General features: G+C 41.7%; 44 protein-coding genes and 1 tRNA gene (1 of these 45 running past the window's edge). 26 read left to right on the top strand and 19 right to left on the bottom strand.

Annotated features, from left to right (window positions below; genetic code table 11):
• Window positions 1-2,016: the 3' portion of a photosystem I core protein PsaB gene (gene psaB / locus NWP25_RS15515; protein WP_280652322.1), read on the top strand. Its footprint begins 216 nt before the window's first position; the window shows 2,016 of its 2,232 coding nt (coding positions 217-2,232); the start codon falls outside the window, past its left edge; the stop codon is at window positions 2,014-2,016.
• A gap of 134 nt (window positions 2,017-2,150) precedes the next feature.
• On the opposite strand, the gene trpB is transcribed toward psaB, so the two are convergent.
• Window positions 2,151-3,392 (bottom strand): tryptophan synthase subunit beta, encoded by a 1,242-nt coding sequence (gene trpB / locus NWP25_RS15510; RefSeq protein WP_280652321.1) that lies wholly within the window; start codon window positions 3,390-3,392, stop codon window positions 2,151-2,153.
• Window positions 3,393-3,573: 181 nt separating this feature from the next.
• On the opposite strand from trpB, the gene NWP25_RS15505 reads away from it, so the two are divergent.
• From NWP25_RS15505 to NWP25_RS15485, 5 genes are all read left to right on the top strand, one after another.
• Window positions 3,574-3,915, top strand: a complete 342-nt coding sequence (locus NWP25_RS15505; protein ID WP_280699732.1) for a translation initiation factor — start codon at window positions 3,574-3,576, stop codon at window positions 3,913-3,915.
• A gap of 72 nt (window positions 3,916-3,987) precedes the next feature.
• Entirely contained in the window at window positions 3,988-4,146 is a 159-nt protein-coding gene (locus NWP25_RS15500) for a YqaE/Pmp3 family membrane protein (RefSeq protein ID WP_280652319.1), read from the top strand.
• Between the two features lie 313 nt (window positions 4,147-4,459).
• The gene (locus tag NWP25_RS15495; RefSeq protein WP_280699730.1) at window positions 4,460-5,401 is read left to right on the top strand and encodes a tetratricopeptide repeat protein; all 942 of its coding nucleotides are present in this window, start codon (window positions 4,460-4,462) and stop codon (window positions 5,399-5,401) included.
• A 279-nt stretch (window positions 5,402-5,680) separates the two neighbouring features.
• Window positions 5,681-8,299, top strand: a complete 2,619-nt coding sequence (gene clpB, locus NWP25_RS15490; protein WP_280652378.1) for an ATP-dependent chaperone ClpB — start codon at window positions 5,681-5,683, stop codon at window positions 8,297-8,299.
• A gap of 577 nt (window positions 8,300-8,876) precedes the next feature.
• Window positions 8,877-9,164, top strand: a complete 288-nt coding sequence (locus NWP25_RS15485; protein ID WP_280699728.1) for a hypothetical protein — start codon at window positions 8,877-8,879, stop codon at window positions 9,162-9,164.
• Window positions 9,165-9,334: 170 nt separating this feature from the next.
• Here NWP25_RS15485 and NWP25_RS15480 read toward each other — a convergent pair whose 3' ends face one another.
• Window positions 9,335-9,892 carry an SRPBCC family protein gene (locus NWP25_RS15480; RefSeq protein WP_280652316.1) on the bottom strand — a complete coding sequence of 186 codons (558 nt, stop codon included), beginning with the start codon at window positions 9,890-9,892 and terminating at the stop codon, window positions 9,335-9,337.
• 533 nt (window positions 9,893-10,425) lie between these two features.
• Here NWP25_RS15480 and NWP25_RS15475 point away from each other — a divergent pair.
• Genes NWP25_RS15475 through NWP25_RS15465 form a run of 3 tightly spaced genes read left to right on the top strand, consistent with a single transcriptional unit; the run spans window position 10,426 to window position 12,118 of the window.
• The gene (locus NWP25_RS15475) at window positions 10,426-10,620 is read left to right on the top strand and encodes a hypothetical protein (protein ID WP_280652315.1); all 195 of its coding nucleotides are present in this window, start codon (window positions 10,426-10,428) and stop codon (window positions 10,618-10,620) included.
• A gap of 31 nt (window positions 10,621-10,651) precedes the next feature.
• Complete coding sequence (gene rd / locus NWP25_RS15470; protein ID WP_280652314.1) at window positions 10,652-10,816, top strand: rubredoxin; 165 nt, start codon at window positions 10,652-10,654, stop codon at window positions 10,814-10,816.
• A 57-nt stretch (window positions 10,817-10,873) separates the two neighbouring features.
• Window positions 10,874-12,118, top strand: a complete 1,245-nt coding sequence (locus NWP25_RS15465; RefSeq protein WP_280652377.1) for a BaiN/RdsA family NAD(P)/FAD-dependent oxidoreductase — start codon at window positions 10,874-10,876, stop codon at window positions 12,116-12,118.
• Here the strand turns inward: NWP25_RS15465 and NWP25_RS15460 are convergent.
• The 5 genes from NWP25_RS15460 to NWP25_RS15440 form a co-directional block, all read right to left on the bottom strand.
• Window positions 12,108-13,937, bottom strand: a complete 1,830-nt coding sequence (locus NWP25_RS15460; RefSeq protein WP_280652313.1) for an ABC transporter ATP-binding protein — start codon at window positions 13,935-13,937, stop codon at window positions 12,108-12,110. The genes NWP25_RS15465 and NWP25_RS15460 overlap by 11 nt on opposite strands.
• Before the next feature lie 69 nt (window positions 13,938-14,006).
• Window positions 14,007-15,767, bottom strand: a complete 1,761-nt coding sequence (locus tag NWP25_RS15455) for an ABC transporter ATP-binding protein (protein ID WP_280657079.1) — start codon at window positions 15,765-15,767, stop codon at window positions 14,007-14,009.
• Between the two features lie 98 nt (window positions 15,768-15,865).
• Window positions 15,866-16,828: an iron-siderophore ABC transporter substrate-binding protein gene (locus NWP25_RS15450; protein WP_280652311.1), complete on the bottom strand. Its 963-nt coding sequence runs from the start codon at window positions 16,826-16,828 to the stop codon at window positions 15,866-15,868.
• A gap of 92 nt (window positions 16,829-16,920) precedes the next feature.
• Window positions 16,921-19,554: a TonB-dependent receptor domain-containing protein gene (locus NWP25_RS15445; RefSeq protein WP_280699727.1), complete on the bottom strand. Its 2,634-nt coding sequence runs from the start codon at window positions 19,552-19,554 to the stop codon at window positions 16,921-16,923.
• 185 nt (window positions 19,555-19,739) lie between these two features.
• Window positions 19,740-20,750, bottom strand: coding sequence for a helix-turn-helix transcriptional regulator (locus NWP25_RS15440; protein ID WP_280652309.1), 1,011 nt, complete (start codon window positions 20,748-20,750; stop codon window positions 19,740-19,742).
• Window positions 20,751-21,202: 452 nt separating this feature from the next.
• Between NWP25_RS15440 and lpxD the strand changes: the two genes are divergently transcribed.
• Window positions 21,203-22,249, top strand: a complete 1,047-nt coding sequence (lpxD, locus tag NWP25_RS15435) for a UDP-3-O-(3-hydroxymyristoyl)glucosamine N-acyltransferase (RefSeq protein ID WP_280688131.1) — start codon at window positions 21,203-21,205, stop codon at window positions 22,247-22,249.
• A gap of 179 nt (window positions 22,250-22,428) precedes the next feature.
• Here lpxD and rppB read toward each other — a convergent pair whose 3' ends face one another.
• Window positions 22,429-23,814, bottom strand: a complete 1,386-nt coding sequence (rppB, locus tag NWP25_RS15430; protein WP_280652307.1) for a two-component system sensor histidine kinase RppB — start codon at window positions 23,812-23,814, stop codon at window positions 22,429-22,431.
• Window positions 23,811-24,518: a two-component system response regulator RppA gene (gene rppA / locus NWP25_RS15425; RefSeq protein WP_280652306.1), complete on the bottom strand. Its 708-nt coding sequence runs from the start codon at window positions 24,516-24,518 to the stop codon at window positions 23,811-23,813. The genes rppB and rppA overlap by 4 nt, the downstream gene beginning before the upstream one ends.
• Window positions 24,519-24,645: 127 nt before the next feature.
• Between rppA and NWP25_RS15420 the strand changes: the two genes are divergently transcribed.
• Complete coding sequence (locus tag NWP25_RS15420; RefSeq protein WP_280699726.1) at window positions 24,646-25,278, top strand: efflux RND transporter periplasmic adaptor subunit; 633 nt, start codon at window positions 24,646-24,648, stop codon at window positions 25,276-25,278.
• A 5-nt stretch (window positions 25,279-25,283) separates the two neighbouring features.
• A complete protein-coding gene (locus NWP25_RS15415; RefSeq protein ID WP_280699724.1) occupies window positions 25,284-28,412 on the top strand; it encodes an efflux RND transporter permease subunit in 3,129 nt (1,042 codons plus the stop codon).
• A gap of 110 nt (window positions 28,413-28,522) precedes the next feature.
• Here the strand turns inward: NWP25_RS15415 and NWP25_RS15410 are convergent, their stop codons facing one another.
• Window positions 28,523-29,437, bottom strand: a complete 915-nt coding sequence (locus NWP25_RS15410) for a CoB--CoM heterodisulfide reductase iron-sulfur subunit B family protein (protein WP_280652303.1) — start codon at window positions 29,435-29,437, stop codon at window positions 28,523-28,525.
• A gap of 314 nt (window positions 29,438-29,751) precedes the next feature.
• Here NWP25_RS15410 and acpP point away from each other — a divergent pair, with 314 nt between their 5' ends.
• The 3 genes from acpP (at window position 29,752) to tkt (ending at window position 33,757) form a co-directional block, all read left to right on the top strand.
• Window positions 29,752-30,006 carry an acyl carrier protein gene (gene acpP, locus NWP25_RS15405; protein ID WP_280652302.1) on the top strand — a complete coding sequence of 85 codons (255 nt, stop codon included), beginning with the start codon at window positions 29,752-29,754 and terminating at the stop codon, window positions 30,004-30,006.
• 157 nt (window positions 30,007-30,163) lie between these two features.
• On the top strand, window positions 30,164-31,420 hold the full coding sequence (fabF, locus tag NWP25_RS15400; RefSeq protein ID WP_280652301.1) for a beta-ketoacyl-ACP synthase II: 1,257 nt from the start codon (window positions 30,164-30,166) through the stop codon (window positions 31,418-31,420).
• Between the two features lie 324 nt (window positions 31,421-31,744).
• Complete coding sequence (gene tkt / locus NWP25_RS15395) at window positions 31,745-33,757, top strand: transketolase (protein ID WP_280652300.1); 2,013 nt, start codon at window positions 31,745-31,747, stop codon at window positions 33,755-33,757.
• 88 nt (window positions 33,758-33,845) lie between these two features.
• Here tkt and NWP25_RS15390 read toward each other — a convergent pair whose 3' ends face one another.
• The 3 genes from NWP25_RS15390 to NWP25_RS15380 all read right to left on the bottom strand — a co-directional run bounded on the left by NWP25_RS15390 (window position 33,846) and on the right by NWP25_RS15380 (window position 35,845).
• Complete coding sequence (locus NWP25_RS15390) at window positions 33,846-34,871, bottom strand: glucokinase (RefSeq protein ID WP_280652299.1); 1,026 nt, start codon at window positions 34,869-34,871, stop codon at window positions 33,846-33,848.
• Window positions 34,872-34,932: 61 nt separating this feature from the next.
• Window positions 34,933-35,580, bottom strand: a complete 648-nt coding sequence (locus tag NWP25_RS15385) for a histidine phosphatase family protein (protein WP_280652298.1) — start codon at window positions 35,578-35,580, stop codon at window positions 34,933-34,935.
• Window positions 35,581-35,608: 28 nt separating this feature from the next.
• Window positions 35,609-35,845, bottom strand: a complete 237-nt coding sequence (locus NWP25_RS15380; RefSeq protein WP_280652297.1) for a hypothetical protein — start codon at window positions 35,843-35,845, stop codon at window positions 35,609-35,611.
• Between the two features lie 105 nt (window positions 35,846-35,950).
• On the opposite strand from NWP25_RS15380, the gene NWP25_RS15375 reads away from it, so the two are divergent.
• Window positions 35,951-36,712, top strand: a complete 762-nt coding sequence (locus NWP25_RS15375; protein ID WP_280652296.1) for a pentapeptide repeat-containing protein — start codon at window positions 35,951-35,953, stop codon at window positions 36,710-36,712.
• Between the two features lie 379 nt (window positions 36,713-37,091).
• The gene (locus NWP25_RS15370; RefSeq protein ID WP_280652295.1) at window positions 37,092-38,567 is read left to right on the top strand and encodes a pentapeptide repeat-containing protein; all 1,476 of its coding nucleotides are present in this window, start codon (window positions 37,092-37,094) and stop codon (window positions 38,565-38,567) included.
• Between the two features lie 126 nt (window positions 38,568-38,693).
• Here NWP25_RS15370 and NWP25_RS15365 read toward each other — a convergent pair whose 3' ends face one another.
• Window positions 38,694-40,205 carry a hydroxysqualene dehydroxylase gene (locus NWP25_RS15365; protein WP_280652294.1) on the bottom strand — a complete coding sequence of 504 codons (1,512 nt, stop codon included), beginning with the start codon at window positions 40,203-40,205 and terminating at the stop codon, window positions 38,694-38,696.
• 31 nt (window positions 40,206-40,236) lie between these two features.
• Window positions 40,237-42,141: a GAF domain-containing sensor histidine kinase gene (locus NWP25_RS15360; protein WP_280699722.1), complete on the bottom strand. Its 1,905-nt coding sequence runs from the start codon at window positions 42,139-42,141 to the stop codon at window positions 40,237-40,239.
• A gap of 355 nt (window positions 42,142-42,496) precedes the next feature.
• Between NWP25_RS15360 and cobN the strand changes: the two genes are divergently transcribed.
• A complete protein-coding gene (cobN, locus tag NWP25_RS15355) occupies window positions 42,497-46,246 on the top strand; it encodes a cobaltochelatase subunit CobN (RefSeq protein WP_280652292.1) in 3,750 nt (1,249 codons plus the stop codon).
• Between the two features lie 17 nt (window positions 46,247-46,263).
• A complete protein-coding gene (locus NWP25_RS15350; protein ID WP_280652291.1) occupies window positions 46,264-47,508 on the top strand; it encodes a peptidoglycan-binding domain-containing protein in 1,245 nt (414 codons plus the stop codon).
• A 32-nt stretch (window positions 47,509-47,540) separates the two neighbouring features.
• Here NWP25_RS15350 and NWP25_RS15345 read toward each other — a convergent pair whose 3' ends face one another.
• The 4 genes from NWP25_RS15345 to lipA all read right to left on the bottom strand — a co-directional run bounded on the left by NWP25_RS15345 (window position 47,541) and on the right by lipA (window position 51,884).
• A complete protein-coding gene (locus tag NWP25_RS15345; RefSeq protein ID WP_280652290.1) occupies window positions 47,541-47,996 on the bottom strand; it encodes a transcriptional repressor in 456 nt (151 codons plus the stop codon).
• A 165-nt stretch (window positions 47,997-48,161) separates the two neighbouring features.
• Window positions 48,162-49,400 (bottom strand): RNA polymerase sigma factor SigC, encoded by a 1,239-nt coding sequence (gene sigC / locus NWP25_RS15340; protein ID WP_280649702.1) that lies wholly within the window; start codon window positions 49,398-49,400, stop codon window positions 48,162-48,164.
• Window positions 49,401-49,902: 502 nt separating this feature from the next.
• The gene (locus NWP25_RS15335; protein WP_280649703.1) at window positions 49,903-50,826 is read right to left on the bottom strand and encodes an NAD(P)H-dependent glycerol-3-phosphate dehydrogenase; all 924 of its coding nucleotides are present in this window, start codon (window positions 50,824-50,826) and stop codon (window positions 49,903-49,905) included.
• Window positions 50,827-51,005: 179 nt separating this feature from the next.
• Complete coding sequence (lipA, locus tag NWP25_RS15330) at window positions 51,006-51,884, bottom strand: lipoyl synthase (protein ID WP_280649701.1); 879 nt, start codon at window positions 51,882-51,884, stop codon at window positions 51,006-51,008.
• Between the two features lie 105 nt (window positions 51,885-51,989).
• On the opposite strand from lipA, the gene NWP25_RS15325 reads away from it, so the two are divergent.
• The 7 genes from NWP25_RS15325 to NWP25_RS15295 form a co-directional block, all read left to right on the top strand.
• A tRNA-Pro gene (locus tag NWP25_RS15325) sits at window positions 51,990-52,063 on the top strand.
• Window positions 52,064-52,613: 550 nt separating this feature from the next.
• Window positions 52,614-52,805, top strand: a complete 192-nt coding sequence (locus NWP25_RS18740; RefSeq protein ID WP_369010997.1) for a MerR family transcriptional regulator — start codon at window positions 52,614-52,616, stop codon at window positions 52,803-52,805.
• Window positions 52,742-52,999, top strand: coding sequence for a hypothetical protein (locus NWP25_RS15315; protein WP_280649700.1), 258 nt, complete (start codon window positions 52,742-52,744; stop codon window positions 52,997-52,999). The genes NWP25_RS18740 and NWP25_RS15315 overlap by 64 nt, the downstream gene beginning before the upstream one ends.
• A gap of 102 nt (window positions 53,000-53,101) precedes the next feature.
• Window positions 53,102-53,413: a type I restriction-modification system subunit M N-terminal domain-containing protein gene (locus NWP25_RS15310; RefSeq protein ID WP_280649699.1), complete on the top strand. Its 312-nt coding sequence runs from the start codon at window positions 53,102-53,104 to the stop codon at window positions 53,411-53,413.
• Between the two features lie 17 nt (window positions 53,414-53,430).
• A complete protein-coding gene (locus tag NWP25_RS15305) occupies window positions 53,431-55,701 on the top strand; it encodes an N-6 DNA methylase (RefSeq protein ID WP_280699720.1) in 2,271 nt (756 codons plus the stop codon).
• On the top strand, window positions 55,691-56,962 hold the full coding sequence (locus NWP25_RS15300; RefSeq protein WP_280699718.1) for a restriction endonuclease subunit S: 1,272 nt from the start codon (window positions 55,691-55,693) through the stop codon (window positions 56,960-56,962). Before NWP25_RS15305 ends, NWP25_RS15300 begins: the two co-directional genes overlap by 11 nt.
• Window positions 56,963-57,245: 283 nt before the next feature.
• A partial coding sequence (locus tag NWP25_RS15295; RefSeq protein ID WP_280699716.1) for a transposase occupies window positions 57,246-57,671 on the top strand: 426 nt, incomplete at its 3' end.

The raw sequence follows: 57,671 nt of genomic DNA, 5'->3' as shown, positions 1-57,671 counted from the left end.
AACTTTGAACAGTGGATTAAAGATCCACTTCATGTCCGTCCCATTGCCCATGCGATTTGGGATCCCCACTTTGGCGAACCTGCAATTGAAGCATTTACCCAAGGTGGCGCAAGTAATCCGGTGAACATCGCTTACTCTGGTGTTTACCACTGGTGGTACACCATCGGTATGCGAACCAACAGCGAGCTGTACACCGGTTCTGTGTTCCTTTTGTTGTTGGCAGCATTGTTCTTATTTGCTGGTTGGTTGCACTTACAACCAAAGTTCCGTCCTAGCCTCTCTTGGTTTAAGAGTGCTGAACCCCGACTGAACCACCACTTATCAGGTTTGTTCGGCGTTAGTTCTCTGGCTTGGGCAGGTCACTTGATTCACGTTGCTATTCCCGAATCTCGGGGACAGCACGTTGGTTGGGATAACTTCCTCACCACATTACCCCACCCAGCAGGTTTGACTCCTTTCTTTACAGGTAACTGGGGGGTTTACGCTCAGAACCCTGATACTGCCAGCCATATTTTTGGTACATCTGAAGGTTCCGGTACAGCGATTCTGACATTCTTAGGTGGATTCCATCCCCAAACAGAATCTTTGTGGCTGACCGATATGGCTCACCACCACTTGGCGATCGCAGTTATTTTCATCATTGCTGGTCATATGTACCGGACTAATTTTGGAATCGGTCACAGCATTAAAGAAATGCTGAATTCCAAATCCGGTTTAATCCCTGGTAGCAAGAGTGAAGGTCAATTTAACCTGCCTCACCAAGGTCTATACGACACCATTAACAACTCACTGCACTTCCAGCTGTCCCTCGCTTTGGCAGCACTAGGAACCATTACTTCCTTGGTAGCGCAGCACATGTACTCTCTGCCTCCTTACGCATTCATTGCTAAGGACTACACAACTCAAGCAGCGTTGTACACTCACCACCAGTATATTGCTGGCTTCTTGATGGTTGGTGCTTTCGCCCACGCCGCCATCTTCTGGGTACGTGACTATGATCCAGAACAAAACAAGGGGAACGTACTGGACCGGATTTTACAGCACAAAGAAGCGATTATCTCTCACCTCAGCTGGGTATCGCTGTTCTTGGGCTTCCACACCCTCGGTTTGTATGTACACAACGATGTAGTAGTTGCTTTCGGTACTCCTGAAAAGCAAATTTTGATTGAGCCTGTGTTCGCCCAGTTCATTCAAGCTGCTCACGGTAAAGTACTGTACGGTTTAGATACTCTTTTATCTAACCCTGACAGCATCGCCTACACAGCCTATCCTAACTACAGCAACGTTTGGTTAGGTGGCTGGTTGGATGCCATCAACTCTGGCACCAACTCCCTATTCTTAACCATTGGCCCCGGCGACTTCTTGGTACACCACGCTTTCGCTTTGGCTATTCACACCACCACCTTAGTACTGGTTAAAGGTGCTTTGGATGCTCGTGGTTCTAAGCTGATGCCGGATAAAAAAGACTTCGGCTATGCTTTCCCCTGCGACGGTCCAGGCCGTGGCGGTACTTGCGATATCTCCGCTTGGGACTCCTTCTACCTAGCTATGTTCTGGATGTTAAACACCATTGGTTGGGTAACCTTCTATTGGCACTGGAAACATCTAGGTATTTGGCAAGGTAACGTTGCTCAGTTTAACGAGAACTCTACTTACCTAATGGGCTGGTTCCGTGATTATCTCTGGGCTAACTCTGCTCAGTTGATTAACGGATACAATCCCTATGGTGTGAATAACCTGTCTGTTTGGGCTTGGATGTTCCTCTTCGGACACCTTGTTTGGGCAACTGGTTTCATGTTCTTGATTTCTTGGAGAGGTTACTGGCAAGAGTTGATTGAAACCCTTGTTTGGGCTCACGAGCGTACTCCTCTGGCTAACTTGGTTCGCTGGAAAGATAAGCCCGTTGCTCTCTCTATCGTTCAAGCTCGTTTGGTGGGTCTAGCTCACTTCACTGTTGGCTACGTCCTCACCTATGCTGCATTCTTAATTGCCTCCACTGCTGGTAAGTTCGGTTAATTCCGCTACCGGTTTTGTAGGTATGTAATAAAAGTCCCCTGCCGCCTGGTGGGGGATTTTTTGTGGGGGCGGGCAAGATGCCCACCCCACAAGAGTTTAATGATAATGATGAAGAATAATGTGAGATATCCGAGTTATTCTGGGATTAAAAACTTGACGACAGTTTGCACATCCTTATCACCACGTCCAGAACAATTAAGGACAATGCGGGGACTACCACTCAGTTGAGGACAGAGGGTTTCTAAATAGGCGATGGCATGGGCAGTTTCTAAAGCTGGTATGATTCCTTCTAATCTAGATAGTCGTTGGAAGGCTGCCAAAGCCTCTGCATCGGTGACGCTGTAATATTCAGCCCGTGCGGTGTCTTTCAAATAACTATGCTCTGGCCCTACCCCAGGATAATCTAAACCTGCACTAATTGAGTGTGCCTCAATGATTTGTCCTTCTTCATCTTGCAATAAATAGCTCATTGCGCCGTGCAATACACCAATTTTTCCTTTTGTCAAGGTGGCAGCGTGTTTGTGTGTATTTACACCTTCACCGGCTGCTTCCACCCCAATTAAGCGGATAGAAGGCTCGTGGACAAACTCGTGAAATAATCCCATAGCATTGGAACCGCCACCCACACAAGCGATGAGAATATCAGGTAAATTGCCCCACTTTTCCACAGCTTGAGTGCGAGTTTCTTGACCAATCACAGCATGAAAATCCCGCACTATCATGGGATAAGGATGAGGGCCTGCTACTGAACCCAAAATGTAGTGAGTTGTTTCCACATTCGTGACCCAATCTCGGATAGCTTCAGAGGTTGCATCCTTGAGGGTTCCGGTTCCCGCTTCTACTGGACGAACTTCCGCGCCCATTAATCGCATTCTGAATACATTTAAAGCTTGACGTTCCATATCATGAACGCCCATATAAATTACACATTCCAACCCAAACCGAGCGCAAACCGTCGCCGTTGCTACTCCATGCTGTCCAGCGCCTGTTTCAGCAATAATTCTTTGCTTACCCATGCGCTTTGCCAATAATACTTGACCTAATGCATTATTAATTTTATGAGCGCCTGTGTGATTTAAATCTTCCCGCTTTAAATAAATTTGTGGTCCTGTACCATCTGGGCGGGCATAATGAGCTGTGAGGCGTTCGGCAAAATACAAGGGTGTAGCGCGTCCTACATAGTCTTGGAGTAGTTGTTGTAATTCTGCTTGAAAACTGGGGTCGTGCCGGTATTGTTGATAAGCTGTTTCTAGTTCAGCTAAAGCCGGCATCAGTGTTTCCGGGACGTACTTACCGCCAAAGCGTCCAAAGCGTCCTTGTACGTCGGGAACCTGAGTATTTAATCCGTAATTTGGAGAGAGGGGTGTAGTAGTCACGGAAAATTTTTGATGACACGATGAATTTAATTATCATAAAAGCAGGCGGGGAGTGCAAGATCTTGATTACGTTGTTTGTGTCTTTGTGCCTATGGCTTTGCTATGTAGGCTATTGTGGTAAACAATTGTATGAAACACTAAAACAGTGAGTTAGTGTAATTTTTTATTAATCAAAGGTTTTATGTCTTCTTCTCAATCTTCTCACGATGGCTTTGTCTACCGCGAGTTTGGTAATGATAACTCTTCGGCTACAGAAAGAGGGATTCCCGAACTACCACCCCAGCAGCAAAATTTGAAGGTGCAAGCTTCTCGTAAGGGACGCAAAGGTAAAACTGTGACTGTGATTAGCGGTTTCCAAACTAAGCCAGAGGTTTTAGCAAGTTTAGTTAAGCAGTTGAAAACTCAATGCGGTAGTGGTGGTACTGTTAAGGATAACGAAATTGAAATTCAGGGCGACCACAAACAGAAAATTTTAGAGATTTTGACTAAGTTAGGTTACAAAGCCAAAATTAGCGGTGGCTGATGGGTGTGGTTTGTTTTGTACATAGTGTTTAAATTAAAAAGCATCTGGTTTTAATCTGCTTAGGAGGTTCTCATGGATTTAATTCGGATTTTATGTGCTATTTTTCTTCCCCCGCTAGGAGTGTTTTTACAAGTAGGTTTTGGTATAGATTTTTGGATTAATATCCTGTTAACTTTGTTGGGTTATGTTCCTGGAATTGTGCATGCAGTCTGGGTGATTGCTAGGAAATAATAGTTTGGGGAGGTGAATTGGTTAGCTTATCCTCCCTATTGGGGTGAAAATTCAGGATGTGATTGTTTACAGAACCGGATTGCGCCCCGCGCAATCCCGGAGGGGATGGCTTTTCGTTGTCACCGTCTTTAATTTAATTGTTGATTGGAAGTGGGTAATTCCACTTGGTGTTATGATATACACAACCAATAATTGGCGGTGACAGATGGTAGTTAAAACGAAAAATACCCAATTTGCCAGGTTGCTAAGAATAATACCAAGTACAGTATTAGGGATATTCATAGTCTTAGCACAGCTCCAGGTAGTGGCTGCAATGTGCAATACAAATCAATGTGATGTAAGCAACTCTGGAAAGTGGAAACAGGGAAAGCAGTTACAAACACGTAATTATTTTTTTGAAGGTATAGAGAAGCTGGAACAAGGACAATATCAAGGTGCGATCGCTGATTTTTCAGAAGTGCTTAAGATTGATCCTGAGTTTTTTAAAGCCTATTTCCTGCGAGGAATTGCCCGTGGTAGTTTAGAAGACTATGAAGGGGCAATAGCTGATTTTAATCAAGCTATCAGGCTTAATCCTAATGATGCTGATATCTACCATAATCGAGGAATTGCCCGTGGTAGTTTAGAAGACCATAAAGGGGCAATAGCTGATTATACTCAAGCTATCAGGCTTAATCCTAATGATGCTGATATCTACCATAATCGAGGAATTGCCCGTGGTGGTTTAGGAGACCATAAAGGGGCAATAGCTGATTATACTCAAGCTATCAGGCTTAATCCTAATGATGCTGATATCTACCATGCCCGGGGACTTGCCCGTGGTAGTTTAGAAGACTATGAAGGGGCAATAGCTGATTATACTCAAGCTATCAGGCTTAATCCCAATGATGCTGATATCTACCATAATCGAGGATTTGCTCGTGGTAGTTTAGAAGACTATGAAGGGGCAATAGCTGATTATACTCAAGCTATCAAGCTGAATCCTAATGATGCTGATATCTACCGTGTCCGGGGAATTGCTCGTAGTAGTTTAGAAGACTATAAAGGGGCAATAGCTGATTTTAATCAAGCTATCAAGCTGAATCCTAGCTACGCCAAAGCTTACGTGGCGCGAGGAATTTCCCGTCTTGGCTTGGGAAATAAGCAAGGTGCAATAGCTGATTTTAATCAAGGTGCAAAGCTGTTTCAGGAACAGGAAGATGAAGAATACTATGAACTGACTTTGGAATTGATTAGGTATATTCAGTCTCTTTGAAATCTCAACAGGTACTAATTGTTGACACTCCCACAGCTAGAAGCGGGTGGGCTTTCTGCTGTGATTTTTTGTAAACAATCATGTGGGTTATGGTCAGTGTTTCCTAAGAATACTTGTAAATTCAGGAGTGGGGGAAGGGAAATACCACTCACAGAAGACGTGAACACCGATCTCGCTAATCAGGGCTGCTGCTTACAATATGGATTAACGATAGAAAATTTAAGTCGGTGCAGCCTGAAGGTATTTATCCTTGGCGGTTCTTTATTATTGCAAAAATTTATGCAACCCACTAATCCTAACCAATTTACCGAAAAAGCCTGGGAAGCCATCGCCCATACTCCAGATGTTGCTAAACAATATCAACAACAGCAACTCGAAAGCGAACACCTGATGAAAGCACTGCTAGAACAAGAAGGACTAGCTAGCAGTATTTTCACCAAGGGGGGTGTTGATTTGCAAAAAATCCGCGATCGCACTGATGAATATCTTCAACGACAGCCGAAAGTGTCTGGTAGTAGCACATCTGTATTTTTGGGACGCAGCTTAGATACACTCTTAGATAAAGCAGAACGATATCGTCAAGATTTCAAAGACGAATATATCTCAATTGAACATTTATTGCTGGCTTACGCCAAAGATGACCGCTTTGGTAAAACTTTATTTCAAGAATTTGGTTTAGACGAAGGCAAGCTCAAGAATATCATTAAGCAAATTCGTGGGAGTCAAAAAGTGACCGACCAAAATCCAGAGGGAAAATATCAAGCACTGGAAAAATATGGGCGTGACCTCACAGAAGCAGCACGTCAAGGTCAACTTGATCCAGTAATTGGGCGGGATGATGAAATTCGGCGCACAATTCAAATTCTGTCTCGGCGTACCAAAAATAACCCTGTACTGATTGGTGAACCAGGTGTTGGTAAAACTGCAATTGCTGAAGGACTAGCACAAAGGATTATTGCTGGTGATGTCCCCCAGTCCCTCAAAGACCGGAAATTGATTGCTTTAGATATGGGGGCTTTAATAGCTGGCGCTAAATTTCGCGGGGAATTTGAAGAACGCCTGAAGGCGGTATTAAAGGAAGTTACTGAATCTGGGGGGAATATAGTTTTATTTATTGACGAAATTCATACCGTCGTCGGTGCTGGGGCTACACAAGGGGCTATGGATGCTGGTAACTTGTTAAAACCTATGTTGGCCAGGGGTGAATTGCGTTGTATTGGAGCCACAACCTTAGATGAATATCGTAAATATATCGAAAAAGATGCAGCTCTAGAAAGACGCTTCCAACAGGTTTATGTGGATCAACCCAGTGTAGAAGATACAATTTCTATTTTGCGTGGCTTGAAAGAACGCTATGAAGTCCACCACGGGGTAAAAATATCCGATAGTTCTTTAGTTGCAGCTGCTACATTGTCCAGTCGGTATATTAGCGATCGCTTCTTACCGGATAAAGCCATTGACTTGGTAGACGAAGCCGCGGCCCGCCTGAAAATGGAAATTACTTCTAAACCGGAAGAACTAGACGAAATCGACCGGAAGATTTTGCAGTTGGAAATGGAGAAGCTGTCTTTGCAAAAAGAAACTGATGCAGCTTCCAGAGAACGTTTAGACAGAATTGAAAAGGAACTTGCGGATCTTAAGGAAGAACAAAGAACTTTAACTGCTCAATGGCAGTCTGAAAAGGATATTATCAATAAAATTCAGTCTATTAAAGAAGAAATTGACCGGGTTAACTTAGAAGTTCAGCAAGCTGAAAGAAATTATGACCTGAATCGTGCTGCTGAGTTGAAATATGGCAAATTAACTAATTTACACCGCAAATTAGAAGGAGCAGAAGCGGAACTAGCCAACGCCCAAAAAACTGGTAAATCCCTATTGCGTGAAGAAGTCACTGAAGCTGACATTGCAGAAATTATTTCTAAGTGGACTGGAATTCCCATCAGCAAATTAGTAGAGTCGGAAAAAGAAAAACTGCTGTATTTAGAAGATGAACTGCATCATCGGGTAGTTGGACAATCCGAAGCTGTGACGGCTGTAGCAGATGCTATCCAGCGATCGCGTGCTGGACTTGCTGACCCAAATCGTCCCACAGCCAGCTTTATTTTCTTGGGCCCTACAGGGGTGGGTAAAACCGAATTAGCCAAAGCACTGGCGGCCTATATGTTCGACACTGAAGAAGCTTTAGTGCGAATTGATATGTCAGAGTACATGGAAAAACACGCAGTTTCGCGGCTAATTGGTGCTCCTCCCGGATATGTGGGTTACGAAGAAGGCGGACAGTTAACGGAAGCTATTCGTCGTCGTCCATATGCAGTGATTCTGTTCGACGAAATCGAAAAAGCACACCCTGACGTTTTCAATATCTTCTTGCAAATTCTTGATGATGGTCGTGTTACTGATGCTCAAGGTCATACTGTGGACTTCAAAAATACGATTATTATCATGACCAGTAACATCGGTTCACAGTATATTCTCGATATTGCTGGAGACGCTACACTTTACGACGAAATGCGTCGCCGCGTCATGGAAGCAATGCGAAATAGTTTCCGTCCAGAATTCCTCAACCGCATTGATGAAATTATCATCTTCCACGGCTTAGATAAAAAAGAACTGCGACAAATTGTTTTGTTGCAAGTAGAAAGATTAAGGGAAAGATTAAGCGATCGCAAGATGTCCCTGAGATTGTCAGATCATGCCCTTGACTTTTTAGCAGAAGTAGGATATGACCCTGTATATGGAGCACGTCCACTCAAGCGAGCAATTCAGAGAGAATTAGAAACCCAAATTGCCAAAGCTATGTTGCGTAGTGAATTCAACGACGGTGACACAATTTTTGTGGATGTACAGAATGAGCGCCTTTCCTTCAGTCGCTTACCTGCGGAGGTGTTTACCGGCTAAGAATAGCCACAGACTGGGAGATGTAGGAAATCACTGGGGAGGAAATCTCCAAATTTCCCCCAGATTCCAACACCTGATCCCACGATGTACAGGAGTGAGAGTCAGTTAGGGTAAAGGAAACTTACGTGGTAAGTTGGAATTCAGGGGATTCATCCGTGGGGTAGTTCAGATAAATGATTAAATAAATCCAAACCCATTTTTGTAGGGTGCGTTGTCCTAGAGGACAACGCACCATTTTTAATCTTCTACTTTTAATTTTTTACTGAGAATTCAAGAGGGCGTGTTTTCGCCTCGCCCAAAGCACCATCTTAAAACAGTCAATTTTTATTAAAATTTTATTGGGAGAAAATACGTAAAGTATTAGCACTGGGATGTAGCATTGATGTAACCAAAGAAAGGGAGAAAATAAATACCCTATTACTTGTATTTATGTATTTACTGAAAACTTTACTTAGTGATAAATTTTTATTGTTAGAAATAAATAAAGAGTCGTAAAAGCTGATGATTGAAACTGAAAGGTGTGATTAATTACTGTAATCTTTAGTAAACTACGAAAAATTTTACAAGTTCAAAATTTATGTCTCTAGAACAAGTTGATGCTTTTTATCAAATTTTGATGTCAGATCAAGCTATTTATGAACAGTACTGTAATAAGTGCTGTTGTTGTGGATTTTTCGGCAGCTTTCATTGGAGTAAAACTAAAATAGTCAATTTTGCTGCTAATTTAGGTTTCTACTTTACTGAATATGAGCTAGAAGAATTATGGTTTAAAAGCCAACCAAATATGGATATCAAGGCAGTTTTCTTGAGTTCAGACCAAAAAGACACGTTCCCCAACAGAGAACGCGTCTCAGTCATTAATTAGCCTAAAACTATGAACTTGGTTTTGGTTACCGTACAAAGTCTTTTTCCTGTGCAAGATAAATCCTTGCCAGGATGAAGTCAATCATCAATCAACCTTCGGTTTACCATAATCACCTGCATCTAGATGACCAAACCAAAATTCCAAAATAGTTGTTACCTGTGACATTACCTTTATTGAATTTTACATAGGACTTGTCGCATTTTACGCATATTTGCGGGCAACTCAAAATTCATGGCTTGCTGAATAAAAACTGCTGGGATGGGTATATTAGGGGTAGCTTTGACCTGATATGCCAACAAAGTGCCATTGCCAAAATCTTTTAAATCTAAAATAGCTGTAAAATCAAGAAAACTGCCTTTTTGCATCCGGAATTGAATTTCTTGTCCTAGTAACTCTACAACATCAAGATAAATTTCGACTTGAGCCGTAAAAAATAAAAAAGTTTTCTGTGCTGCTTGATACACCCGTTTAACTTCACCTTTGGACAAAACTTCACTTTTAGTGATGTCAGGGAAATATTGTACCCAACGAGGGTAATCAGTTAATTGCTGCCATACCTGTGATCGCAATAACGGTAGATACATACAGGCGGTAACAGATCCACCCCAAGCTGTATGGGATTCTGTTTGCAACAAGATTTCACCCTTCATGAGTGACGATTCCTTGTCTTGACTCCAAGGCATGTTCAAACCTCTAATCATTGAGTCTGAGATATGAGACGCAGACATATTGATTCCAGTTACTCCTCAACTTCTCCACCTATCAGCGTTGAAACTGCGAGCTATATAAATAGCATTAATTTCAACCAACTCAATTTTGGTTCCAGGGCCATGCTCTGAAACCAATCTTTTGTACTACATTATTCCGAAGGTTTACTCAATAAACTGTATTTATTGTCACGGTTTTTTAAACCATAAGTTAGAATCTCAGAAAATACAACTACTTCTGGATGAAAATCCCATTTGGAACGGGCAGAATTGCACAAATACAATTTCATACGTATATGTACATAATTAAAGAAAATGTTTTTAATTGTCCTTGCATTTATATAATATAGATTGTCTGATAACAAATTTATCTTGTCAACATCAATAGTCAAATTTAATTTGACTTGAAAAAATTCGGTTGATTGCCAATAATTTGCAGTAAAATCCGGAACTTATTGCTAAAAAACAGATTTTTTTGGCGGTTGTTGAGAATGATGAAAATATTCATAATGTCAACAAAACAGTCTTGAGCTTGATTTGAGGGGCACATTATCATGAGTCAATCTTCTTTAAGTCGGACACTAACCCAAGTTTTTGGCGTTCTTCTTGGTATTGGGGTAGGAGTGTGGTTGCTTAGAGGTTTTGGTGTTTTGACCTTTATTCCAGGTGGAGTAATAGGAGTATTAGTACTCGGGGCGATGGCTACAGGAATTGTGAGCTATATGCAAAGAACTTGGTGGCGCTTGTAGTGTGAATGTGTGATCCCAAGGGGTAAAAACTATGGAAAATTATGTATGTACGGTTTGTGGTTACGAATATGATCCTGAAATAGGCGACCCTAATGGCGGTATAGGACCGGGAACACCTTTTGAAGATATCGCAGAAGATTGGGTTTGTCCAGTTTGCGGGGCAACAAAAGACTTGTTTGAACCTCTAGAATTGTGAAAATAGTCGCTAGCCTAGAGGTAGGTGCTACATATAGAGACGTTTTTAGCTTTGAATATTAAACTATTGCCATTAAACATTGTAGTTATTGGGGGTGGCGCAGCTGGATTTTTTGGGGCGATCGCTTGTGCTGAAGTTAATCCTCGCGCCCAAGTCACATTACTGGAAGCTACTCGTCAACCACTGGCAAAAGTGCTCATTTCTGGTGGAGGACGCTGTAATGTTACTCATGCTTGCTTTGAACCAGCTAAATTAGTACAAAATTATCCCAGGGGTGGTAAAGCCTTGCGGGGTGCTTTCACTCGGTTTCAAGCTCAAGATACGGTTAATTGGTTTAATAACCAGGGTGTTAGGTTAAAAACAGAAGCCGATGGGCGGATGTTTCCTGTTACAGATACTTCAGAAACTATTGTAGAATGTCTAATCAAAGGGGCGGCTCAATGTGGGGTAGAACTACGCACTGGGACACCAGTGGTTGCTGTGAAAAAACTACCTCAAGCACCAGGGTTTGAAATTCTGTTAAAATCTGGAGAAACTAAACAGTGCGATCGCTTACTATTAGCCACAGGAAGCAACCCTGTCGGGTATAAAATCGCTAGGGAATTTGGTCATGATATTGAACCCCCTGTTGCTTCTTTATTTACCTTTAATATTCCTGACCCCAAGCTCAGGTCATTGGCTGGGGTGAGTGTCAACTCTGTACAATTACGGTTACCTGGTACGGTAAAACCCCAACTAGAACAAACAGGGCCATTATTAATTACCCACTGGGGTATGAGTGGCCCTGCTGTCCTGAAACTTTCGGCTTGGGGTGCAAGATATCTCCACGAAAATTGCTATCAAGCCACATTATTAGTCAATTGGCTACCTGACTTCAATCAAGAACAAATGCGGGAACAAATCTTAGCAGTTAAGACCCAATGGGGACAAAAAGCCATAGCTTTACATCGGGGAGTTGACTTACCCCATCGCCTTTGGCAATATCTTATTGATCGAGCGGGTATAACTACAGCAGACCGTTGGGCAGAACTATCCAACAAAAAATTAAATGAGCTGGTCCAAGAACTAACTCAGGGAAAATATTTAATTACAGGGAAAGGAGTTTTTAAAGAAGAATTTGTCACTTGTGGCGGTGTTAAGCTCAAAGATATCAACTTTAAAACCATGGAAAGTAAGTTAATTCCCGGACTTTACTTTGCCGGAGAAATTTTAGATATTGATGGTGTCACTGGTGGTTTTAATTTCCAAAGTGCTTGGACAACAGCATATTTAGCTGGTAATGCTATGGGAACTAGGGAGTGAAAATACCCGAATTATCCCTAAAAATTTGATCAAATGTCCCCTGTGCTTCTACTCTACCTGCTTTGAGCACAACAATCTGGTTAGCGCGACGCAATACAGAAGGGCGATGAGAAACCACAAGACAAGTTGGTGTCCAAAGATTTTCCCCTTGTGTATTGCTCTTGGTAAATATCCGCGACCATAACGTTAATTCTGTTTCTACATCCAAGGCGCTGGAAAGGTCATCAAATACCAGTAACTCCGGTTGACGCACAAACATTCGAGCTGCTGCTACCCGTTGTATTTGTCCACCAGACAACCGCACTCCTTTAGAACCAACTATGGTGTCTAAGTTTTCATTCATAGTCGCCAAGTCTTTCTCAAACACAGCCATGTTTAAAGCTATGGCTACATCTTGGTTATCTTTAGACAAACCCAATAAAATATTTTCTTGCAGAGTGTAGCTAAATAACTGAGGAATTTGGGGAGTATAAGCACTACGAGGTGGAACAAAAAAATTACCAGGGTTTTCCACTATATTTCCATTCCAGTAAATTTCTCCCCTTTGTTTAGGTAACAATCCTAACAATAAACGCAGTAATGTAGTTTTACCGGCACCAATTTCACCAGTAATTACAGTCAAACTACCGCGCTGAATTTCAAAGCTAACATCTTTAATTCCTTGGTGAGTACCAGGATAAATATATGTTAAATTAAATATAGTTAAAATTTGAAGTTTATCCTTTTCATTTCTCAAGGGTTGTTCTACTTTTGGCAAAGGTTTCTGTGCATTATTCAAGTCATTTAAATAAAGTTGATTCGGGGCTACTAATGCATTTTCCGATACAGCAGATACTAAACTAGCCATACGTTCAAAAGATACTTCTGTCTGCTTAGACAACGCTAGAAAGGCACCAAAAGAGGTAAAAAAGCTAGTGACAAAAGAGAGGTTATAGACAAATAAAGCAAAGTCACCCACTGTTAACTGATTGGTCTCACTTTGCATTAATTGAGAAGCCAAGAGTAGAATTATCCCTGTACCGACAGTCACCATATTTTGAAAAGCAGAATTGAGAATAGCGTTCAAAAGGCTATCTTTAATCATGGTTTGGCGACGTTGGTCATTTAAAGTACGAAAATAATCCAGGACATTTCTTTCTGCGCCAGCAACCTTAATCCCTTGTACTGAAGCAAATATTTCACCTAAAATTCCTGTAACTTTTTCAGTAGCTTGGCGACTGGCTTTTCTATACTTCTTAATCCGATTTTCTCCTCGTTGAATAATAGCCAACATAGCTACTAAGGGTAAAAACACACATAGTGTCATTTGCACGTTGATACTCAATAAAATTACTAAACAAAAAACAGCAAATATTCCTTCTCCAGAAATTTCTGATATCCATGCAACGTTGTCTTCTATTTGTTCAGCGTCATCACGAAAATAGCTAATTATCTCCCCCTGTGATGCGGTCTTTTCAGCTTCTTGATTAACAATCATTGGCTGTGGAGTGTGATTTTCAAACAAGCTATCTAACAAATTAAATCGCAGTAATGAGCGCATAATAAAACGGTGCTGAGTTTTGGTGATACGTCCCGCAAATATAACTGCGATGTGTCCCAAATTTAGAGCTAGTAATAATGTAATTAAACTTATAGGTGATAATCCCAATATAGCTTTATTAGTTAAACTATTAAAAAATTCCCTGATGATTAAACCAGGTAGGGCAGGTAAGCCCATAATTAAAATCCAGTAGATACTATCAATGATGTATAGTTTTGGTTTATAGCAAATCAGTCGCCACAGTAACTGCCAATGTTTGCACTTTTTTGTTGATTCCATGATATGTTGTTAATTTGTAATTCTTAGTTCCTCAAACTCACAGGACGCGAACTGGAGAAAAAAGTGGTATTAGGTTAATAAATCATTAAAGCCTGTCTGTAACAACTGGGCAAAACGCGATTGAGAATTTTTAACTAATTCTTCTCGTTGACCATATTCACTCACTCTACCTTGTTCTAAAATTAAAATTTGGTTTGCTCTTTGTACAGTGGCTAAACGATGAGCAATAATAATGCCTGTACGCCGAGTTAATAACTTATCAACAGCCCTTTCAACTAATTTCTCGGTGATGGGGTCGAGACGAGAAGAAGCTTCATCTAAAATCACTAAACCAGGTTCTTTGAGAAACACACGAGTAAATGCGAGTAACTGAGCCTGTCCCGCAGATAAGCCGCTACTATCTGGTCCTAAATTTGTATCTAAGCCTTGGGGTAATGAATACAACCATTGTGATAATCCCAATATTTCTAAAGTTTCATATATGCGTTCTTCGCTAATGTCGTGGTCAAAAAAGGTGAGATTATTCCGCACTGTTGTTTGAAACAATTGCACATCCTGAGTTACTAATCCAACGTGTTTAGGTAAATCTGTCATGGGAACTTGGTTAATTGCTACACCTCCTAACTCAATTGAGCCTGATTGTGGGTCATATAGTCTCAATAATAACCGGGCTAAAGAAGATTTACCGCTACCTGTACGCCCTAATAAGCCTAATACTTGACCAGCAGGTAAATTAAAAGATATGTCTTGCAATACCAAATCTTCAACGCCAGATTCTCGGTGATTGTAGCTAAATGAAATGTTATTAAAAGTTACTGCAAGTGCGCCGTGAGGGAGTTTCTGTTCCCCTCCTTTAGTGAGTTGGGATTTAACTGCGAGTAAATCTTGAATCCGGTAAATACTAGCTTCTGCTTGTTGCAGATCTTCAAATTGGTCGCGAATTTGTTCAATGGGTTCCCTGAGTAAATTGGTGTAATAGTATAGTAAATATACTGTACCGATAGTAATAATATTTTGACTCCAAAGGTAAGCACCAACGCTTAAGGCGATGGTAGTCCCTAGGGTAAAAATACCGTTAGTTGTACCCCAAAGAATAGTACTAGCAAAGCGGGCTTGATGAAAGATGGGTAGCCAGCTTTGTAAAATTTTGTGGAAGCGTTGCATTACATAGCTTTTCGCTCCATTGGCGCGGATGTCTTCCATTCCGGCTAGTTGTTCACCCACGAAACCAAAAAAATCAGCACTAATTTGACGATAAGTTCTCCAATGGGGGACAGCTATAGAACGCAGGCGAATTAAAGTAGATAATGCTGTTAGGCTAAAAAATGCGATGGCTAAACCGGCTCGCCAATCTTCTGCAAAGAATACTACAATCACACCCGACATCAACAGCAAGTTCCCAAATATGTGAACGCTCAATCTAGAAAAGAACTGCTTCATAGTGTGAACATCACCATCTACCCTTTCTAGTAATTCCCCTGGTGTGGAGAATTTATGAAAAGATAAATCTAGTTGCAAACAATGGTCAACTAAATCGGCGCGTAAAGCGTTGGTGGCTCTCCAAGCTATATTTTCGCCGTAGTAAGTAGCAGCAATGGTCATCAGTTGGGTGATTAAAGCTACAGTGATAAATACTAAAGCGGCTAAGAATAAATTTTCTCCTGAACCACCAGCTACAGCTGTGTCAATAAAGTAACGCAGAATTTGGGGATTAACTAATTGTAGTCCGATACTACCCAAAAGAGCCATGGCAAACTTAGCAACGCTTCCCCCTTGGGGTTTAAGATACTCTACGAGTAAGTTCCAATATTGCTGTAACCCAATTTTCATAAGTTTTAGCTATGAGCAAACTATATCTGGAGGCTGATTTCAGAGTACAGGAGTGATTATTTTTCAGCTAATTCTCGCTGTTTTACGCTTAATTACGCCTATGAAGATGGCAAATTTTTTCCTACTAAGTATTTGAATATGTCGTCCACAACTCCATTAGCTCCAATAATTCCCCATGAAGCAATCCATATATCACTTGTGACTGGATAAACACGATTTTCTTGTACAGCTGGTAACCGTAACCACAAAGGATGATTAATGAATTGTTGTAACTTTGATTCGTTATGTCCTCCTAGTATCAGAAAAACAGCGTCACCTTCTATTTTGGGAATTAATTCTAAGGAAATATTTTCTTGAGTTTTATTTTGATTTTGATATATAGGGCGAGGTAAACCTATTTCCTGTAAAATTAAGCCTCCAAATGAGCGATTCATATAAATCCGAGCATAACTTTTCCAAAAATTCACTAAGGATACTTGGGTTTGTGGAAGATTATCACCCAGCTGTTGACGTAAATTTTTGATTCTTTGGTCATAGTCTTGCAGTAATTTTTCTGCTTTTTCTGTTTTACCAAGTGCTTCACCAAATTTTGTTAACCACCGCTTCCAGTCAATATCCCCCTGTGCTAAAACTGTGGGTGCAATTAAAGATAATTCCTCGTATAAATTAGCATCCCAATCTAACCCTAAAATCAAGTCTGGTTTTAAATATAAAATTTTTTCTAAATTGGGTTGACCATTCATGCCAATTTTCTCAATTCCGTCGGTTAAATCGTCTAAATATTGCACAAAATTGTTATCGCTTAAGGTTGTGGCTGCTATTGGTTTGATTCCTAAAGCTAAAATATTATCTAAGCCACCTAAGACGACTATTCTCTGGGGATGGAAAGGTACTTTGGTTTGACCCATAGCGTGTCTGACCACCCGCACTGGATCTATATCAACAGAGTTTAAGTGAAAATTTCGTGTATTATTAATTCCACAACTTATGATAATCAAACCTGTGGCAATAGTTAATAATAAGGATATAAAGTTACCGAAAAAAAATTTTCTTATTGGCATAATTTATGCAAAATTTATTTCTGATATATTTGTAGGATTATTTTTAAGGTTTATACATAGGGTGAGCCATGTACCCATCCTGTGTTGAGTATTTACCAGAAAATTCTATATCCAACACTTAGAGTTATACCTCTTCCGGCATAATTAGCACTGTCAAAGAAAGGTGCAAAGTATTGTGAATAAACTGGGAAGTATTGGTTATTGAACAAGTTTTGAATGCCAACCTGTAGTTCACCTTCACCTACTTTAATACTGCTCAGGTAATCCACGGTAATGAAACTGCTAATTTTCCCATCCTCAACTTCATCATTAAAGCCGCGATGGCGATTGCCTGAATAGAGTAATTGTAATCGGTTTTGCCAACCTGGGAGAGTTTGGTTCTCTATATAAGCGGTCAATTTCAAAGGTGGAACTGTAATACTATTAAGTGCTAAATACTCCCCATCATCATCGTCATCATTTTCACCTTCTATCCAAGTTGCTGTACCGCCGAGTTTCCAACTTTCAGCAGTCTGGACATCAACAGCAGCTTCTATACCGTAAATCCTTTGGGGAGCGCGAACAGTTTCTAGGAAATCAGTGTCAGGGTTAAAATTAAAACTTGAACCTAAGTCAGAATAATTGTAAAAACCAGAAAGTGACCCTTGGATATTCTCCCATTCACCGCGAATGCCAATTTCGTAGTTATCTACTTTCTGTGGTTCTGTTAATTGCAAAGAATCTAAAATATTGACTACACCTCCAGGAGGTCTGCGGAAGACACGACCCAAGTCTGGCACAGAAAACCCTTGGGCAAAGCTAGCGAAAACACTAATCTGTGGGGTATATTTATAGACGATACCACCATTAAGAACAGTGGAATCAAAACTGCGATCGCCACCTTGAATATCCCGACGGGGAAATTCTGCGGTAGTGTAGTCTTCTAAACTCACACCTATATTCACATAACGTAAGCCACCGCTGAACCGTAAACTATCGCTGACATCCCATTGCAGCTGACCAAATATACCCAGTTCTCTAAAATCATACTCTGGAACAAAAGTGCGCTCGTCAATCTTGCGAAAAACTCGGTTTCCTGATGCTTCAAACTCCTCAGGGTCAAAAATATTAAATCTTTGAGAACTACGTTCTTTTTGATAATCAACTCCCCAAAGTAAACTCAGGGTTTGCTGAGAATTGAAAGGTGTTTCAACTTGCAATCTTCCACCCAACTGTTCAGATTCACCTTCTGACTGGGTGATAGCTCGTAACCTTCCATTCAAGTTATTAGTAGGAATTCCTCCACCAAAACCATAGTTACGATAGTAAGCTTGAGCCTGAAGTTTACTATCTAAAATATTGTCATTAGTGTAATTTAAACTGAATAAAGTATTTTTGATAAAGCTCCCATCACTAGGGCCAATCACAGTTGTTCCTTCAGGTAGCTTGAGAGCGCGAGATTTTTGAATTCCGGGAATTTCATCAATTGCTTCATCAGAAATAAAATTAGTATCTTGTTTTTGGTCAAAATGATTAAAAGTAAATTGTAGACGTTTGTCTGGACTTAATTCCACTCCTACCTTAGCTAAAGCATTGATTTTTCTGCTATCTTCATCACCTGCAAAATTAGCGATGCGATCGCCTTGTGCATCAAAGAAACCTCCAGTTGTCGCTAAAGAAAAACCCACAGTATAGTCAAATACACCTTCTGTCCCAGATATTTCCTGTGACAGATTATAGCCAAAACTATCTGCAGAACGAGTCAAAGAACTATCCAAACCAATATTTGTTGTAGAAGTTAGTCTTTGACCGCTTGGCCTTTTCGTAATAATATTGACTACACCACCAGTACCTTGACCACCATAAATCGCATTAGGACCGCGAACAACTTCAATGCGTTGAATCGCATTTGGATCTATAGTTGTGAGTGCGGCGGGAATTGATTGCAAGTTAGCATTCTGAGGGACGCCATCAATTAAAACTGAAATATTACGACCGCGTAAACTTTGCCCAAATGTGTTGCTACGGTTCGTGGGCGCGCCAAAGCCAGGAACAGTTTTAGCCAAAATATCAGCTAAGTTGGTTGTTAACTTGGCTTGCTGTTCAATTTCCTCGCGTTTAATCACAGTTACAGAACGTGATATATTCTGCAAGTTTTCTTCCGTACGTGTTGCAGTCACCATTAATTCTATAGATTCTTGATTTCCATCTGGGCTTTCTGGCGGTTGTGATGTCTTTTCTGGTTGAGGTTTTTGTGGGAAAGTTACAAGAGGTGTTATGATGAGGGTTAAACCTTGACTGCTATTAAATAACTCAACTTTTGGTAGTCCCTCGTCACTAGTGACTGTCACGCGGATACTATTAGGGTCAATATTAGTAACGGTTATTTCGGTAATACCCGGAACTGATCCGGAAGAAGTGAATGTGAACCCATCCCCACTGGGTAAAACCAATTGAGCATTGGGAATCTCTGCAATAAAACTATTGTCAACACTGCGATTTGTGATTTGTAGTTTTTCTCCTTCAGTGGTTTTTAAAATCACCTCGACACCTTTCTCGGTTGGGTTAGCTTGTACCCCATTGACAATAATTGTAGATTGGGGTGTGGAATTTTGAGATATCAATTCTTTCCCAGTACTGGCGGGAATTTTCACCTGATTCAGTTGGGTAAATCCCCAAACAGGTTTGCCTGTAACCACTACCCCAGTCAAACAAAGACCTGTGAATAATTGCAGCTTTTTTGACATATCTTCTTATAACAGTTAGGAATGTATTTCAAGAAGACTACAATGATTTGCCTGTGATTTAAAATACTTGTTCAGCTGCAAGACGGATTATTTTTGGCGATAAACGGATTTTTTTGAGAACAGGAGTATGGTTAATGGTTTGATTTGATTTTTGACCCAAAGTGGCCCAGAGGTTTAATGGGGGGTTAAGGTTGGTTCAGTGCTAGTTTTTCCAGTCGATAGTATTTGGGATTAACCCCAAACCGCTTACGAAAAGCAGCTGCAAAACAACCTTGGTTTGCATATCCAACAGCACGGGCTATTTCTTTGATACTCATCCCTCGTTCTAAAAGCAGTTGACGTGAGAATTCCATCCGCTGCTGATGCAAGTAACCAAAAGCTGTTGTCCCAAATACTTGATGAAAACCAATTTTCAGTTTGTAATCATTTAAGCCTACTTGATGAGCTAATTCCATTAATGAGGGGGGATTATTAATATTTTTGATTAAAATTACTTTGGCTGCATGAATTCTTTCAATATCCTCCTTTTTGAGGACTATTGATTTAGTTGTGGGTTTCTGGTTTTGTGTCAATTGATCTAATTTTATGGCAATTAGTTCTAAACACTTGCCTTCCAAGTAGATATATTTTATCATCCCCTGAAAAGGACAATTGATAATCTGCTTTAATGGCAGATACATTTCTGGAGTAATTATGTTGCTTTCAAAAAAATCTTGCTGACTATTTCCTTCTAGCAAGTCTCTTAATATCCTGGGTAATTTATTGCTATTGTTCAAAATAAAACTTTTCAGCAAATCTGGATTTATTATGTGAATATCTACTTTCAAGCGCCGCTTTTTAGCAAAGATTATAAAATCTCCTATTTTGGAGCTATCGTTTGTATAAACCCAGTGTAAAAAACTTTCTCCACTTTTTTTTTGAGAGTATGAGCCTGATAAATTAAACCCAAATTCTATGTTATTGTCTTGACTTTCTCCAGAATGATTAGATTCAATATATAAATCATCATAAAATTCTTCATCAATAATCAGTAAATCCATTGCTCGTAAATGAATCCATCGATGAAATCCTTTACCCAAGTTCTGAGGACAGAAGTTAATGAAATCATGAGGATCAGACACTTCTGGATAATGAGTGTTTTGGTTGACTTGTTTCCAAGTTCTTTTATAATCGGCTTGTGAAATTATATTTACCATATTGTTCTCAGAAAAGGAGATTTGTTTCTCAATTGTTTATGTTTAAAGTCAATCTATCCTGTATCAACTTTATTTCGGGGTTGTCTGCTCCACGGAAGGTAAGGTTTTAAAATACGGTTATTATCATAATTGGTGGTTTTAAAACTAAACTGACAACGGGCAAAGTTAGGGCAAGTCAAGACCCTGTGTTGATATCAGAAGTTAATTTACTCATTACTCATGTGATATTTTTTATCAAGAAATTTTAAAATAGTTGATAATATATACTAAGTACATAATAAAATTAAATAACATAAATTCCGCCTTATTGGAATAGATTAATTGATTTAAACAGCTAAAAGCAGATATGCTCTGTGATTTAGCTTTTTGTTGCGGAATGAATAATTTTGGCTTGAGTACCTTCAATGTCCTTGACTATGGTTCAATCTTTTTAGACTTGAACACAGATCAAAATGAAATTTAGCGAAATTATCGGTAGACTAGGGGAAGGTGCCAGAGATAATAGCCTCATTACTAGCCAAGACCAAAACCCGGAAATTACGGGTTTAGCTGCTGTAGATGAAGCTCAACTTGGTGATCTCAGTTATATAGAGGGAGCAAAATTCGCGTCTTATGTCAGTCAGACAAAGGCTAGTGCTTTGATTTTGCCCCAAGATAAAACATTACACTCACAAGCACAAGAACGCGGTATGGCCTGGATAGCGACGGAAGATCCGCGATTTTTATTTGCTCAAGCCATCGCACTTTTTTACCAACCATACCGTCCTGTTCCGGAAATTCACTTTACTGCGGTGATTCATCCTACAGCCAAAATTGGTCAAGATGTTTATATTGGTCCTCATGTTGTGATTCAGCAAAATGTGGAAATTGGTAATGGTGCTATTATTCATCCGAATGTAGTAATTTATCCCTATGCCCAAATCGGCCATCGCACCACTTTACACGCTAACTGCACTATCCATGAACGTACTCGCATTGGTAGGGATTGCGTAATTCACAGTGGTGCTGTAATTGGTGCAGAAGGCTTTGGTTTTGTACCTACCCCCAGTGGTTGGTTGAAAATGGAACAATCTGGCTATACTGTGCTGGAAGATAAGGTAGAAGTTGGCTGCAACAGTGCTATTGACCGCCCGGCGGTGGGAGAAACACGCATAGGTAGCAACACAGTCATAGATAACTTAGTGCAAATAGGACACGGTTGCCAAATTGGCTTTGGTTGCGCGGTGGCTGGTCAGGCGGGACTGGCTGGAGGGGTAAAAGTTGGCAATCGCGTCATTTTAGCGGGACAATCAGGAGTTGCTAATCAAGTAAAAATTGGCGATGGTGCGATGGCATCTGCTAAAGCCGGAATTCATAATGATGTGGCACCAGGAGAAATTGTCTCTGGAATCCCAGCGGTTCCTCACAAATTATATCTCAAAGCATCTGCTATTTATCATCGTCTTCCGGAAATGTATCAAACCTTCAAGCAATTGCAACGCCATTTAGGGAAAAAGTAAGCTCAATCAGTAGAGTTTCCCATGGGGAATACTCCTAACAGTAGTCCTGTTTAGTTATGGGTGGAAAATAACCAACAGGATGAAAAGGGATTTTTCCCTCTTGCTTTCTTAGGATGGGGATGTAGGGGATTGAGAAACTATAACTTCAGAATATGAGTATTCTGAGCTTGAATAAGTTTCTATGTATTAGAAGATACAGTTTTTACTTCTAGTGTAAAAATACTACCTTTTCCCACCTGACTTTCAACTTTAAGATGGGCTTGATGTTTTTGGGCGATGGCCACAGCAATGGCTAGTCCTAAGCCTGTGCCTCCGGTTTTACGAGAGCGCTCGCCATCAACACGGTAAAAGCGCTCAAAAATTCGCTCCTGATCAGCAAGCCCAATGCCAACTCCTGTGTCTTTTACAGCAATGACAGCAGTGTAATCACTCTTGACTAAGCTAACAGTTACATATCCACCTCTGGGTGTGTACTGGATAGCATTGGCAATCAAGTTTGACACTAAACGGTAAAGTTGGGATTCGTTAGCGAGGGCATAAATTTCCCACGTGGGAATTTGGCTGTTTAAGTTAATATCAGCAGCAGTGGCAAGCTCTAAAAATTCTTCGGTCAAATCGCTCACCAAGTCATTTAAGCAACAGGGGTGAAAAGGTTTTGCCCCTGAGTTTTGCTCCAGTGAACTTTGCTCAAGAGTAGTTAACAAGAGTAAGTCTGCAATCAAATGGCTCAACCTTCGTCCCTGACGCTCAACAGTATGAAGCATTACTTGCATATCTTGTTGATTTGATTGCGGTATGCGGAGGATGGCTTCCACCGTTGCCAGCAGACTAGCCAGAGGCGATCGCAATTCGTGGGCCGCATTAGCGGTAAACTGTTGCTGTTGCTGATAGGACTGGTAAATGGGCTGCATTGCTAATCCTGAAAGCCACCAACTGGAAGTGGCAACCAAGCTCAAAGCAAGAGGCAAACCAATGGCCATAATCCACTGAATTCGCCTGATTTCTGCATCAAAATGTTTTAAAGTACGCCCAATTTGCAAATAGCCCCAGGATGAATTTGCTTCATTAGCTAAAGGATGGGTGTTGGCACTATGCAAAATCGTGGTGAATTGGTGATAGCGAATGCCCTTAGCCGTGCGAAAGGTTTCCCATGAACTGCGGTTGAGAGTTGGCCCCAGAGGTAACGGTTGATTGGGGGAAAAAGCCAGGAGTTTCCCTTGATCATTGAACAGACGAATATAATATGTGGTGCGATCACTGATGCCGATGGTGTGCCGTTGAATCAGTGTTGGGTTAGCCTTACAAGGTTGTCCACTTAAACAAAGATCAGGAAAAATTTGTTGCAGTACAGCAGTCGGTTCTTCGGAAGGCGGTAACAGTGGTTCGACACTATCGTGTAAAGTTCCAGCAATTGATTCAATTTCGCGCTCCATTGCTACCCAGTTTGTTTGTACCATTGCCCGGTACATCCCCAAGCCAGAAACACTCAAAATCACCCCCATAACTCCGGCATACCAAAGGGCTAACCGTAGACGACTGCGCCGAAAAAGAGAGTAGCTATTCATGGGTGAGAATCAACTTGAGAGTTAAAGCGATAGCCAGCACCGGGAACAGTTTCAATTGGGCAGGGACAGCCATGATTTGCTAACTTGCGACGTAGTAAGCGCATTTGCGCTGCAACTACATTGCTAATTGGTTCTTCATCCATATCCCAAAGTTGATGACGCAATTTACTGCCGGGAATGATGCGATTGGGATTCTGCATTAAATACATGAGCAGCTGAAATTCTTTGGTGGTTAGGGGAATGACTAAGGGTGTAGATCCATCTGAATTCACTTGTAGGACATTGTTGGCTGTATCCAGAGTAAAACCTGCAACAGTCAGGGTAGACGGTTGTAGTTGAGGCGATCGCCTCTGAAGGGCGCGCAACCGTGCCAGTAATTCTTCCATGACAAAGGGTTTGACTAAATAATCATCAGCCCCTGCATCCAGCCCCGCTACACGATTTTCCGGCTGACCCAAAGCAGTAAGCATCAGCACTGGTAAGGGATTTTGGTGTAGCCTGAGCTTTTGACATAATTCTAATCCCGACATTTCCGGCAGTAGCCAATCAACAATAGCAACTGTGTAGTCTGTCCACTGGCTTTCCAAGCACAACCATGCTTGAGTACCATCTGCCACCCAATCTACCACATATCTTTCGTTAATTAAGACTTGCTTGATGGCCAGTGCCAAATCCGATTCATCTTCCACCAATAAAATTCGCATTGCTCCAAGGAATCAACCATGAGCCTAATCTTACAAAAACGTCTGTCATTTCACCTGGATTTCATCTGCCCTTTGGGAAACTATGGAGAACTTTTGTTGAACCCCGTATTTATTGTGAGGAGTGAGCATGAAACCTTTGATGCTAGTAAGTTCCATTTTGGCAGCTAGTTTAACCATTAGTGCCCCCACAGTTGTGTTTGCTCATGTTGGGCATGGTGATGAATTTCAAGCAACAGGGGGCATTAATCGCGTCAAAGTTAATTCCCAAACCGATGAACTGTTAGGTATAGTAGTCACGCCCATTGCCTCCTCTGCCAAATCTGGATCTGGGGTGATGATTCCCGTGACGGCATTGGTTGATGCCAACGGTAAACAGATAGTCTTTGTGCAGTATGAGAATTTTTATGAGCCAGTGGAAGTTACCACCGATGCCACCAAAGGCGAACTAATCGCTGTTACCAAAGGATTGTCAGTTGGCGAAAAACTTGTTACCCAAGGTAGTTTGTCCCTCTATGCCGAATCCCGCAAAACCCAAACTGCCGATAACTCTGCCAGTCCATCTGCAATAGCCACTCCCAAAACTGAAGTTGAACATCAACAGGCACACAATCAGGGTACTGCCCATAGCCATAACACCACGCAGCAAGCAAGTGGTAGATTGCCCATGGGCATCTTAGCAGGAGTCGGTGGTGCAGTCGTGCTTGTGGGGGCAGCGATCACTTTTATCGCTCGTAATCGCAAACGTAAAGGAGACTTTTAATTGAGATGTTGAACTCTATTCTGAATCAGATTCTCAAAACCTCAATTGTGCAGCGTTGGTTTATTGTTGTCTGTGGGATTTTAGTGACGGTGTGGGGAGTATTCACTGTCACTCAGATGCCACTGGACGTGTTTCCCGAATTTGCGCCCCCCCAGGTGGATATTCACACCGAAGCCATTGGACTAGCTCCAGAGGAAGTAGAATCACAAATTACTGTGCCGATTGAAAGTGCAGTGAATGGTTTGCCGGGGGTGACTACGGTGCGTTCTTCCTCCAAAGTCGGACTGTCGATGGTGCAGGTGGTGTTTGACCAGGATGCCGACATTTATAAAGCTCGGCAATCAGTGACGGAACGACTCCAGCAGGTGACAAATCAGTTACCTGAAGGGGTGCATCCACCAGAGATTTCACCGTTGGCATCGCCCTTGGGGACAATTTTACAGTATGCCTTTACTGTAAATGGCCAAGGGAAAACCTCGCTGATGGATTTGCGCCGCCTGGTGGATAGCACCCTCAGTAACCAAATTTTGTCTGTGCCGGGAGTCACCCAAGTTACTGTTTACGGTGGAGATGAACGACAGGAACAGGTGCTAGTTGATCCAGCAAAATTGCGATCGCTCAATGTTTCCCTGACGGAAGTGACCAATGCTGCCAGAGGTGCAAATTCTAATGCTCCCGGTGGATTTCTCGTTGGTGGTGGTCAAGAACTGTTGGTGCGTGGTATTGGCAAGGTAAAATCAATTGCAGACTTGCAGCAATCTGTGGTGAAGGTGCAAGATGGGAAACCGATTTTGCTCAAAGATGTGGCCCAAGTCAAAACGGGGGCAGCACTGAAGAGGGGAGATGCTAGTTTTAATGGGCAGTGGGCTGTGGTAATGATGATTAACAAACAGCCTGATGTTGATACTCCCACGGTGACAAAAGCAGTGGAAGCGTTGGTGCAGTGGTTGCAGGGGACATTGCCCCCTGATGTGCAAGTGGCGCGGACGTTCCGGCAGTCTAATTTCATTGATACTGCCATTGCCAATGTCAGCAGTTCCCTGATTCAAGGCATCATCATCGTGTCGCTAATCATGCTGTTATTTTTGATGAATTGGCGTACTGCGGTAATTACTCTGAGTGCAATTCCTCTGTCCTTGTTAATTGGCTTAATGTTTATGAAAGCTTTTGGCTTGGGCATTAACACTATGACCTTGGGCGGTTTAGTGGTAGCTATTGGCTCAGTTGTGGATGACTCAATAGTGGACATGGAGAACTGCTATCGGGGATTGCGAACCAATCAGGCCCAAGGCAACCCGAAGCATCCCTTTCAGGTGGTTTATGATACATCAGTGGAAGTACGGTTAGCGGTAATTTTTTCCACAGTAATTATCGTAGTTGTGTTTGCACCAATTTTTAGTTTGACGGGTGTTGAAGGCAACATTTTTGCTCCAATGGGTTGGGCGTATTTGCTTTCCATCTGCGCGTCTACTTTGGTGGCTATGACTCTTTCCCCTGCTCTGTGTGCAATTCTGCTGGCAAACCAAACCCTACCGCAAGGAGGCACATTCATTTCCCGTTGGGCAGAACGGCTATATCGTCCGTTGTTAAATCTCTCGCTGGGATGGCCGCAAATTATTCTGGGTGTGGCACTGGCAGCGTTGGTTGCTGCTTTTGCCATTATTCCTTCCCTCGGACGGGTGTTTCTGCCTGAATTTCAGGAGAAATCATTGGTCAATTCAATGGTTTTATTTCCAGGGGTTTCCCTCGATATGACCCATCGGGCTGGAATGGCGCTGTCTAGTGGGCTCAAAGATAATCCTTTGTATGAGTGGGTGCAAGTACGGGCAGGACGTACTCCAGGGGATGCAGATGGAGCGGGAGTAAACATGGCTCATGTGGATGTAGAATTGAGTGATTTCGCCCTCCAAGACCGCGAGGCCAGCATTAAACAGTTGCGCCAAGAGTTCAATAAACTCCCTGGTGTGGCATCTAACATTGGCGGATTTATTTCTCACCGGATGGATGAAGTGCTGTCGGGGGTGAGAAGTGCGATAGCGGTGAAAATCTTTGGTCCTGATTTAATTGAACTGCGGAAGATTGGGGAACAAGTGCGAGATGTGATTCAGCCCATTGCTGGGGTTGTAGACTTGCAGCTTGAACCCCAACTGCCCATTCGTCAAGTACAAATCCATTACGCTCGCGCGGCTGCGGGTACCTATGGATTGAGTATGGAGCAGCTATCCTACTTGGTGGAAACTGCCCTGAATGGTCGTGTAGTGTCGCAAGTGGCAGACAATCAGCAGTTGATTGATATTTCTGTCTCCTTGACGGAGAAATCCCGCAATAGTTTAGATGCCATTCGCTCTATTCCTCTGATTACCCCCACTGGTCAAACCATCCAACTGGGTGCTGTAGCTAAGGTAGACTACGGTATGGGAGCGAATGTTGTCAATAGAGAAGATGTATCACGGCTGATAGTTGTTTCGGCAAACGTTGCCGAGCGGGATTTGGGCAGCGTCGTCGGGGATATTCAATCCCAAATTAAACAGAAAATCAAACTCCCCAATGGCTACTTCATCCAGTACGGGGGACAGTTTGAATCGGAGCAGCGTGCTACTAATAATCTACTGGTATTTAGTATCTTGGCAGCGATAATCATTGCGGTGTTGATGTTCTTCTCCGTTAAATCGCTTTCCGCGACAATCGCCATTATGCTCAATTTGCCTTTGGCTTTGGTGGGGGGCATTGTCTCCATTGCCTTGAGTGGCGGTGTGATGTCCATTGCTTCTTTGATTGGATTTATTACCCTTTTTGGCGTTGCCGTCCGCAATGGCTTGTTGTTGGTAGACAACTATAACAATAAGTTTGCTGAGGGTATGCCACTCAAAGATGTAATTGTCAACGGTTCTCTCGAACGAGTGAACGCCATTCTAATGACTGCCGTCACTTCCGCACTGGGGATGCTGCCTTTGGCCATGGCCAGTGGAGCTGGAAATGAAATTTTGCAACCCTTGGCAATTGTAGTTTTGGGCGGTTTATTTACATCTACAGCTTTGACTTTATTAGTCATTCCGGCTCTCTACGCCAAATTTGGGAAACAGTTAATACCTCAACAAAAACCTGTTTTGATTAACCAAACATGGTCAAACTAATAACTATGATTTTGTGATTAGTACCATAAGTTGTTGATGCCATGAGCTAAGAATCCTCCGGCTAAAAGCCGGAGGGATTGTTACATGATGATGCAACCCTTATACTATGTCTATCCTGCTAAAAATCCCAGTTTTTCTAACACTGGCTGAGTAGAAACAATGTGACGATCTAAGCCCAATTCTTTGGGGCTAACCCCTAAAGCCAAAGCTATCAACTGTGGTAAATGCAGCACTGGTAAACCTAGCCGCTTGTTAATCACCTTTTCTACCTCTGGTTGACGAGAATCTAAATTCAAATGACACAAGGGACAAGGAGTAACCATACAGTCAGCACCTTGAGCTAAGGCTGCTTCAATATGCATCCCAGCCATCTGAAATGATGGGGTAGGGGCGTAACTGGCAAGGGGCCAGCCACAACATTGGGTGCGACCACGGTAATAAATTGGTGTTGCCCCTACTGCTCGAAACATATTTTCCATACCTTCAGGGTGGAAAGGGTCATCATCAGGCATATATTTTTGCCCCCGCAGCAGATAGCAGCCATAAAAAGCTGCACATTTTAATCCTGTTAACTTGCGAGTGACACGTTTTGTGATTTCGTCTAAACCATAATCTGTGAGTAGGGCATAGAGGATATGTTTGACTTCGCTAGTTCCACGATAAGGTGAACACCCTTGTTTGTGCAGCAAACTATTGATTTCCTGGACATAGCTAGGATTATTTGTTTGACATTCCTTCAGGTTTTCGTTGACGTGACCAATTACACCTTGACAAGTGCTGCAATGAGTCAGCAACGGTAGATTTAATTCTTCTGCTAAAGCTATATTTCGGGCATTGACAGTATCTTCGAGTAATTGGGAATCTTCTTTAAATGTCCCTGAACCGCAGCAAGCAGCTTTTTTCAATTCAATTAGTTCAATACCCAATGCTTGGGTCAATGCTCGAGTTGATAAGTAAAGCTCTCGGCAAGCTCCCTGAGCAACACAGCCGGGGTAATAAGCGTATTTCAGCGTAGGAGATAGCATATAAGTATTTCTCGATAGGGGGAGTTATCCCCGATGATAACTGTTTAATTCATCCTGGTAAGAATTGGTGATGAGGGAGATTTACATTAATTTTTAGGGGATGGCGTGGCTTATCTTCCAATCCAGGGGGTTTTTGAGTGGTCGATCTGTTATATTAGGTACAGAGCCTAAGTGTGCCCTTTAGGGAGAGAGTTTTTTTTGGAAAAGCCCTCGGTAGTATACGGGCGATCCCGCTTTCCGATAAGATGTATATGCTCAAAACCACATTGCCTATCAAGAGCGCATAATAGCAACTGGTCAAGGACGTTTATCGTATGAGTCAAGAAGAAATTTTTGCAAAGGTCAAGGAAATTGTTGTCCAACAACTCAGTATTGAGGATGCGGACAAAGTTATACCAAAAGCTAATTTTGCTAATGATCTGGGGGCTGATTCCCTAGATACGGTTGAATTAGTTATGGCACTGGAAGAAGAATTTGATATCGAAATTCCCGACGAAGCCGCCGAAAAAATTACGACGGTTCAAGAAGCGGTGGATTACATCAACAATAAGGTTGCTGCATCCGCCTAAATCGGCATTGGGGATTGGGTACTGAGTATTAATTACTGGTAATAATTGGATATAGATCAAAGTTTTCTTAATAAACTATTATCGGGATTCTTCCAATACCTGCTTCCCAGTCCCCATTCCCCATTTTTGCAGCTTTCTCGCTAATTTGAACTAAGCAATGACAGACTATAAACGTAAACGCGTTGTTGTAACTGGTGTTGGCGCGATTACACCTATTGGTAACACACCAGATGAGTATTGGAAAGGATTGTTAAGTGGACGCAATGGCATTGACAAAATCACATTATTCGATGCTGATGCGTCTAAGCATGATTGCCGCATAGCTGGTGAGGTCAAAAACTTTGATCCAATGGCTTACATGGATCGCAAGGAAGCCAAGCGCATGGATCGGTTCGCTCAATTTGGCGTATCAGCAGCTAAACAAGCTGTCTCTGATGCCAGGTTTGTTATTAATGAACTAAACGCTGAACAGGTGGGAGTAATAATTGGCTCCGGCGTGGGTGGACTAAAAGTGATGGAAGACCAGCAAACAATCTACCTCAACCGTGGACCCGACCGCTGTAGTCCGTTCATGATACCAATGATGATCGCCAATATGGCGGCAGGACTAACAGCGATTCACACTGGGGCAAAAGGTCCTAATTGCTGTGCTGTCACCGCCTGCGCCGCAGGTTCCAATGCCATTGGAGATGCTTTTCGCCTGATTCAAAATGGTTATGCTCAGGCCATGATTTGTGGGGGGTGTGAAGCAGCAATTACACCTCTGGGTGTGGCTGGGTTTGCCGCAGCAAGAGCGCTTTCAACTCGCAATGATGAACCAGCCCATGCATGCCGTCCTTTCGACCGCGATCGCGATGGGTTTGTCATGGGAGAAGGCTCGGGAATTCTGGTCTTAGAAGAGCTAGGACATGCTCTCAGTCGTGGCGCTCGTATTTATGCGGAAATGATCGGCTATGGTATGACCTGTGACGCTTATCACATCACTGCCCCAGTACCTGGTGGAGAAGGTGCGGCCAGAGCTATTCAACTAGCCCTGAAAGATGCCGGCATAACTCCAGATATGGTCAGCTATATTAACGCTCATGGCACTAGTACCCCAGCTAATGATGTGACTGAAACTGCCGCTATGAAAATGGCTTTAGGCAAACACGCTTATAACATCGCTATCAGTTCCACTAAATCGATGACAGGTCATCTTTTGGGTGGTTCGGGAGGGATTGAAGCAGTAGCAACAGTTTTGGCCATCGCTAATGATCAAATTCCCCCTACTATCAATCTCGTCAATCCCGATCCAGAGTGTGACCTGGATTACGTGGCTAATCACAGTCGCTCTCAGACAGTGGCGATGGCACTATCCAATTCTTTTGGCTTTGGTGGACATAATGTCACACTAGCCTTTAAGAAATACATCTAAAATTTTCAACTCTGCGATTTTTCTCGTCTTCTGAGATAATTGTGTGAAAAGTATCACAAATATCCTTTATTGCTAAATCAAGCGTTCAGCATAACCTAATTATTGGCCTGATTTATCACTAGAATCTCAGGATACCCCGCTTGTTCATCAACAATGGAGAATGGGATGATGAGGATACTGTGGGAAATTTTCATCAGTGATTCAGTTACTAAGTTAAATGAATAAAACTGATAACCTTTAACTGTTAACTGCTCACTATTCAAAATAACTCCAGTTACAAGACAAGCTCCAAGAGTGCTAACCCGTCGTTAAAAATAAGAGATTATGGCTGTTGCAACCCAATCCCTTGAAGAACTTTGTATTAACTCGATTCGCTTTTTGGCAATTGATGCTGTAGAAAAAGCTAAATCGGGACACCCAGGACTGCCGATGGGCGCAGCTCCTATGGCTTTTGTCCTCTGGGACCAGTTTATGCGGTTTAACCCCAAAAATCCCAGTTGGTTCAATCGCGATCGCTTTGTCTTGTCAGCCGGTCATGGCTCTATGTTGCAGTACGCTCTGCTCTATTTGACAGGCTACGATAGCGTCACAATTGAAGACATTAAACAATTCCGTCAATGGGGTTCTAAAACCCCAGGACACCCAGAAAACTTTGAAACACCAGGTGTAGAAGTTACTACTGGTCCCTTAGGACAAGGTATTGCTAATGCTGTTGGTTTAGCCATGGCAGAAGCTCATCTAGCTGCTAGATTCAACAAACCAGATGCCAAGATTGTTGACCACTACACTTATGTAATTTTGGGTGATGGTTGTAACATGGAAGGAGTTTCTGGTGAAGCTGCTTCTTTTGCGGGACACTTGGGCTTGGGCAAACTTATTGCTTTGTATGACGACAACCACATCTCTATCGATGGTTCTACAGACGTAGCCTTCACGGAAGATGTATCCAAACGTTTTGAAGCTTATGGTTGGCACGTTCTACACGTTGAAAATGGTAATACCGATTTAGAGGCCATTGCCAAAGCCATTGAAGCAGCTAAGGCTGTCACTGACAAGCCCACTATGATTAAGGTAACCACCACCATTGGTTATGGTTCTCCCAATAAAGCTAACACTGCCGGTGTTCACGGTGCTGCTCTGGGGCCAGAGGAAGTTGCATTAACTCGTAAGGAACTGAAGTGGGAACACGAACCTTTCGTCATTCCTCAAGACGTTCTCGATCACACACTCAAAGCAGTGGAACGTGGCGCTAACTACGAAGTTGAATGGAACAAGGCTGTTGCTGAGTACAAAGCCAAATATCCCCAAGAAGCAGCAGAATTTGAACGTTACCTCAGTGGCAAACTACCCGAAGATTGGGATCAAGTTCTACCTACCTACACTGCTGGAGATAAAGGATTACCTACCCGCAAACACTCAGAAACTTGTTTGAATAAATTAGCTACAGTTTTACCTGAGTTAATCGGTGGTTCTGCTGACTTGACTCACTCTAACTTAACTGAACTCAAGGGCAAAGGGGACTTCCAAAAAGGACAATACCAAAACCCCAACATTCACTTTGGTGTTCGGGAACACGCTATGGGTGCTATCTGTAACGGTATTGGTTTACATGGTTCTGGCTTAATTTCCTATGGTGCCACCTTCTTAATCTTCACAGATTATATGCGTGCTGCCATTCGCTTGTCTGCTTTGTCCCAAGTGGGAGCAATTTGGGTAATGACTCACGACTCTATTGGACAAGGTGAAGATGGCCCCACACACCAACCAATAGAAACTTTGGCTTCCTTGCGTGCCATTCCTAACTTGACTGTAATTCGCCCCGCCGACGGTAACGAATGCTCTGGCGCTTACAAGGTGGCAATTACCAAAGCAAAACAAAACGCTCCTACTTTATTAGCTTTCACCCGTCAAGCTGTTCCTAACTTAGCAGGTACATCTGTTGAGAATGTTGCCAAGGGTGCTTACACATTGGTAGATTGCCAAGGCACCCCAGATATTATCTTAATTGGTACTGGTTCGGAAGTTAGCCTCTGTGTGACCGCAGGGGAAAAACTCACAGCCGAAGGTAAAAAAGTTCGCGTGGTTTCCATGCCTTCTACTGATTTGTTTGAAGCACAAGATGCAGCTTATAAAGAATCTGTACTACCTAAAGCTGTTACCAAGCGTTTGGCTGTAGAAGCTGCTTGTAGCTTCGGCTGGCATAAGTATGTTGGTATTGAAGGTGACACTGTGAGCATTGATCGGTTTGGTGCTTCTGCTCCTGGTGGTGTTTGTATGGAGAAATTTGGTTTTAGCGTTGATAATGTTTTAGCTAAGGCTAAAGCTTTGTTGGGTTAATTAGCAACGCAATATTCTCTTAAATTTTTCTGGGGTGGGCGAACAGCTCTCCCTTTTTTTTCCCCTACACTTAAATAAGTGAATGATGTTACAACCTAGCTGCACGTAAAGCTGCACCAATTAGCCCCACTTGTTGATTGAGTATAATATGCACAGGTATGTCCTCCATCAGGGGACGCATCCTTCCTTTTTGGCTGAAGTTTAACAGAAAAGTGCCTTTTTGAATTAGGGGTAATATTTTGGGGGCAATGCCACCAGCAATATATAAGCCGCCATAAGGTAGTAATTTGAGAGCAAGATTGCCTGCTTCGGCTCCGTAAATGTCTACAAATAATTCTAAGGTTTGTAATGATAGGCGATCGCTTCCTTCTAGTGCAGCTTTACCAATAGCAGCACCTGGGTCAACGGTTTTTTCCTGTTGTCCTGCTTCTTGTTCCCAAGTTCTGACGATTTGGGCGATTTCTGGTGATTCGCTGGAGAGTTTGCGGTCACGTAAAAATTGGTAAATTGCCACTATTCCCTGTCCAGACACCACCCTTTCTACAGAAACACGCTGAATATTGTGTTTATCCAGTAAGTATTTCAATATTTGAAATTCTAACTCACTGCGGGGGGCAAAGTCAGCGTGTCCACCTTCTGAGGGAAAGACTTGATAGTAGTTACCTTGTTTAATTAAAAATCCTTGTCCTAAGCCGGTACCAGCACCAATAATACCAATGGGTGCTTCTGGTTGAAGTTTACCAGGTTGCAAGGTGAGTAAATCTTGTTTACTTAAACCGAAAATGCCGTAACCCACCGCCGCAAAGTCATTGATTAGGCACATGGAGTTGATACTTAGTTCTTGTTTTAAACGTTCGGTATCAATAAACCAAGTTAAGTTAGTTAACTTGGCTGTGTTATTTACCACTGGCCCGGCTATGGCAAAACAGGCTCTTTGTGGTACTGGTGTATTAGCCTGGCTGAGAAACTGCTGCACCAAGGGTACTAAATCCAGAAAATCTCCACTGCGGTAAGTTTCTTCATAGACAGTTTGTAAGTCCAGTGAGTTGGATACCTCCACTAACCGTAAAATAGTCTTAGTGCCGCCGATGTCTCCTGCTAGTAACAAGGTCATACAATTTAATGAGGGAATTAATTATTGTTTCTGTAGAATAGTGACAAATCCTGATGTGGATTTAAGCAAATCGAATTACTTGTTCTATTTCGGTTAAATGAGAAGTATCTCCGTTGAGTTCTAGCAACCATTCTGGGTCTTGGCGCACGACTTTTACTAAGGAACATAAAGAAGCCTTAACTTCTGTTTTGGCAATGTCCCCTACTAGTCCTATGGCTGCACCCAGTACAGATGCACCGTGTCCTATCAGCAAAATATCCTGGGGATGGTATTCCTGAGCCAAGGATAAAGCAGTTCGTCCAGAACGTTGCTGTACTTTTTCCTCAGTTTCGGGATATTCAGCAGGAATACGGGGTGTGTAGCTAGTATCAATTCTGGGGAATAATTCTGCTAAGGCTGGAACTGACAATCTTTCTGGTTCTTCTGTCATCCAGTCAGGATTTAGCCACTCACTCAAACCTGTTTCTAGTTTAATGGGTAAATCTAAGATTTCTGCAACTGCGTTGGCAGTTTGTACGGTGCGAAGAAATGGAGACGCGAAAATATGAGCAATTTTTTCGGTTTGCAAGCGTTGAGCTAACTGCTGTGTTTGTACTATACCATCATCAGACAAGGGTGGATCGTAGCGTCTTTCCGCAGTGAGAAACCAATCAGGGTTTACGAAGTCAAGGCGGTTAGCGTGTCTTGCGATCCAAACTATTTGATTCATGGTGTGGTCTGACATTTTTAATATAAAGTTAGGTTTTACTGCCCACAATCCTGATTTTCAACCAGTTAATCCAAAGGATTTCGTCACCAACTTCTACGGCATATTCTTGTTGTTTTAGTTGGTCTGGATGCATTCCAGTATTGAACTTCCCTAGGGGATGATGCTTTGGAGTCGAAGAACCAAGGAGTAATATTTTACCAAAGTTAGGGACTTGGTTGGTAAATTTAGGATCTATGTTTTGCTGAATAAAAGAATATCTCGACAACCTTTTCCCTGCTCCTCCTCCCATGAAGACCGTTGTCAAATTCAGATTGTTGCATAAAGTTGTTTCATTAGATACATGAGTAACAGTTAAATAAAAGTAATCTATATGTTAATGGCAATTATTAATACTTATCAAACATTAAAACGTCAGTTAACCAGTAGTCCAATGTTTTTACCAGTAAACATTTTTGGGAAATTATTTACACCATGGATATTTGTAAATAATAGGTTTCAATGGTTGCACAACTGTTTAATTACACTTCAACAAGAGCTAAATAATGAAAATCCAAACAAGAGAGCAGCAGCAATTTATGATTTAGAACAGTTTGCTCAAAATTATTCCCAATCTCATTGGGAAGTGATGACTATTTTGAGTCATTTTGTCCAAAATCATGCCGCTTATGTAAACAAAAATCCCTTGAATCCCAATCCATCATCACCAATTCCCACAGATGTTCAAGTAGCCTTAACGGTAATCGGGAGAAGAGATACAAATCATGACAAGGAAGACGAACAACTGGATTTGAGCCACACGGATATGAGAGGGGCTAATCTGGCGGGGGCAAACCTAAAACTAACAAATCTTTATCAAGTTAATCTGGTAGGGGCTAATCTGGCGGGGGCTAATCTGGCGGGGGCAGTTCTTAGTGCAGCTAACCTGGCTGGGGCTAACCTGGCGGGGGCTGACTTGTCACAAGCAATTCTCAGTGCAGCTAACCTCTGTGGAGCTAACCTTACCGGCGCTAATTTACAGCGAGCTAGCTTATATCTAGCAAATCTACAGGGAGCTACCGTCGTTGATGCCATGTTTGACAAAGCAAATCTCCGAGAAGCTTTTTGGATGATACAAAATCTACCTCATGAATAAAATTGGTGTCATACTATGTGGGAATCAATACTTGTTATATTAAAAATCCAGTGGTTTTATGACGGCTTTTATTAATTTTGGATGTATTTTTTTAAAGACTTGAAGTGGCGCACCTCCAACAGAAGATACGATGCTGGAAAAGACTTCTTGCCTAAACTATCTGTGGTTTTGGTGACTGTGAGATTACTCTGATGCCTATTTGCTGTAATCTGTCAAGAATCACCGATGTTTTAGGTCGGTGAGTATTTTAGTAACTTAGTGTGATGATGGATATCTAAAAAAAATTTCCTATGGGGCATATTCAAATTTTTAGCTAAATGATATACTAAGTTATCGTCAATCTAAGTAATAACTCTATGTAGTGAGGAATATTACTGCTATGTCTGCTTATAAGACAGACAAACTCTGGCGTCGGTTGATAGCTACAACAGTGATATTTGTGCTATCACTGACTCTCATTGTTTTTTTATCGTCCTACTTTGAGGAATTAACTGTTGAGCAACGCATACAATACAGAAATCAGGTATTAACAACCTCTGGTATGGTGTTTCTAGGATTGGCAGTGTTGATTAACGCTTACTATGCAGCAAAGCGTACGGATGCTATGGACAGAAATGCCATGGCGGCTGAGAAAAGCAACGAAATTAGCATCCGAAATTCGCAAATTAGTCAAGACAAGCTGATTGTGGAACGCTTTATGGGGGCGATTAACCAACTCGGGCATGAAAAAATTGAAACCCGAACAGCTGCAATTTATGTTCTAGAAAGAGTTGCACAGGATTTTCCCCAAGAACACTGGACAATCATGGAAATCCTCACTGCTTTTGTGCGGGAAAATGCTCCCATTCAAACCAATGAGGAAGAAGAAAAAAGCCTAGAACGCTTACAGCCCATACACCTGGGTAGATACAAAAGTGGGGCGCGTCGTACACAAAAGGAGGAACTGAACAGCCGGGAAGTATTACCTAAAATTCGTCGGGATATTCAAGCAGCCCTCACTGTCATCGGTAGGCGTAATTATTTACTAGAAAATCAAAATCAAAAACTGAATTTACGTAATATCGATATGCGGGGAGCGGATTTGCTAGAAGGGAACCTAGAAAAAGCGGATTTGCGTGGATCTAATCTTTGTGGTGCCGATTTGCGAGGTTCTCACCTTTGTGAGGCCAATCTGGACGGGGCTCAACTGACTGGTTCTATTCTTTATGGAACCAACCTGAACAAAGCTAACCTGAATCGAGCTAACATCTGTTGGGCGAATTTGAATCAAGCTAACCTTTCCGGGGCCAATTTACGAGGAGCGAACCTTGTGGGAGCAAGTCTGCGTTCAGCTAACCTCTCTGGTGCTAACCTTTATAAGGCCAACCTACAACAGGCGACATTAAGAGTTGCTGACTTGTCTGGGGCTAAGTTGTTTTTAGCTAATTTCCAATGGGCAAAGTTGGGTAGAGCCAATCTGCAACGTGCAGGTTTAATTGGAGCTAACCTCTCTGGTGCTAACTTGAATGGGGCTAACCTCTCTGGGGCTAATCTCAATGCTGCTAAATTGCAACAGACAGAAATGTTTTTTGCTGACCTCAGCGAAGCCAGTTTTGCTGAAGCTGATTTAGAAAGAGCCAATTTGATGGGGTCAGATTTAAATCACGCTAGTTTTTTTCAAGCTAACCTTTCCGGAACTAATCTGATGGGTGCTAACCTATGGGATGCTAATCTCTCTGATGTCAAACTGGAAGGAGCAATTTTGACAGGAGCAAAAAACGTTGAGTTACAACAGATTAGAATGGCAGTAGGGGATGGTACAACTCGTTTACCTGATTATTTGGAAGCTCCACTACATTGGCAGCAGTCTGGATAACTCACAGCACTATGAATTATTTGGGTGCATCTTAACCATTTATTTTTATTTAATTACTGTGAATACCCGGCGCAACGGCTCAGAGGGAAGCATAGTTACAGCAAGTAGCTAAAATTTCCATAGTTATCAGGGCAACCAAAATTCAGGCAAAATAGATTTACCCACGTCCCGTAAAGTTTGGTTGAGCGATCGCGCGATTTGAATATGCGCTTCGTCCTGTTCTACAGGTATAATCTCCCATGGCTGACCCTGACCTAAATAGGAAACTACTAAATTTGCCGCTTCTAAACCTGTAACATAAGCCTTTTCCTGAGACCAAGAACCGTGACGATTAATAATCCAATCACCACTCATAAACACATTGGCAAAACTGGTTTGAGATGGTAGCATATGGCGATAGCTACCAGGTGCAAAGTGAGTTACGGCATTGGGTAAGGAAATGACGCTGCTATCAATTACTTTGGCTTGATTGAAGGCTGGGATACAAGTTGCTAAATAAGTCTTGACTTTTGCGATAATTTCTGATTCACTCATGTGCAGAAACTGATTGGCATGATAAAAATCAGCTTCAATCACTGTTCCCGGTTCATATTTATATTCATCATGTAGGGCATTTAAATCAAAAAACGTCCATCCTGTGGTGGCATCAAAGCCAAAGCAAGCGTTGGAAGGACGAGGAACTTGGATTTTACGGTCAAACCATAAACGAGTTGCTAAAACGTCAATTGCGCCTAGGTTGTTCAAATTACGGAATTCTTCACGACCTTGTAAAGTGGGACTATTGGCGACAATTTTCTTCATCCCTGTAACCCCAACTGCAAAAATTACAGCATCGGCATCAAATACTTGATCACCGCATACCACAGCCTTGGCTCGATTTTGACTATCAACGATTAAATCAGTGACTCGGTGCTTGGGTAACACTTTCGCACCGACTTTTTCAATTTTTTCTACCCAAGGACGAAAGATTTTTTCTCCCACTGTTCCGCGACACCAAACTACATCAAAATCAGCTTGATGAGCCAGAATGAAAAAGTAAAGCATTCCCAATGTGGCGGCGGCTGAACACTGTTCCCCGGGGGCAAATAGGCCTACCAACAACATCGGTTCAAAGGCTTGTTGGTAAAGTCGGGCAGAAACACCAAAATCTTTAAACAATTCACGGGCTGTGACAAAATCATAACGCCGCCAGGCCTGGTCAGAATTGTCAAAATCTATAACAGAATACAATAAAGGCAAGGCGCTGAGACGGTGAATTAATGGTAGTCGCTTAAAGTGAGTGTAAGCAAAAGTACCTAGAGGTGAAGGCAGTCGGGGTAAATCTTGGAAGATGGGTGATTCAACTTCTAAACCCCCAGGCGAATATTGGGCAGAACGAGTCCAGGTGGTAAAAGGATTAATTTTTAATTCATTAATCAGGGCAAAAATATTTCTGTAAGGATACCAAAAGCCGTGAATCCCAGCTTCTACAGATTTTCCCCTTGTGGTTTTCCAACCTGCAACTAATCCACCAGGATATGAACCGGCTTCCAACAGTGTTACATTATACCCTTGTTTTGCTAAATGGTAGGTTGCACCTAAACCGGCCCAACCAGCACCAACAACCACCACGCGTTTTGCTTGCAAGTCTACTGTCATTCATTTCTCCAATTTTTGAACCTACCAGTTTTCACTTTCCACTCCCTGAGAGTTGGGCTGGTATCCATACAGTGAAAATTGAGCCAATAGCCACAGTAGATTCTACTTCAATTCGACCGCGATGAAGTTCTACAAGTTGTTTAGTTAAGGCTAAACCTAGTCCACTACCTTCGTAGCGACGATGATATGGTGTGTCAAGTTGCTGAAATTTCTCAAATAGAAGTGGTAATTTCTCTTGGGGAATCCCAATTCCAGTGTCTTCCACCTGAAAGATAGCGGTATTATCTTCTACCCAGACCCGCAATGTCACCGTGCCACCTTCGGGGGTAAATTTAATGGCGTTGGTTAAAAGATTCCAAAGAATTTGTTCTACTCGTTCCGCATCAGCAGTAAAGAGATCCCGCCGGGGATCGATTTGTAAATCCAGTTGAAGATTGACTTGCTCGCTGGCAGCTTTTTTTAAAAGTGAATCTACCGAGCTGTGGGCTGTGTCTGTTAAGGAAAATTCTGTAATATCTAATACGGTTTTCCCGGCTTCAATTTGAGATAAATCAAGAATGTCATTAATTAGTTCTAATAAATGCTCTCCACTATCATGGATTTTTTGTAGGTAATCTCTTTGGCGTTGAGTTAATTCTCCTAGAGGCCAGCGTAATAAAGTTGAAGACATACCAATAACGTAAGTTAACGGCGTGAGCAATTCATGGCTGATGGTGGCGAGAAATTCATTTCTGAGGCGACTGGCAGCTTCAGCAGCCAGTAAAGCTTCTCGTAAAGCCATTGTACGGGAAATTACCAGGTGTTCTAAACTGCGTTTTTCTTGGGTAAGGGTTCGCGTAGCATCTTGTAAAGATTCCATTAATTGAGATTGATGAATGGCGATGGCTAATTGTTCAGCGATAGAAGTGAGTAAGCTTTTCTCATTTTCTGTCCATTCACGTGGAGTGTAACATTGATGAGCAATTACTAGCCCCCATAAGTTTTGTTCAAACATAATTGGTGCTACCAACTTGGCTCTAACTTGGTTTTTTCTTAAAAAATTTAATAAACATTCTTCTAACGCATAAGTTTTTTCGACATCATCAACAACTAAAGTAAATCCTTGGCGATACTTTTGCCAACAAGGAGAATTTTTGACAAAGCAGGCTTCTTCCTGATAGTACAACAATGATGAAATGCTATTTTGAGAACGGGCTTCGTGGACGATAGAACCTACTGAAGGTGGTTTTTGACCATTAACCGTTGTTACCTGTTGATTGTTGACTTTGGAATCTTCAAATTTATATATTACTAATCTGTCTAGCTGCAAAAATTCCCTTACCAGAGCAATTGTTGTAGCCATGATGACCGGCAATTCTAAGCTCTTACGGATTTGTGTCGTTACTTGATTTAAGAGTTGCTCTCGCTGCAGTCTGTTTTTTAAGGCATCTTCCACAGCTTGACAGGAATAAGCTTTAGCCTCCTTGGTGCTAAAAGTTGCTCTGGTTTCCTCATTTGCCTGGGGTAGGAGATATTCTAATAGCAAGAGTGTAAATTGAGTTTGAATCTCGCCATCGTTTGGTTTGAGTGTTTGACGATAGCGTTCTAGATTTTGATGGATGTAGGAGTCACCTGCAAATAAATCTCTTACTTGGGACACAAAAAAAGCGATAGCCTCGGAATTAAATGTCAAACTAGCATTGAATCCCGTATAATTTCCCTGCTTTTCCTGCTCCTCCTGACCCAGCAAAAGTGCGCTAAACTGCTCAGAAATGACTAGCGTAAATTTTTGACTTTGCCACTCCAGTGGTGTATTAATTCTTGCCAATACAGCTTCTGTGAGTACCAATGCAGCAGTTCCTACTACTTGAGCCATCTGCTGTAACAATTCCCCAAGCTGATTAAATACAACAAAAGGCAAGTTTCGAGAAAAACTCAAATCAGGAGAACTAAGCATTTTCACTGGTCTGGTAATAAGGCAATACGGTTCAGTTAAATGTAGATGAGGTGAAAAAAAACCAAATAAAAGAATTAAGCATCAGGTTTCATCGGCATTTATCAGCGGTTAAATGTTGTGCTGTGAACCAGGTCGGGAAATATCAGGATTTCCCACAAATAAACTAACCACATAAACATAGATACAATAAGGGAGTAGTAAATGCTACTAAATAACCAAAAATAACACGCAAAAATCCACAAGGGAGAAATTTATGGCTTTGGTTTTTTGGATATTTTGTGAGTTTGTCAGTCCCTAAATTGTTCAATCCTCATAATTTATTCTTTTCAATAGTTTAAGACGGTAATACAAAATTATGCATCGTATCAGTGCCACACCAGGGGGATGGAATCAATCAGAAGGTTTAGTTTTTATAGACCAAACTCCGGCTCCCTTTGTATTTATTACTGCTGCGGATACTGACATTCAAACTTTAGCAGCCGCAGTACCTAAATTACCTGAAACATTTCCAGCCATCAGAGTTGCTAGCTTGTTGCAATTGCAGCAACAAATCAGCATAGATTCTTATGGCGAACAGGTTTTAGAATTTGCCCAAGTAATTATCCTGCGTCTATTAGGAGGACGTTCTTACTGGGCTTACGGCTTAGAAGTGGTGCAAGAAATTGTAAAACGTCAGGGTACAACACTTATTGTAATGCCTGGCGACGATGGTCTTGATCCTGAATTAATTTCTCAGTCTAATTTGCCTTTGAGTGCTGTTAATGAAGTCATACAGTATTTCCGGCAAGGAGGAGTGGAAAATATTGTTAATGCTTTCTTGTTTATCTCAGATATTTGCCTTTATACTTCATTTCGACCTTTAACACCCCAAAGAGTTCCCCGGGTTGGTTTGTATGACTGGGAAGTGAAAAAGAAGAAATCAGCAATGCCTAAAGTGGGCATTCTCTTTTACCGCGCTCATTATCTATCAGGCAACATCAAGGTAATTGATGCTTTATGTACAGCTTTAGTAGAGCGTAATTTACAACCTGTACCAGTGTTCGTTTCTTCATTGCGCGATGCCGATGTCCAAACAGAATTAAGGGCATTTTTCCAGCCCCAAGATGGACAGCAAATAGCTGTATTGCTAAATACGACGAGTTTTTCCTTGGCGCGTTTAGAAACAGAAACACCCCAGCTGGATTTGTGGCAAAAATTGGACGTGCCTGTGTTACAAGTTATTCTCAGTGGCGGTGGTGTGGAACAGTGGGAATCACAATTACAAGGGCTTTCTCCCCGTGATATGGCCATGAATGTAGCGCTACCAGAGGTGGATGGAAGAATTATTACTCGCGCTATCTCTTTTAAAGCTGTACAAACGCGAAATCCTGACTTGGAAACAGATGTGATGGTTTATGAACCAGTGAGCGATCGCATTGACTTTGTAGCTGAATTAGCTGCCAATTGGGTAAATCTATGTTCTAAACCACCGCAAGAGCGCTGTGTTGCTTTGATTTTGGCAAATTACCCCAATCGCGATGGCAGGTTAGCTAATGGAGTAGGATTGGATACCCCAGCCAGTTGCGTGGAAATCATCAAAGCCTTGCACAGATCTGGATATGTGCTGCAAAATTGCCCCACTGATGGAGATGAATTAATTCAACGTCTCACCACTGGAGTGACCAATGATCCTGAAAGTAGAGAATTGCGTCCTGTGCTACAAAGTGTGAGGGGGGAAGATTATCAAGAGTATTTTGCTACTTTACCAGCAGTTGTACAGCAAGAAATTTGTCAAAGATGGGGGGAAAGTCAAGGAAATAATGAATCTTCCATTCCTGTAAGCGGGATTCAACTGGGTAATGTTTTTGTAGGTATTCAACCAGCCCGGGGTTATGATATTGACCCAAGTTTAAATTATCATGCACCAGATTTAGTTCCTACTCATAGTTATCTAGCTTTTTATTATTGGGTGAGGGAATATTTTCATGCTGATGCTGTGATTCATGTGGGGAAACATGGCAATCTAGAATGGCTACCTGGCAAAAGTGTGGCTTTATCTGGTAGTTGTTATCCGGAAGTGGCTTTTGGCGCACTTCCCCATTTTTATCCGTTTATTGTTAATGACCCTGGCGAGGGTTCACAAGCAAAGCGTCGCGCCCAAGCTGTAATTTTAGACCACCTCACCCCACCTATGACACGGGCTGAACTTTATGGTGCTCTACAACAATTAGAAAATTTAGTTGATGAATATTACGAAGCAGAAAGTTTAGATCCCAGCCGCTTACCAGCAATTAGCCATCGCATTCGTGAATTAGTGCTGCAAGAAAATCTGCACAAAGATTTAGGAATTGAGAATGAAACCGATATTTTAAAGTTTGAATCTGTAATTTTAAATTTTATCGGTGGCTATCTTTGTGAATTGAAAGAAGCGCAAATTCGGGATGGGTTACACATTTTTGGGCGCACCCCCCAAGGACGACAACTGCGAGATTTAATTGTGGCCATCGCCCGCATTCCTAACCGTTATGCTATGGGTATTACTCAAGCTGTAGCCGCGCATTGGAATTTACAATTTGATCCATTGACAACAGATTTCAAAACTCAATTATCAGAGTTAGAGAAGCAAATTTTAGCTACAAAAACTGAAAATACCTGTCGCACTGTTGGTGATGCTGTAGAAATCCTAGAAGCTCAGGCTGCGGAACTAGTGGAACAACTGCTGAATTCCCAGTGTCCAGCGCTTCCCAGTTTGAACTGGATCAGTAACAAACTTCTGCCTGCTTTGCAGCAAACCGAGGCAGAAATTACCAATTTACTTTGTGGACTTGATGGTAAGTATATCCCCAGTGCTCCCTCCGGTGCACCGACACGAGGTCGCCCGGAAGTGCTACCTACGGGGAGAAACTTTTATTCCGTTGATATTCGTGCCATTCCCACAGAAACCGCTTGGGATGTGGGGAGAAAAGCGGCAGAAAATCTGATTGAGTGCTACACCCAAGAAAATGGTGAGTATCCGAAAACCTTGGGTTTATCGTTGTGGGGAACTGCAACCATGCGAACCGGTGGTGATGACATTGCCGAAGCCTTGGCGTTGTTGGGTGTATGTCCTGTTTGGGATGGTGCAGCGCGGCGAGTGGTGGATTTTGAAATTTTGCCTTTGAGCATTTTGGGTCGTCCTCGTGTTGATGTTACTTTGCGAATTTCTGGATTTTTTCGGGACGCTTTTGCTAATTTAATTGATTTGTTCCAACAAGCTGTTACAGCCGTAGCTGCACTCAATGAATCTTCAGAGGATAATCCCTTGGCGGGGCAAGTTAAACAAGATACTGATTTCTGGGTGCAACAAGGTTTGAGTTTAACAGCAGCAACTTTGCGATCGCAATACCGGGTTTTTGGTTCTCAACCAGGTGCTTATGGTGCAGGACTTCAAGGACTAATGGCATCGCAAAATTGGCAAGATGACCAAGATTTAGCTCGTGCTTATATTAATTGGAGTTGCTACGCTTACAGTACTGGTAATTCTCCTGCAAATTCAGGGGAATTACTGGGAATTTCTGCCCCAGAAGCCTTTAGGCAACGCCTGGCACAAATGCAAATTGTGTTACACAATCAAGACAATCGAGAACACGACATACTCGACTCTGATGATTATTATCAGTTTCAAGGTGGTTTAACAGCAGCAGTGAGATCCCTTCAGAAAAAAAATCCTCAAACTTATTTTGGTGATAATTCTCATCCTACTCAACCGCGTGTTCGGCAACTAAAAGAAGAAATTGCACGGGTGTATCGTTCTCGGGTAGTTAACCCCAAGTGGATTTCGGGAATGATGCGCCACGGTTACAAAGGTGCATTTGAAATGGCTGCCACGGTAGATTATCTATTTGCCTATGATGCTACAGCTCAATGTGTGGAAGACCATATGTATGAGGGCATAGCACAGGCGTATTTGTTAGATCCGGTAGTTTGTGAATTCATCCAAGATAAAAATCCTTGGGCAATGCGTGATATTGCTGAGAAATTACTAGAGGCACACCAGCGTAGTTTATGGCAGGATGTAAATATACAGACATTAGCAACTTTGCGAAATCTGGTACATCAGGCTGAAGCGACTATTGAAGAAAAATAATTGGTGTAGGTAAAAGTATGGACAATCTTGCTTATTTGCATTTAGCTGATGCTCATGAAAATACCCTATCCAGTGAACTGGTATTTTTTGGTTCTTTATTAAACAAAGCACCAGCACCGGACTGGAAACGCCTTTCTAGTAGAGCCTGGAAGCATATGTTACCCCTAGCTCTTGCCTTGTCTATTTTAAGTTCAGTGAGCAGCGTTTTAGCACTAGAACGAGGAGATCAAGGCCCTTCTGTGCGGAATTTGCAAGAACACTTGCAAAAAATTGGCTTTTTTCGGGCTGAAATTACGGGGGTATATGACTTCTATACAGAAGATGCCGTGCGGCGGTTTCAACAAGCTCATGGTTTATCGGTTGATGGTGTTGTCGGAGTGGAAACAAAGCTAAAATTACAAAACCGCATCGGGCAAAGAACTCAGCCGGATTCTACACAAAGTCCTGTCATTACAGAAGTTCCTACCATTGCTACGAGGAATTTAGAAGTTCCAAAATTAACTCCTGCAAGTACACCATTTGCCGCAGTTAATCATAGCAACCCGGAACCTCCCACCACCACCACTGCAAAGCTCTCAACCACAACAGCCACGGCTGTGGAAACTGTGGAAACTAAAACTATCCGTCGTAGTCCCAACTTGCTTGTCAAAGGAGATGAGGGCGAAGCAGTAAAGGTTTTACAAGAACGGTTGCGAGTTGCAGGTTTTTATTCTGGTAACCCTACGGGGATATTTGGGCCCATTACTGAAGAAGCTGTTAAGCAATTTCAAGCAGCTCATAAGTTAGATGTGGATGGCATTGTAGGCCCAGCAACACTCATTAAATTACCGCCTCTTGGTATTGGCGGCGAAGCACCTCCCACCACCCAGAAGCTGAATAATAACTATCTCACTCTCGGCCATCGGGGTGAACCTGTCAGACTACTTCAAGGACAATTAATCAAGGCAGGATATTTGCAGGGGAAAGCAAATGGATACTTTGGTTCCCATACAGCGGATGCTGTACGGCGATTTCAAGCAGATAATTACCTAGCTGCCAGTGGTATTGCAGGTCCCACCACTAGAGCTAAGTTATACAGGTTAATCAACACTGCTCCCACTGGTGAATTTACTGTCCTAGAAATCCAAAAGCGACTACAAGATAAAGGTTTTTATCGAGGCAATCTCAACGGTGTTATGGCTGATGATACCAAAAAAGCCATTAAAGCTGCTCAAGAATTTTATGGCATCAGTCTCAATGATATTAAAAACGGACGCTTTTAATGATTTGGTCTTGTCAAAGGCTGATCAACGTGCTACAAAGGCGTGAGTGCCCGTTGGCATTTAGGACATACTGCGTGGATTGTCATTTGACAGTCCAGCAGGTGAAATCCTTCTTTTTGAGCTGTTTTTGCACCGATTTTTAAAATTGAGTCGTTTTTAAATTCGATAGTGGCATTACATTTAACACAAATCAAATGGTGGTGATGATGGGGGTAGGGCTGGTTAATTTCGTAATGCTTATGTCCTTCTCCCAATTCTAATTCCCGCAAAATTCCCATGCGCGCCATCAATTTCAACGTCCGATAGATAGTTGAAAGACTGATACCTTCGCCTTCACTTTCTAGTCGATGATAAAGATCCTCTGCGCTGAGGTGTTCGCCTTGGGGAAGTTCCTGAAAAATGTGTAAAATTGTTTCGCGTTGGGGAGTTAAACGCCAACCGCGATCATTGAGTTCTGCCTTGAGCGAAGTAGATGTATAAACAGCCATACCAGTTTTTCTCAACAAAGCCTATTAATTGAGAATATAGCAAATCTTGAGGGCAATTTGCAACAATCAAATCTTATTGAGAAAATTTATTAAATTATTATTTTTCATCAATACTGTTTTTTGTATTAGCGGTATACCCCACACATTGAAGCATGGGGTATACCGCTAACTTAAAGATTCCAAATAATCGCGGATGAGGTTGCGTCGCTTGGGTTGGCGGAGTTTTTGCAAAGCCTTGGATTCAATTTGCCGGACTCGTTCTCTTGATAAATCGAGGGCGCGGCCAATTTCCGCTAATGAGTAAGAATGACCATCGGATAAACCAAAGCGCATGAGAATTACATCACGTTCACGGCTAGTTAGGTCTGACAAAAGCCTATGCAAGTCTTTTTGTAAAGATTCTCGCATTAACGTTTCTTCTGGCGTAATGCTATCGGTTTCCAGTAATTCCCCTAGTTCAGTGTCTTTATCTTTACCAACTTTAGTTTCCATAGAAACGGAACGCGGTACTTTAAGTAACACTTCCCGGACTTGAACTGGTGTCATTTCTAACTCAATGGCCAGGTCTTCTAAGGTGGGAGTGCGACCTTTTTCTTGAGCAATTTTGCGTTGAGCTTTTTTAATTTTGTTGAGTTTTTCTGTAATATGAACAGGTAAACGAATTGTACGACTGGAGGTGGCGATGGCTCGGGTAATTCCTTGACGAATCCACCAGTAGGCGTAAGTACTAAAGCGATATCCCTTAGTGGGGTCAAATTTTTCTACTGCTCGTTCTAAGCCTAAAGTTCCTTCCTGAACTAGATCCAATAATTCTAGTCCACGATTTTGATATTTTTTAGCAACTGACACTACCAAGCGCAGATTAGCCTTAATCATGTGTTCTTTGGCTTGAAGTCCTTGGGACTGCACTTGTTCGAGTTCTTCTACTGTTAATTTGGCAATTTCTGCCCAGCGACGCTTACCACTGGCTAAAATAGGTTTGAGATCCGGCAGATTGACACAAGCAGTGGTAGCCCATCTTTCCAAAGAAGGTCGGTGTCCTAGTTCAGATGTTAAACGCTCCTGTACCTCCATTAACTTGACAAATGGTGTAACGACTTCGTCACCTTGCTTTGCAGCTTGGCTAAGTAAATTCCGCATCCGCAAGTAGCGTTGGACTTTTTGTGCTTCTGAAACTTCTTCATCGCGCCCTAAAAGTCGGACTCGCCCAATTTCTTGAAGATATAAACGCACTAAGTCCGTACTGCGTCGATTAGTGTTCCCGCCATCAATAGCAGCCACCTCTAACTCGTGAACATCATCTAGGGACAACTCACTCTCATCAACTGTCAGTTCTGTGTCTAAAGCCTGGCGGGACTTTTTGGTATTGGAAGCGGCATCTGCATAAAAAGATGTTGCTGGCATATAGGTATGGTCTCAATGGCTCCAGGTAACAATAGATTACGGTCAGCTAATTAACTGTTGCTATTGTTCCCGTGATTCAAGATGAACTAACACGGTTGAGATTTTCAGTAAAGTTTTTTTGAGCAAACATACTGATATTTTCTCCCACTAATACCGAGTTTTATCGGTTTAGAGTCTGAATTGAACCAATAGCTATTCAAATCTATAATCTAGGTTTTAGATGACAAAGTACTTAGTTAGCATTCCCACGTTATTTAGCATTGATAATTATTTATTATTAGTTTGGTAACTTGTATAAACATATGACAGTAAAAATCATGTTTATCATCAGTATAGTCACATCTACATGAGTATGAAAGTAATATCCTGAAAATTTTTGTTTTTTTTCTAAGGATTATTGAGGAATAAGCAAAAGTGATAAGTTTTCATCAACCAATTGGTATTTATTAGTATTTATACAGAAGCCAGCATGAAACTAGAGTAATGCCATTGAAATTTATGGTTAGTTGTATTCTGCCTTAATGTCTCTTAACATTAATTCCTCTAGTGCTTGTCGGGGGGTGATTTCACCTTGAAGCAAGCGATAAACTTGCTCACTAATGGGGACAGCTATACTTTGCTGTTTGGCGAGTTGTACTAACACTTGGCAAGTGTTGACACCTTCAGCCGTTCCTGGTAAGTGGGAAAGAATTTCTGCCAGTGTTTTACCAGCAGCCATCTGATAACCAACTTGGTAGTTGCGACTGAGTGGACTGTTGCAAGTTGCTAATAAATCTCCTAGACCTGATAAACCGTAAAATGTTTCTGTCTTTGCACCCCAACTTTTGCCAATGCGAATTATTTCTGTCAGTCCACGGGTAACTAAAGCTGCTTTGGCGTTGGTTCCTAGATGTAAGCCATCACAAACACCAGCTGCGATGGCAATTATATTTTTTAATGTTCCTCCCAGTTCCACACCGATGGGGTCAGGATTGGTGTACACGCGAAAACAATGAGAAGAAAATACCAGCTGCACAAATTCAGCCCCAGGCCTGTTGTTGCTGGCTACTACAGTTGCAGCTGGTAATGATTGTTGAATTTCTTGAGATAAATTTGGCCCAGATAAAACAACTACAGCGTGATGAGGAAAGACTGTTTGCCAAATTTGTGAGGGTGTACAGGTAGTTTTGGGATCTAAGCCTTTTGTAGCTGTGACAAAAATTGTTTGTGGCGAAAGAGGTAATGATTTTATTTGAGAAGCCACATCACTTACCCCTTTCATCGAGATAGCCGACAAGACTATTTGAGCATCTTTTACAACTGTTTCTAGAGTTTGAGACCCCCGACGCGACCACAAGCGCACGTCATGGTTGTTTGCAGTTGCTAAGTTTGCTAAAGCTACACCCCAGGCTCCCGCACCAAGAATTGCTATGGTAGTTTGTTGCACCGATATCATTACTATTTAAAATTACTGATCATATCAAGTCCGCTTCATCACCGATGATATATTATTCCCAGGCCAAAGCATTGACATCTCCCCTTGCTAGAAGCAAAGGGATTCTAAACTGGTGTTGCCACAGGGTCTGCTAGCCCAATTTGGCAACCTTTACGATACAATCTATTAATCTACCTCAGTCGGCGGGGGTAGCGTTGCATTAATTCCCTTACTTGCTCTGCATGATAGGAGCTACGAGTCAATGGTGAGGAAACAACTTGTAAAAATCCAATTTCTTCACCGAATACCTGCCAAGCCGCAAATTGTTCTGGGGTAATGAAATTCTGCACCTGCAAGTGCTTTTGACTAGGTTGGAGGTATTGCCCAATGGTCAAAATATCACAATCCACAAACCGTAGGTCTTCCATGACTTGGCGAATTTCAGCATCGGTTTCACCGAGTCCCACCATGATACCAGATTTAGTATATATATGAGGAGCAACTTCGCGCGATCGCTTGAGTAGTTCCAGAGTGCGCTGGTAATTACCTTGGGGACGCACCCGACGATACAAGCGCTCAATGGTTTCTGTATTGTGGTTAACTACTTCTGGGGCTGCTTGTAAAATAATTTCTAAAGCATTCCAATTACCGCACAAGTCAGGAATTAGCACTTCGATTGTAGTGTGAGGTGAGACGCTGCGAACTTTTTGAATACAGCGCACAAATTGAGCAGCACCACCATCATGTAAGTCATCTCGGTTTACAGATGTAATGACTACGTGATTCAGTCTCATGCGGGCCACGGCCTCCGCCAGTCGTGCTGGTTCTGTGGGGTCTAGAGGTTGGGGTTTTTTCTCAAAATCAATATCACAGTAAGGACATGCACGGGTACAAGCTGGTCCCATAATCAAAAATGTGGCGGTACCTGCTTGAAAGCACTCACCAATATTTGGACAAGAGGCTTCCTCGCATACTGTATTGAGTGCTAAATCCCGTAAGATTTCTTTAACGTTGCCAACTCGCTCCCATTGCGGTGCTTTTACTCGCAACCAGTCTGGTTTAACAGTCACAATCTACTCTGATAATGTTATACAAATCCCATCCTAGCAAGCAAAGCTGTGCATGATCATTTATGTTAGGATGACACTATTGGGGTAGTATAGTAGTTGTTGTGGCGGGATGTGGCGCAGCTTGGTAGCGCACTTCGTTCGGGACGAAGGGGCCGCTGGTTCGAATCCAGTCATCCCGATTTAACTATGTTGTCACTTGCCAGATTATTTGTCCGCGTTGGCAAATTCTTGTCCGTTTTGCCAATTTACTGTGCGCGTTGCCAAACTACCTAGTCATAACGGTGTATTGGCTTTGAAGGCTATTACAATGATAGCTTTTATTTGTTTCTATTGCTTTAGTCGGGGAAAATCCCGAAGGAAGTGCGCCTTTCAACCCGCCCCACTCCGGTAGGGGTGTTGAAACTCCGCCCGACCAAATTCTTATCTGGAGACACTTCCAAAAGCAATTTTGGCGAAGGTGGACTCGCTCTAATCGGCTTTTTTGCCTCTTCTATAGCGATTCCTGCTTTCTTTGCCTGACTTTGAATATTTGCAATCAATCTGCCATAACTCCATTGATGAATACTGGTTCAATATTGTTTAGCATATTATTGTTGGACTTGTACTAAATCTGATTTTTGTTCAGCTTTAGCTTTAATCTCACTCTGGACTTGTTCTCGCATATCACCTAATTTTGGTAGGACGATAGTCTGCCAGCTTTATAAGTTTGTGCGATCGCAATAATTTCCTTTGCCAGTAATCTGTCTATTGACAGGTTGTACCCTTCGCCAGATTCAGTATTGGCGAGAGAAGGGGATTGTTGTACCTATAATTAGTGATACTGGTACGGGACGTGGAATTTGGTGGAGTTGGCAGCTATGGTATGTTTGCTGTGTACGGGTATTAGTTTTGATATTGCTTGTTTTATTCTCAAACAACTAAAGGAACAAGAAGCGGAGTTGTTTATTTCGGGTCAGGGTAAACGGTTTATGTTGTTGTTATCACAGGATGATTCCCTTTCCTTGGTGGAGTTTGATAGGAAGATGGCGATCGCGTCCTTAGACGAAGGTAAAGCTGTAATTCCCGTGTGGATAGATGCTATTTATCAGCAGTTAGCAAGTAGGTTGCCTAAATAGAGTCATGTCCGGCGACAATAAGCATTACATATAGGCTAATCTGTGAATTGCACAAGAGTTCTGTTTATTTTTATTTTTATCGGTATCCAGGCTACTCTCTTTATGAGAAAAATTACTCTACGTCAGTTAGAACGTCACCTATTTGCTGCTGCTGACATCCTGCGTGGCAAGATGGATGCTTCTGAATATAAAGAATATATCTTTGGAATGCTCTTTTTAAAACGCTGTTCTGATGTCTTTGAGGAGCAGTATGAGCAAATTATTGAAGCGAATAAAGCAAAAGGCAGAACGGAAGCGGAAGCAAAACAACGTGCTGAATCACCTATTTATTATAATGAAACTTTTTTTGTTCCAGAAAGAGCGCGTTGGAATTATCTTAAAGTGAATTACATAGTGATGTTGGTAATGGCTTAAATAAAGCTTTAGAGGCGTTGGAAAATGAAAACGCAATTTTAGAAAGCGTTGTTAACCACATCGATTTTAATAAGACGGTGGGTAAAAACAAAATTTCTGACCAAAAATTGCGAGATTTAATTAGGCACTTTAGTAAATATCGTCTCCGTAATGAGGATTTTGAATTTCCTGATTTGTTGGGTGCAGCTTATGAATATTTAATTAAACATTTTGCTGATTCCGCAGGTAAAAAAGGCGGCGAATTTTATACACCTCGTGATGTGGCGAGGTTAATGGTGCGATTGCTCAAACCACAGCAGGGAATGCGGATTTATGACCCCTGTTCAGGTTCAGGAGGTATGCTGATTCTCTCTAAAGAATATGTAGAAGAACATGAAGGAAATGCCAAAAATCTCAACCTCTATGGGCAAGAAGCTAATGGTGGAGTTTGGGTAATTTGCAAAATGAATATGATTTTGCATGGCATTGTTACCGATGAAAAAGCCATTCAAAATGATGATACTATTGCTAACCCACTGCACATAGAAGGCGGGGAATTAATGCGTTTTGATCGAGTAATTAGTAATCCGCCATTTAGTCAAAATTATTCCATAAATGGGTTGAAATTTAACGAGCGTTTCCGTTTTGGGTTTTGTCCTGAAAATGGCAAGAAGGCAGATTTGATGTTTGTACAGCACATGATTTCTGTGCTAAGACCCCAAGGAATGATGGCGACGGTAATGCCTCACGGGGTTTTGTTTCGAGGTGGAATAGAAAAGCAGATTAGACAGGGATTTATTGAAGATGATTTGTTAGAAGCGGTGATTGGTTTACCGCCAAATTTGTTTTATGGAACTGGTATTCCTGCTTGTATTTTGGTAATGAGAGGCTCAAAAGCGGCGAAACCTCAAAAACGTCAAGGCAAGGTTTTATTTATTAATGCTGATGCCGAATTTGAAGCAGGAAGGGCGCAAAACTTCTTGAAACCAGAGCATATAGAAAAGATTGTTTCTACCTTTGAAGCTTTTGTAGATGTTCCTGGTTATGCAGCCGTAGTTACTAAGCAACAATTGGCTGAACATGACTACAATTGCAATATTCGCCGCTATGCTGATAACGCACCACCTCCAGAACCTCATGATGTGAGAGCGCATCTTTTAGGGGGTATTCCTAAAGCCGAGGTGGAAGCAAAAGAGGAGACTTTTATTGCTCATGGTTTTAAACCCAGTGATTTTTTTGTAGCTAGAGTTCAAGATTATTTTGATTTTTTACCAACTCTAACAGAACGTAGTCAAATTAAAGATTTTGTAGAATCATATCCAGGTATAGCCAAGCAAGAAAAACAGTTAAAGGATGCTTTTTTGAATTGGTGGGAAATTCACGAAAACCAATTGTTACAGTTACCAGAGACTAAAGATTTGATGAAAATTCGTGCAGATTTTCTAACATCTTTTACTCAAGCACTGCGCCCGATTAAAATTCTCGAACCTTACCAAATCGCAGGAACAATGAGTGAATGGTTAGAGAATAATCAAAATACTTTGGCTACTGCGGCTAATCAAAATCTTAAAGGGTTAGTAGACAATCGAATAGAAGCGAAAGCTGAAATTTTAAGAAAACAAGCAATTCAAGAACAAAAGCTGTTGTTTTTAGATGAATTTCAGGTAAATGGGGTAATTGCTAGTTGGTGGAATGAAATCCAGTATGATTTGAAAACTCTTGCTGCTCAAAATTTTGATGGTTTAATAGGAGGTTGGGTTGAGACAATTCGGGCAGATTTAGATAGCGATAATAAAAATGTAGGGGCGTATTGCAATACGCCCCTACAACATAAATTGGTGGTGCGTTTATTGCCAGATTATTTACAACAATTGGCAGATTATGAAGCGAAAAAAACAGATTTAGAAAGTCAATTAGCAGTGACTAAAAAAAGTGCTGATGAAAGTGAGGAAGGGGAATTAGAAGATGAGGAGAAATTGAGTGAGGCTGAAATTAAGAAACTCAAGCAGGAATTGTTACAGGTTAAGAAGATTTTGACTAAGTTGAAGGAAGATTTAATTAAGCAGTTGGATAATGCCAGAAAGCAGTTGATGATGGAACAATGTCAGCGATTGGTGTTAGATATTGCTAAGGATGATTTAGAGAATCAATTAAATCGTTATGTTAATGCTCATCGTCAACTGGTGATTTCTAGCCTTGAGAATTGGTGGGATAAGTATCGGGTGACTTTGCGAGATATTGAAGCAAAAAGGGATGATGCAGCGAAGCGATTGGATGGTTTTTTGAGGGGGTTGGGGTATGTTATCTGACCTCACAACTGTTAATCTTGGAGAATTAGCAAGTTTTGAAATGGGACAATCTCCAGATTCTTTATTTGTGACTGATACAGGACATGGTATTCCCTTTCTCCAAGGTTCTGCTGAATTTGGAGCAGCAACCCCACAGCATAGCTTTTACTGCACAAAACCCAAAAAATTATGCGAAATCAATGATGTTCTGATTAGTGTTAGAGCGCCAGTTGGCACACTAAACAAAGCTGATCGTGTTTATTGTATTGGTCGGGGACTTGCTGCTATTCGATTTAAAAAAGGCACATTACCCAAGTTTGGCTGGCATTTATTGAATTATTGGGCTAGTGAGCTTAGAAAAGTTGCACAAGGTTCGACTTTTGAAGCAATTGGCAAGACTGAACTGGCAAATTCACCTGTTATTTATTTACCAGAATCTGAACAAAAACTCATAGCTGAAATACTCGACACCATAGATGAAGCGATCGCACATACATCATCTATTATCGCCAAACTCAAACAAATCAAGGCTGGACTGCTTCACGACTTGCTGACTCGCGGACTTGATGAAAATGGGGAATTGCGGGATGCGATCGCACATCCTGAACAGTTCAAAGATTCACCACTGGGGAAAATTCCGAAAGATTGGGAAGTTTCTACTATCGATAATATTTCTATTTATGTAGGTAGTGGTGTTACTCCCACAGGTGGGAGTGATGTTTATCAAACAGAAGGTGTTGTATTCATACGTAGTCAAAATGTTACTTTTGATGGTCTATTACTAGATGATGTAGTATATATCGATCATAGAACTCATAAAAAAATGAAGCGTAGTGAAATATTTGAACATGACATTTTATTAAATATTACAGGAGCTTCAATAGGTCGTTGTTATCCAGTTCCAGAAGGACTAGGTTTAGCTAATGTTAATCAGCACGTTTGTGCAATTCGCTTACCTAATCCTAATAAAGAAGATGCTATTTTTTTATCGCTTGTACTTGCTTCCTATATAGGACAGTCTCAAATTGCAAAATTGAATGCAGGTGGAAATCGTGAAGGCTTAAATTATCAGCAAATCCGTTCTTTTTTAATTCCATTTCCATCATTCAATGAGCGTGCTTATATTGCTAAAATACTGAACACCCATGATATCCGTACCCGCACAGAACAAACCTACCTCGAAAAACTCAAACTTCAGAAAAAAGGACTAATGCACGACTTATTAACTGGAAAAATTCGTGTAGGGGCGTATTGCAATACGCCCCTACAAATCTCAGAATAATATATTAGAATATGTTTTACAAATGGAGATATTAGACTAGGGGTTAAAGATTCTCAACCTAGAAAATTATGACATACGATCCTCAAAACATCATCGTCGTTCTATTCGTTTGAAAGGATATGATTACTCACGAGCTACTAAAAGTGCGAATGTTAATGTGAATCAAGAACAACTAAAAAAATTGATGGTTGTCATTCCAGAAACAAAAGAACAGGAGCGAGGTTCGTGTAGGGGCGTATGGCAATACGCCCCTACGGGATTGAAATTTTTAGGAGATAAAATCATGACATACGATCCTCAAAAACATCATCGTCGTTCTATTCGTTTGAAAGGATATGATTATTCCCAAGAAGGTGCATATTTTGTCACAATTTGTACTCACAATAGAGAATGTCTATTCGGTAATATAATTAATTCTCAAATAGAGTTAAATGAATATGGTCATGCAGTTGTTGAAGGATGGTTAAAAACTGCTGAATTGCGTCCAAATGTTGAATTGGATGAATTCATTGTTATGCCTAATCATTTACACGCAATAATTATTATCTGTAGGGGCGTATTGCAATACGCCCCTACAACAGAATCCATGTCTATATCAAATTCCCTATTGCGATCGCCTTCTCAAACAATAGGTGCAATTGTGCGAGGCTTTAAAGGTGTTGCAACTAAACAAATTAACCAAATACGCGATTTACCAGGAACACCAATA

This window comes from Umezakia ovalisporum Ak1311, from assembly GCF_029891685.1.
Lineage (GTDB): Bacteria > Cyanobacteriota > Cyanobacteriia > Cyanobacteriales > Nostocaceae > Umezakia > Umezakia ovalisporum.
This window is presented reverse-complemented; position numbering and strand designations above follow the sequence as displayed.

Excerpts from the sequence above, each read along its gene's own strand:
- NWP25_RS15310 (WP_280649699.1), top strand. The coding sequence starts at position 53,102 with ATGAGAAAAATTACTCTACGTCAGTTAGAACGTCACCTATTTGCTGCT.
- NWP25_RS15495 (WP_280699730.1), top strand. The coding sequence starts at position 4,460 with ATGTGCAATACAAATCAATGTGATGTAAGCAACTCTGGAAAGTGGAAA.
- NWP25_RS15300 (WP_280699718.1), top strand. The coding sequence starts at position 55,691 with ATGTTATCTGACCTCACAACTGTTAATCTTGGAGAATTAGCAAGTTTT.
- NWP25_RS15350 (WP_280652291.1), top strand. The coding sequence starts at position 46,264 with ATGGACAATCTTGCTTATTTGCATTTAGCTGATGCTCATGAAAATACC.
- NWP25_RS15450 (WP_280652311.1), bottom strand. The coding sequence starts at position 16,828 with ATGCCAATAAGAAAATTTTTTTTCGGTAACTTTATATCCTTATTATTA.
- cobN (WP_280652292.1), top strand. The coding sequence starts at position 42,497 with ATGCATCGTATCAGTGCCACACCAGGGGGATGGAATCAATCAGAAGGT.
- NWP25_RS15480 (WP_280652316.1), bottom strand. The coding sequence starts at position 9,892 with ATGTCTGCGTCTCATATCTCAGACTCAATGATTAGAGGTTTGAACATG.
- NWP25_RS15420 (WP_280699726.1), top strand. The coding sequence starts at position 24,646 with ATGAAACCTTTGATGCTAGTAAGTTCCATTTTGGCAGCTAGTTTAACC.
- acpP (WP_280652302.1), top strand. The coding sequence starts at position 29,752 with ATGAGTCAAGAAGAAATTTTTGCAAAGGTCAAGGAAATTGTTGTCCAA.
- tkt (WP_280652300.1), top strand. The coding sequence starts at position 31,745 with ATGGCTGTTGCAACCCAATCCCTTGAAGAACTTTGTATTAACTCGATT.
- NWP25_RS15445 (WP_280699727.1), bottom strand. The coding sequence starts at position 19,554 with ATGTCAAAAAAGCTGCAATTATTCACAGGTCTTTGTTTGACTGGGGTA.
- NWP25_RS15360 (WP_280699722.1), bottom strand. The coding sequence starts at position 42,141 with ATGCTTAGTTCTCCTGATTTGAGTTTTTCTCGAAACTTGCCTTTTGTT.
- NWP25_RS15410 (WP_280652303.1), bottom strand. The coding sequence starts at position 29,437 with ATGCTATCTCCTACGCTGAAATACGCTTATTACCCCGGCTGTGTTGCT.
- NWP25_RS15500 (WP_280652319.1), top strand. The coding sequence starts at position 3,988 with ATGGATTTAATTCGGATTTTATGTGCTATTTTTCTTCCCCCGCTAGGA.
- NWP25_RS15385 (WP_280652298.1), bottom strand. The coding sequence starts at position 35,580 with ATGAATCAAATAGTTTGGATCGCAAGACACGCTAACCGCCTTGACTTC.
- clpB (WP_280652378.1), top strand. The coding sequence starts at position 5,681 with ATGCAACCCACTAATCCTAACCAATTTACCGAAAAAGCCTGGGAAGCC.
- NWP25_RS15460 (WP_280652313.1), bottom strand. The coding sequence starts at position 13,937 with ATGGAATCAACAAAAAAGTGCAAACATTGGCAGTTACTGTGGCGACTG.
- NWP25_RS15505 (WP_280699732.1), top strand. The coding sequence starts at position 3,574 with ATGTCTTCTTCTCAATCTTCTCACGATGGCTTTGTCTACCGCGAGTTT.
- NWP25_RS15455 (WP_280657079.1), bottom strand. The coding sequence starts at position 15,767 with ATGAAAATTGGGTTACAGCAATATTGGAACTTACTCGTAGAGTATCTT.
- NWP25_RS15440 (WP_280652309.1), bottom strand. The coding sequence starts at position 20,750 with ATGGTAAATATAATTTCACAAGCCGATTATAAAAGAACTTGGAAACAA.
- rppA (WP_280652306.1), bottom strand. The coding sequence starts at position 24,518 with ATGCGAATTTTATTGGTGGAAGATGAATCGGATTTGGCACTGGCCATC.
- NWP25_RS15485 (WP_280699728.1), top strand. The coding sequence starts at position 8,877 with ATGTCTCTAGAACAAGTTGATGCTTTTTATCAAATTTTGATGTCAGAT.
- NWP25_RS15345 (WP_280652290.1), bottom strand. The coding sequence starts at position 47,996 with ATGGCTGTTTATACATCTACTTCGCTCAAGGCAGAACTCAATGATCGC.
- lpxD (WP_280688131.1), top strand. The coding sequence starts at position 21,203 with ATGAAATTTAGCGAAATTATCGGTAGACTAGGGGAAGGTGCCAGAGAT.
- NWP25_RS15370 (WP_280652295.1), top strand. The coding sequence starts at position 37,092 with ATGTCTGCTTATAAGACAGACAAACTCTGGCGTCGGTTGATAGCTACA.
- rd (WP_280652314.1), top strand. The coding sequence starts at position 10,652 with ATGGAAAATTATGTATGTACGGTTTGTGGTTACGAATATGATCCTGAA.
- NWP25_RS15415 (WP_280699724.1), top strand. The coding sequence starts at position 25,284 with ATGTTGAACTCTATTCTGAATCAGATTCTCAAAACCTCAATTGTGCAG.
- NWP25_RS15390 (WP_280652299.1), bottom strand. The coding sequence starts at position 34,871 with ATGACCTTGTTACTAGCAGGAGACATCGGCGGCACTAAGACTATTTTA.
- rppB (WP_280652307.1), bottom strand. The coding sequence starts at position 23,814 with ATGAATAGCTACTCTCTTTTTCGGCGCAGTCGTCTACGGTTAGCCCTT.
- fabF (WP_280652301.1), top strand. The coding sequence starts at position 30,164 with ATGACAGACTATAAACGTAAACGCGTTGTTGTAACTGGTGTTGGCGCG.
- NWP25_RS15375 (WP_280652296.1), top strand. The coding sequence starts at position 35,951 with ATGTTAATGGCAATTATTAATACTTATCAAACATTAAAACGTCAGTTA.
- NWP25_RS15365 (WP_280652294.1), bottom strand. The coding sequence starts at position 40,205 with ATGACAGTAGACTTGCAAGCAAAACGCGTGGTGGTTGTTGGTGCTGGT.
- sigC (WP_280649702.1), bottom strand. The coding sequence starts at position 49,400 with ATGCCAGCAACATCTTTTTATGCAGATGCCGCTTCCAATACCAAAAAG.
- NWP25_RS15475 (WP_280652315.1), top strand. The coding sequence starts at position 10,426 with ATGAGTCAATCTTCTTTAAGTCGGACACTAACCCAAGTTTTTGGCGTT.
- NWP25_RS15315 (WP_280649700.1), top strand. The coding sequence starts at position 52,742 with ATGGTATGTTTGCTGTGTACGGGTATTAGTTTTGATATTGCTTGTTTT.